This is a genomic window from Stenotrophomonas genospecies 5 (assembly GCF_054473825.1).
In genome coordinates this window covers 2,459,932-2,517,323 of record NZ_JBTMUW010000001.1, presented here as the reverse complement: position 1 = coordinate 2,517,323, position 57,392 = coordinate 2,459,932, and the positions used below count along the sequence as shown (strand labels likewise).

General features: G+C 67.4%; 49 protein-coding genes, 1 tRNA gene and 1 other RNA gene (2 of these 51 only partly in view). 22 read left to right on the top strand and 29 right to left on the bottom strand.

What is annotated here, in order from left to right; translation table 11 throughout:
* On the top strand, positions 1-843 hold the 3' portion of the coding sequence (locus ACX9OW_RS11595) for an acetylornithine transaminase (RefSeq protein ID WP_193396842.1). Its footprint begins 384 nt before the window's first position; only the last 843 of its 1,227 coding nucleotides appear in the window; the start codon falls outside the window, past its left edge; its stop codon occupies positions 841-843.
* Positions 844-953: 110 nt separating this feature from the next.
* Here the strand turns inward: ACX9OW_RS11595 and ACX9OW_RS11590 are convergent, their stop codons facing one another.
* Positions 954-1,556 carry an HAD-IA family hydrolase gene (locus tag ACX9OW_RS11590; protein ID WP_193396843.1) on the bottom strand — a complete coding sequence of 201 codons (603 nt, stop codon included), beginning with the start codon at positions 1,554-1,556 and terminating at the stop codon, positions 954-956.
* A 123-nt stretch (positions 1,557-1,679) separates the two neighbouring features.
* Between ACX9OW_RS11590 and azu the strand changes: the two genes are divergently transcribed.
* On the top strand, positions 1,680-2,129 hold the full coding sequence (azu, locus tag ACX9OW_RS11585; protein ID WP_050509801.1) for an azurin: 450 nt from the start codon (positions 1,680-1,682) through the stop codon (positions 2,127-2,129).
* A 159-nt stretch (positions 2,130-2,288) separates the two neighbouring features.
* Here the strand turns inward: azu and hemL are convergent, their stop codons facing one another.
* Positions 2,289-3,578, bottom strand: coding sequence for a glutamate-1-semialdehyde 2,1-aminomutase (gene hemL / locus ACX9OW_RS11580; protein ID WP_459062294.1), 1,290 nt, complete (start codon positions 3,576-3,578; stop codon positions 2,289-2,291).
* Between the two features lie 15 nt (positions 3,579-3,593).
* On the bottom strand, positions 3,594-4,220 hold the full coding sequence (gene thiE / locus ACX9OW_RS11575; RefSeq protein WP_253118316.1) for a thiamine phosphate synthase: 627 nt from the start codon (positions 4,218-4,220) through the stop codon (positions 3,594-3,596).
* Positions 4,221-4,254: 34 nt separating this feature from the next.
* Between thiE and ACX9OW_RS11570 the strand changes: the two genes are divergently transcribed.
* Positions 4,255-4,479, top strand: coding sequence for a rubredoxin (locus tag ACX9OW_RS11570; RefSeq protein ID WP_317233187.1), 225 nt, complete (start codon positions 4,255-4,257; stop codon positions 4,477-4,479).
* A 39-nt stretch (positions 4,480-4,518) separates the two neighbouring features.
* Here ACX9OW_RS11570 and ACX9OW_RS11565 read toward each other — a convergent pair whose 3' ends face one another.
* The 8 genes from ACX9OW_RS11565 to ACX9OW_RS11530 all read right to left on the bottom strand — a co-directional run bounded on the left by ACX9OW_RS11565 (position 4,519) and on the right by ACX9OW_RS11530 (position 8,589).
* On the bottom strand, positions 4,519-5,364 hold the full coding sequence (locus ACX9OW_RS11565) for a SirB1 family protein (protein WP_053519834.1): 846 nt from the start codon (positions 5,362-5,364) through the stop codon (positions 4,519-4,521).
* A gap of 133 nt (positions 5,365-5,497) precedes the next feature.
* Complete coding sequence (locus ACX9OW_RS11560; RefSeq protein WP_164150879.1) at positions 5,498-5,944, bottom strand: DUF192 domain-containing protein; 447 nt, start codon at positions 5,942-5,944, stop codon at positions 5,498-5,500.
* A 23-nt stretch (positions 5,945-5,967) separates the two neighbouring features.
* Positions 5,968-6,615 (bottom strand): ribose-5-phosphate isomerase RpiA, encoded by a 648-nt coding sequence (gene rpiA / locus ACX9OW_RS11555; protein ID WP_065175077.1) that lies wholly within the window; start codon positions 6,613-6,615, stop codon positions 5,968-5,970.
* Positions 6,616-6,637: 22 nt separating this feature from the next.
* Positions 6,638-7,117, bottom strand: coding sequence for an EVE domain-containing protein (locus ACX9OW_RS11550; protein ID WP_459062293.1), 480 nt, complete (start codon positions 7,115-7,117; stop codon positions 6,638-6,640).
* Positions 7,114-7,707, bottom strand: coding sequence for a 5-formyltetrahydrofolate cyclo-ligase (locus ACX9OW_RS11545; protein WP_053519830.1), 594 nt, complete (start codon positions 7,705-7,707; stop codon positions 7,114-7,116). Before ACX9OW_RS11545 ends, ACX9OW_RS11550 begins: the two co-directional genes overlap by 4 nt.
* Positions 7,708-7,790: 83 nt before the next feature.
* A non-coding RNA gene (ssrS, locus tag ACX9OW_RS11540) (6S RNA) lies at positions 7,791-7,976 on the bottom strand.
* Positions 7,977-8,074: 98 nt separating this feature from the next.
* Complete coding sequence (locus ACX9OW_RS11535) at positions 8,075-8,371, bottom strand: cell division protein ZapA (protein WP_053519829.1); 297 nt, start codon at positions 8,369-8,371, stop codon at positions 8,075-8,077.
* A complete protein-coding gene (locus tag ACX9OW_RS11530) occupies positions 8,368-8,589 on the bottom strand; it encodes a TIGR02449 family protein (RefSeq protein ID WP_005410898.1) in 222 nt (73 codons plus the stop codon). Before ACX9OW_RS11530 ends, ACX9OW_RS11535 begins: the two co-directional genes overlap by 4 nt.
* 153 nt (positions 8,590-8,742) lie before the next feature.
* Between ACX9OW_RS11530 and ACX9OW_RS11525 the strand changes: the two genes are divergently transcribed.
* Both ACX9OW_RS11525 and ACX9OW_RS11520 read left to right on the top strand, forming a co-directional pair.
* A complete protein-coding gene (locus tag ACX9OW_RS11525) occupies positions 8,743-9,291 on the top strand; it encodes a UPF0149 family protein (RefSeq protein ID WP_053519828.1) in 549 nt (182 codons plus the stop codon).
* A gap of 5 nt (positions 9,292-9,296) precedes the next feature.
* Positions 9,297-10,619, top strand: coding sequence for an aminopeptidase P N-terminal domain-containing protein (locus ACX9OW_RS11520; protein ID WP_111186809.1), 1,323 nt, complete (start codon positions 9,297-9,299; stop codon positions 10,617-10,619).
* Positions 10,620-11,070: 451 nt separating this feature from the next.
* Here the strand turns inward: ACX9OW_RS11520 and pepQ are convergent, their stop codons facing one another.
* The 7 genes from pepQ to rph form a co-directional block, all read right to left on the bottom strand.
* Positions 11,071-12,402 (bottom strand): Xaa-Pro dipeptidase, encoded by a 1,332-nt coding sequence (gene pepQ / locus ACX9OW_RS11515; protein ID WP_065181689.1) that lies wholly within the window; start codon positions 12,400-12,402, stop codon positions 11,071-11,073.
* A 75-nt stretch (positions 12,403-12,477) separates the two neighbouring features.
* A complete protein-coding gene (locus tag ACX9OW_RS11510; protein WP_065175725.1) occupies positions 12,478-12,852 on the bottom strand; it encodes a PilZ domain-containing protein in 375 nt (124 codons plus the stop codon).
* Entirely contained in the window at positions 12,849-15,119 is a 2,271-nt protein-coding gene (locus tag ACX9OW_RS11505; RefSeq protein ID WP_459062292.1) for a DUF1631 family protein, read from the bottom strand. The genes ACX9OW_RS11510 and ACX9OW_RS11505 overlap by 4 nt, the downstream gene beginning before the upstream one ends.
* Positions 15,120-15,247: 128 nt before the next feature.
* Positions 15,248-16,474 (bottom strand): radical SAM family heme chaperone HemW, encoded by a 1,227-nt coding sequence (gene hemW, locus ACX9OW_RS11500; protein WP_065175727.1) that lies wholly within the window; start codon positions 16,472-16,474, stop codon positions 15,248-15,250.
* A 56-nt stretch (positions 16,475-16,530) separates the two neighbouring features.
* A complete protein-coding gene (gene rdgB / locus ACX9OW_RS11495; protein ID WP_053519467.1) occupies positions 16,531-17,127 on the bottom strand; it encodes an RdgB/HAM1 family non-canonical purine NTP pyrophosphatase in 597 nt (198 codons plus the stop codon).
* A complete protein-coding gene (locus ACX9OW_RS11490) occupies positions 17,124-17,513 on the bottom strand; it encodes a VOC family protein (RefSeq protein ID WP_053519466.1) in 390 nt (129 codons plus the stop codon). The genes rdgB and ACX9OW_RS11490 overlap by 4 nt, the downstream gene beginning before the upstream one ends.
* The gene (rph, locus tag ACX9OW_RS11485; protein WP_459062291.1) at positions 17,510-18,235 is read right to left on the bottom strand and encodes a ribonuclease PH; all 726 of its coding nucleotides are present in this window, start codon (positions 18,233-18,235) and stop codon (positions 17,510-17,512) included. The genes ACX9OW_RS11490 and rph overlap by 4 nt, the downstream gene beginning before the upstream one ends.
* Before the next feature lie 123 nt (positions 18,236-18,358).
* Here rph and ACX9OW_RS11480 point away from each other — a divergent pair, with 123 nt between their 5' ends.
* A complete protein-coding gene (locus ACX9OW_RS11480) occupies positions 18,359-19,219 on the top strand; it encodes a YicC/YloC family endoribonuclease (protein ID WP_459062290.1) in 861 nt (286 codons plus the stop codon).
* Between the two features lie 33 nt (positions 19,220-19,252).
* Here the strand turns inward: ACX9OW_RS11480 and selD are convergent, their stop codons facing one another.
* From selD to fdnG, 8 genes are all read right to left on the bottom strand, one after another.
* The gene (gene selD / locus ACX9OW_RS11475) at positions 19,253-20,332 is read right to left on the bottom strand and encodes a selenide, water dikinase SelD (protein ID WP_262100485.1); all 1,080 of its coding nucleotides are present in this window, start codon (positions 20,330-20,332) and stop codon (positions 19,253-19,255) included.
* Positions 20,333-20,358: 26 nt separating this feature from the next.
* Positions 20,359-20,454, bottom strand: a tRNA-Sec gene (locus ACX9OW_RS11470).
* A 24-nt stretch (positions 20,455-20,478) separates the two neighbouring features.
* The gene (gene selB / locus ACX9OW_RS11465; RefSeq protein WP_459062289.1) at positions 20,479-22,410 is read right to left on the bottom strand and encodes a selenocysteine-specific translation elongation factor; all 1,932 of its coding nucleotides are present in this window, start codon (positions 22,408-22,410) and stop codon (positions 20,479-20,481) included.
* Positions 22,407-23,831, bottom strand: a complete 1,425-nt coding sequence (gene selA, locus ACX9OW_RS11460) for an L-seryl-tRNA(Sec) selenium transferase (RefSeq protein WP_459062288.1) — start codon at positions 23,829-23,831, stop codon at positions 22,407-22,409. The genes selB and selA overlap by 4 nt, the downstream gene beginning before the upstream one ends.
* A gap of 4 nt (positions 23,832-23,835) precedes the next feature.
* Entirely contained in the window at positions 23,836-24,819 is a 984-nt protein-coding gene (gene fdhE / locus ACX9OW_RS11455) for a formate dehydrogenase accessory protein FdhE (protein ID WP_128988518.1), read from the bottom strand.
* A 286-nt stretch (positions 24,820-25,105) separates the two neighbouring features.
* Entirely contained in the window at positions 25,106-25,753 is a 648-nt protein-coding gene (locus ACX9OW_RS11450) for a formate dehydrogenase subunit gamma (RefSeq protein ID WP_164150895.1), read from the bottom strand.
* Complete coding sequence (gene fdxH / locus ACX9OW_RS11445) at positions 25,750-26,667, bottom strand: formate dehydrogenase subunit beta (protein WP_065181684.1); 918 nt, start codon at positions 26,665-26,667, stop codon at positions 25,750-25,752. The genes ACX9OW_RS11450 and fdxH overlap by 4 nt, the downstream gene beginning before the upstream one ends.
* 10 nt (positions 26,668-26,677) lie before the next feature.
* Positions 26,678-29,746 carry a formate dehydrogenase-N subunit alpha gene (gene fdnG / locus ACX9OW_RS11440; RefSeq protein WP_459062287.1) on the bottom strand — a complete coding sequence of 1,023 codons (3,069 nt, stop codon included), beginning with the start codon at positions 29,744-29,746 and terminating at the stop codon, positions 26,678-26,680.
* A gap of 351 nt (positions 29,747-30,097) precedes the next feature.
* Here fdnG and gmk point away from each other — a divergent pair, with 351 nt between their 5' ends.
* The 3 genes from gmk to ACX9OW_RS11425 all read left to right on the top strand — a co-directional run bounded on the left by gmk (position 30,098) and on the right by ACX9OW_RS11425 (position 33,442).
* Positions 30,098-30,763: a guanylate kinase gene (gene gmk / locus ACX9OW_RS11435; RefSeq protein WP_459062286.1), complete on the top strand. Its 666-nt coding sequence runs from the start codon at positions 30,098-30,100 to the stop codon at positions 30,761-30,763.
* Between the two features lie 110 nt (positions 30,764-30,873).
* Positions 30,874-31,173, top strand: a complete 300-nt coding sequence (gene rpoZ, locus ACX9OW_RS11430; RefSeq protein WP_005410877.1) for a DNA-directed RNA polymerase subunit omega — start codon at positions 30,874-30,876, stop codon at positions 31,171-31,173.
* 106 nt (positions 31,174-31,279) lie between these two features.
* Positions 31,280-33,442 carry a RelA/SpoT family protein gene (locus ACX9OW_RS11425; RefSeq protein ID WP_053519455.1) on the top strand — a complete coding sequence of 721 codons (2,163 nt, stop codon included), beginning with the start codon at positions 31,280-31,282 and terminating at the stop codon, positions 33,440-33,442.
* Between the two features lie 172 nt (positions 33,443-33,614).
* Here the strand turns inward: ACX9OW_RS11425 and catB are convergent, their stop codons facing one another.
* Entirely contained in the window at positions 33,615-34,247 is a 633-nt protein-coding gene (gene catB / locus ACX9OW_RS11420; RefSeq protein ID WP_111186780.1) for a type B chloramphenicol O-acetyltransferase, read from the bottom strand.
* A 197-nt stretch (positions 34,248-34,444) separates the two neighbouring features.
* Between catB and ACX9OW_RS11415 the strand changes: the two genes are divergently transcribed.
* From ACX9OW_RS11415 to ACX9OW_RS11370, 10 genes are all read left to right on the top strand, one after another.
* Positions 34,445-34,831 carry a RidA family protein gene (locus ACX9OW_RS11415; RefSeq protein ID WP_053519454.1) on the top strand — a complete coding sequence of 129 codons (387 nt, stop codon included), beginning with the start codon at positions 34,445-34,447 and terminating at the stop codon, positions 34,829-34,831.
* A 7-nt stretch (positions 34,832-34,838) separates the two neighbouring features.
* Positions 34,839-36,950: an ATP-dependent DNA helicase RecG gene (gene recG, locus ACX9OW_RS11410; RefSeq protein WP_459062285.1), complete on the top strand. Its 2,112-nt coding sequence runs from the start codon at positions 34,839-34,841 to the stop codon at positions 36,948-36,950.
* Between the two features lie 324 nt (positions 36,951-37,274).
* The gene (locus ACX9OW_RS11405; protein WP_128988512.1) at positions 37,275-38,213 is read left to right on the top strand and encodes a nucleoside hydrolase; all 939 of its coding nucleotides are present in this window, start codon (positions 37,275-37,277) and stop codon (positions 38,211-38,213) included.
* An 88-nt stretch (positions 38,214-38,301) separates the two neighbouring features.
* On the top strand, positions 38,302-38,544 hold the full coding sequence (locus tag ACX9OW_RS11400; protein ID WP_005410871.1) for a type B 50S ribosomal protein L31: 243 nt from the start codon (positions 38,302-38,304) through the stop codon (positions 38,542-38,544).
* Between the two features lie 296 nt (positions 38,545-38,840).
* Complete coding sequence (locus tag ACX9OW_RS11395; protein WP_164150898.1) at positions 38,841-40,118, top strand: citrate synthase; 1,278 nt, start codon at positions 38,841-38,843, stop codon at positions 40,116-40,118.
* Positions 40,119-40,406: 288 nt separating this feature from the next.
* Positions 40,407-40,925, top strand: a complete 519-nt coding sequence (locus ACX9OW_RS11390) for a CS1 type fimbrial major subunit (RefSeq protein ID WP_053520042.1) — start codon at positions 40,407-40,409, stop codon at positions 40,923-40,925.
* A gap of 53 nt (positions 40,926-40,978) precedes the next feature.
* Positions 40,979-43,738, top strand: coding sequence for a TcfC E-set like domain-containing protein (locus ACX9OW_RS11385; RefSeq protein ID WP_459062284.1), 2,760 nt, complete (start codon positions 40,979-40,981; stop codon positions 43,736-43,738).
* Positions 43,735-44,865 carry a CfaE/CblD family pilus tip adhesin gene (locus ACX9OW_RS11380; protein ID WP_445394134.1) on the top strand — a complete coding sequence of 377 codons (1,131 nt, stop codon included), beginning with the start codon at positions 43,735-43,737 and terminating at the stop codon, positions 44,863-44,865. The genes ACX9OW_RS11385 and ACX9OW_RS11380 overlap by 4 nt, the downstream gene beginning before the upstream one ends.
* A gap of 22 nt (positions 44,866-44,887) precedes the next feature.
* Positions 44,888-45,595, top strand: a complete 708-nt coding sequence (locus ACX9OW_RS11375; protein ID WP_445394135.1) for a pilus assembly protein — start codon at positions 44,888-44,890, stop codon at positions 45,593-45,595.
* A 51-nt stretch (positions 45,596-45,646) separates the two neighbouring features.
* Positions 45,647-51,346 (top strand): ESPR-type extended signal peptide-containing protein, encoded by a 5,700-nt coding sequence (locus ACX9OW_RS11370; RefSeq protein WP_459062283.1) that lies wholly within the window; start codon positions 45,647-45,649, stop codon positions 51,344-51,346.
* Positions 51,347-51,430: 84 nt separating this feature from the next.
* On the opposite strand, the gene ACX9OW_RS11365 is transcribed toward ACX9OW_RS11370, so the two are convergent.
* Together ACX9OW_RS11365 and ACX9OW_RS11360 are read right to left on the bottom strand one after the other, a co-directional pair.
* Positions 51,431-52,078 (bottom strand): hypothetical protein, encoded by a 648-nt coding sequence (locus ACX9OW_RS11365; protein ID WP_459062282.1) that lies wholly within the window; start codon positions 52,076-52,078, stop codon positions 51,431-51,433.
* 155 nt (positions 52,079-52,233) lie between these two features.
* Positions 52,234-54,654: a penicillin-binding protein 1A gene (locus tag ACX9OW_RS11360; protein WP_459062281.1), complete on the bottom strand. Its 2,421-nt coding sequence runs from the start codon at positions 54,652-54,654 to the stop codon at positions 52,234-52,236.
* 219 nt (positions 54,655-54,873) lie between these two features.
* Between ACX9OW_RS11360 and ACX9OW_RS11355 the strand changes: the two genes are divergently transcribed.
* The 3 genes in view from ACX9OW_RS11355 to ACX9OW_RS11345 are tightly spaced (each overlapping or abutting the next) and all read left to right on the top strand, a layout consistent with a single transcriptional unit that may run on beyond the window.
* Complete coding sequence (locus ACX9OW_RS11355) at positions 54,874-55,932, top strand: pilus assembly protein PilM (protein WP_459062280.1); 1,059 nt, start codon at positions 54,874-54,876, stop codon at positions 55,930-55,932.
* On the top strand, positions 55,932-56,783 hold the full coding sequence (locus ACX9OW_RS11350) for a PilN domain-containing protein (protein ID WP_459062279.1): 852 nt from the start codon (positions 55,932-55,934) through the stop codon (positions 56,781-56,783). Before ACX9OW_RS11355 ends, ACX9OW_RS11350 begins: the two co-directional genes overlap by 1 nt.
* Positions 56,780-57,392 carry the 5' portion of a type IV pilus inner membrane component PilO gene (locus tag ACX9OW_RS11345; RefSeq protein ID WP_053518455.1) on the top strand. It continues 44 nt past the right edge of the window, so only the first 613 of its 657 coding nucleotides appear in the window; it begins with the start codon at positions 56,780-56,782; the stop codon falls past the right edge of the window. Before ACX9OW_RS11350 ends, ACX9OW_RS11345 begins: the two co-directional genes overlap by 4 nt.

Below are 57,392 nucleotides of genomic sequence, written 5' to 3'. Positions count from 1 at the left end.
GCTGACAAGCGGGTGATCATCACGTTCCGCGGCAGCTTCCACGGCCGCACCCTGGGCGCGGTGACCGCCACCGCCCAGCCGAAGTACCAGGAAGGCTATGAGCCGCTGCCCGGTGGCTTCCGCTACATCGACTTCAACGACGAAGTGCAGCTGGAAACGGCGATGGCCGCGGGCGACGTGGCGGCGGTGATGCTGGAGCCGGTGCAGGGCGAGGGTGGCGTGATGCCGGCCAAGTCCGGTTTCCTCAAGCGCGTGCGCGAGCTGTGCGACCAGCACGGCGCGCTGCTGGTGCTGGATGAGATCCAGGCGGGCATGGGCCGTACCGGCACGCTGTTCGCGCACTGGCAGGATGACGTGGTGCCGGACATGGTCACCCTGGCCAAGGCGCTGGGAGGCGGCTTCCCGATCGGCGCGATGCTGGCCGGCCCGAAGGTCGCCGAGACCATGCAGTTCGGTGCGCACGGCACCACCTTCGGTGGCAATCCGCTGGCTGCTGCCGTCGCCCGCGTAGCGCTGCGCAAACTGTCCTCGCCTGAGATCGCCGCCAATGTCAGCCGCCAGTCGAAGGCGCTGCGCGATGGTTTCGCCCGCATCAGCGAGGAATTCGGCGTGTTCAGTGGCGTACGCGGTCGCGGCCTGATGCTGGGCGCGGTCCTGGCCAAGGACTTCGCCGGGCAGGCCGGTGCCATCCTCGATCACGCGGCCGAACACGGCCTGCTGACCCTGCAGGCCGGTCCGGACGTGCTGCGCTTCGTGCCGTCGTTGAACATCACCGACGAGGAAGTGGCCGAGGGCCTGAAGCGCCTGCGTGCCGCTGTTGCGGCGTTCGTCGCCGCACGCTGAAGCCTTGGCGCTGACCCCGTTGCCGCGGAATCGCTGTAGAGCCGAGCCCATGCTCGGCTCATCTCCACGTCAGGCAACGGCAGCCGAGCATGGGCTCGGCTATACAGCGGTCACGTGATCCGGTAGCGCTTCAACACCTTGCCCAGCCCACGGCCATCGTGCACCGTTTCCGCGTGCAGCCCAGCGGCGCGTGCGCCGCGCACGTTGGCGAACAGGTCATCGACGAACAGCGTGTGCGCAGGCGCTGCATCAAGCATCTCCAGCGTGCGCAGGAACACCTCCGGCGCCGGTTTGCGCAGGCCGAAATCGGCGCTGCAGAACACGCGACCCAGCAGGGCAGGGAACAGCTCCGGCAGCAGGGAAGGCAACGCCTGTTTCATCAGCGCGCCATTGTTGGTCAGCACCGCCATCGGCAGCTGCAGGGCCTGCAGCCGTTGCAGGACTGCGCGCTGCGGATGGCTCGCGGCTTGCCGCGCTGCGGTCCAGGTGTCCACGTCGATGGTCCTGTGCAGAAGCTCTCCCAATCGCGCCAGATAGGCAGGGCCGCCCAGCGAGCCATTGTCATGCGCGGCTTCCAGCCCGCTGTCGTACAACGCGGCCTGCACGGCCTGCGTCGGAACCCCCAGCGCCTTCGCCAGATGCAGCACGCGTTGCGCGCGCTGGTAATGCACCAGCACGCCGTCTACATCCAGCAGCAACAGGTCGATCCGCATCGGCCGAGCATGCCATTGCGGCAAGTGTGCGGGAAACCCTGGAGTGGGCATGCGACAGACGGTCGCAGACGCGGCCACAGGGGGCTGCCTAGAATGGCGCTTGAATCCGCAGGAGAGGCAACGATGAAGGCTTGGATGGTGGCAGTGGGACTGGGCGCGCTGATGCTGGCGCCGTCGGCGATGGCGCGTGTGTGTGCGGTGAGCATCGACAGCACCGACCAGATGAGCTTCAGCAGCCGCGAGATCAAGGTCGCCGCCGACTGCACCGCCGTGGATCTGACCCTGCGCCACACCGGCAAGTTGGCCGCCACTGCCATGGGCCACAACTGGGTGCTGACCCGCAGTGCCGATTACCAGCCGGTGGCGATGGCGGGCATGCGCATGACCCTGGCCGACAGCTACCTGCCGAAGGCCGACAAGCGCGTGTTGGCGCACACCAAGGTGATCGGCGGCGGCGAGACCACGCGCGTGCGCTTCTCTACCCAGGGCCTGCAGAAGGGCGGTGACTACACCTTCTTCTGCTCGTTCCCCGGCCACTTCGCGATGATGAAGGGAACGTTCGTCTTTGGTTGATGCCGTTTGCAGCGTCGCACCATGCTCGACTGCTCTTTTCCGCGCTGCGTACGATGAGCCGGGCATGGCTCGGCTCTACACGTTGCAGTAGATCCACGCCAGGCGTGGATACGGTGCAAGGCAGTGCCAACCAAGGTTGGCACCCGCCATGGGCAGGGCTCAGTCCTTGGCGGCCTTGAACGCCACGCGTGCAGCGGCCAGCGTCGCTTCGATCACCGCATCGTCGTGCGCACTGGACAGGAAGCCGGCCTCGTACGCCGACGGCGCCAGGAACACGCCCTGGTCCAGCATGGCGTGGAAGAAGCGGTTGAACGCCGGAATGTCACAGGCGGTGGCCTGCGCATAGGTCTCCACCTTCCCGCTGGTGAAGAACAGCCCGAACATCGCCCCGACCCGGGTCGTGGTCACGGCCACTCCGGCGTCTGCGGCCGCAGCTTCCAGGCCCTCGCACAGGCGTGCGGTGCGCTCGGCCAGGTCGGCGTGGAAGCCGGGTTGCTGGACCAGTTCCAGCATTGCCAGGCCGGCCGCCATCGCCACCGGATTGCCGCTGAGCGTGCCGGCCTGGTAGATCGGGCCGGCGGGGGCGATCTGCTGCATCAGGTCGCGGCGACCGCCATAGGCGCCCACCGGCATGCCGCCGCCGATGATCTTGCCGAAGGTGGTCAGGTCCGGCGTGATCCGGTAATGCGCCTGCGCGCCGCCGAGCGCCACGCGGAAGCCGGTCATCACTTCATCGAAGATCAGCAGTGCGCCGTGTTGCGTGCACAGCTCGCGCAGGTGCTGCAGGTAGCCGTCGCGCGGCGGGATGCAGTTGGCGTTGCCCACCACCGGTTCGATGATCAGGCCGGCGATCTCGCTGCCCTGTGCCTCGAACAGCGCGGTGGCGGCTTCGAAATCGTTGTAGGGCAGGGTCAGGGTGAGTTCGCTCAGGCCTGCCGGAACGCCCGGCGAGGTGGGCACACCGAGGGTCAGCATGCCGCTGCCGGCCTTCACCAGGAACGAGTCGCCATGGCCGTGGTAACACCCTTCGAACTTGACGATGCGGTTGCGACCGGTGGCACCGCGCGCCAGGCGGATCGCCGACAGGGTCGCTTCGGTGCCGGAGTTGACCATCCGCACCATCTCGCAGGACGGCACCAGGCGGGTGATGGTCTCGGCCATGGTCACTTCGGCGGCGCACGGTGCACCGAACGAGAGGCCCTGTTCGACGGACTTCTTCACCGCCTGGCGTACGGCCGGATGATTGTGGCCGACGATCATCGGACCCCAGGAACCGACATAGTCGATGTAGCGGTTGCCGTCCACGTCGTACAGGTAGGCGCCATCGGCGCGCTCGACGAAGAAGGGCTCGCCGCCGACCGACTTGAATGCGCGGACCGGCGAATTGACGCCGCCCGGCAGCAAGTGCTGGGCACGGGAGAACAGGGCGTGGGACTGGTCGTGGTTCATCGGGTTTCCTGGGTGTTACCGGAACTGGGCGAGGTAGGCGCGCTGGGTGGCGACCGGGTCCGGTGCGGCGTAGATGCCGCTGACCACGGCCACCAGGTCGGCGCCGGCCTCGATGAGGGGACCGACATTGTCCGGCGTCAGGCCGCCGATCGCCACCCGCGGTACGCCCAGTGCGGCGCTCTGCCGCAGCAGATCGATGTGGGCACGGCTGGTGGTGATCTTGGTGGTGGTCGGAAAGAAGGCGCCGAAGGCCACATAGCTGGCGCCAGCGGCTGCGGCGGCCTCGGCGTTGGCCAGCTGGTCGTAGCAGGAGGCGCCGATGATGGCGTCGGCACCGAGCAGGGCGCGCGCGCTGGCGATGTCGCCGTCGGTACCGCCCAGATGCACGCCGGCTGCGCCCACGGCCCGGGCCAGTACCGGGTCATCATTGACGATCAGCGGCACGCCGTGCTCTGCGCACAGCGCCTGCAGTGCGGTGGCCTGTTCCAGCCGCAGCGCGTCGCTGGCGGTCTTGTTGCGGTATTGCAGCCAGGTGGCGCCGGCGGCCAGCAAGGGCGCGGTGCGGGCCAGCAGGCGTGCGGTGTCGGGCTCATCCGGGGTGATGAGGTAGACGCCACGGGGCGCCGGGGAAGCAGAGGTCATCGATGGCTACCGGTGAGTGGACCGCGATGGGACAATGGCGGCCCGTGAATTCAAGCCCGATTATCCGATGAGCGACGCCACCCCCACCACCCTGCGTACCTGGATGTGCGTGGTCTGCGGCTTCCTTTACCACGAGGCCGACGGCCTGCCGGAAGAGGGCATTGCGCCGGGCACGCGCTGGGAAGACATTCCGGACACCTGGACCTGCCCGGACTGCGGCGTTACCAAGGCCGATTTCGAGATGGTCGAGGTCGATTGACGGACGTGGGGCGGGCCGCAGGTCCGCGCACCGACCGCCTCAATGCAGCCGTGGCATCGGCCCGCCCAGATCGATCAGCTTCTCGCGCAGCCACTGCGCGTCGCTGGCCTCGGGATTGCGCTTGAGGTACTGCCCCAGATCGTGCCGGGCTCCCGTCAGGTACTCCAGCTGCAGGTAGGCCAGGCCCCGGTCGCGCAGGGCGTCGTCCTGCTCCGGCGCCAGCTTCAGCAGGCGGTCGGCACTGCGCGCGGCACGGTCCCATTCACCGGCCTCGGCATACACGCCGTGCAGGTTGCGCAGCATCCGCATCAGGATCGCGCGGGACGGTGCCGGATCGAGAATCTGCGCCAGCACCTGGTCGTCGGGCATCTGCCCGCCCAGATGTGACTTTGCGCGCTCCCGCAGTTCGTCCACATCCAGCGGCCGACCGCCGTTGAACGGGTCCATCACCAGGACACCGTCATCCACCGGCAGGCGCACCAGGAAGTGGCCGGGGAAGGACACGCCGTCCAGCGGAATGCCCAGCCGCCGCGCGACCTCCATCTGTACCAGCGCCAGCGAGATCGGATTGCCGAGCCTGCGCTCGAATACCTGGTTGAGATAGCTGTTGCGCGGATCGTAATACTCGTCGTGGTCGCCGCTGTAGCCCAGTTCGTCGAACAGGTGGCGATTGATCGCGGCCATTTTCAGCGGACTGCGCTCGATGCTGTCCACTTCGGCGCGAAGGTGGTCGACATGGCTCTGGATCAGCGCGTCGTAGGTGGACGGCTGCAGATCCGGATATTCATCGCGCGCGATCAGCAGCGCGGTCGGCAACAACGGCAGCGCCTCGTCTTCGAGGTCGGCCAGTGCATCCCAGTCGGGGAGTGTGATCCGGTCCGGCATGGTCACAGACTGGCGGCAATCGCAGACGGATTCAAGCGGTGTGGCGTGAAAAATCCAGGGGTCAGATCCCGTCCGCGTGCGAAAGGGATCCGACCCCGACCGGGGTGCCGGCCGGCCGCCGGGCCGCGTGGGCCTACTTCTCGATGCCCGGGCCGAAGGTCAGTTCGGTACCGTCCTTCAGCTTGAGCTTCTCGGCCTGGCCGGCGTTGAGTTCCAGCACGTACCGGGCCGGGCCGCCGCTGGGATAGGGCGGGCACATGTCGCCGGCCGAGCAGGGCGGCACGTCGCGCTGCTGGCTCACCAGCCGGCGCTGGCTGTCGAAGTACAGGATGTCCAGCGCGATCTTGGTGTTCTTCATCCAGTACGCCTGCATTTCCTCGCGGTCATGGATGAACAGCATGCCGTGGTCAACGGGCATCTGGTCGCGGAACATCAGCCCGCGTGCGCGGGCCTCATCATTGGTTGCCAGCTCCACGTGGTAGCGGGCGCCGTCCAGTTCGACCCAGTGACGGGCCGCATCGGTGGCACAGCCGGCCAGGGCGAGCAAGGGAAGCATCAGCAGCGAACGCAGCAGCGACATCGTCAGGATCCTTCGCGTGAGGGTCAGAGCACGACCGGCGGTTCGCCGCCGATGATCACCACGTCGGCACGGCGACGGGCAAACAGGCCGACGCAGACCACGCCGGGCAGCTGGTTGAGTTCGCGCTCGAGCTTTTCCGGATCGGTGATCTGCAGGTTGTGGATGTCCAGGATCTGGTTGCCGTTGTCGGTGACCACGCCCTCGCGCCAGGTCGGCTGGCCCCCGGTCATGTCGCGGATCTGCCGGGCCACCAGGCTGCGTGCCATCGGAATCACTTCCACCGGCAGCGGGAACCTGCCCAGCACCGGGACCTGCTTGCTCGGGTCGACGATGCAGACGAAGCGCTCGCTGGCCTCGGCAATGATCTTCTCGCGGGTCAGTGCAGCGCCACCGCCCTTGATCAGGCACTTGCCGGGATCGCACTCGTCGGCGCCGTCGACGTACAGCGACAGGTTGCCGGTGTGGTTCAGCTCGATCACCTCGATCCCGTGCTGCTTCAGGCGCGCGGTGCTCTGTTCCGAGCTGGACACCGCACCCTTGATGCGATGCTGGATGCGCGCCAGCGCATCGATGAAATAGGCGACGGTGGAACCGGTGCCGACACCGACGATCATGCCGTCTTCGACGTACTCGATGGCTTTCTCGGCGGCCAGGCGCTTGGCTTCGGACATGGGAGGAACTCTCAGCAGGGAATCAGGATTTCTTTTCCAGCGACAGCAGCAGCTTCCACTGCGCGGCGGTCACCGGGAACACCGACAGGCGGTTGCCCTTGGCAACCAGCGGGAAGCCCTCGCCCAGCGCTTCAGCGTGCAGCTTGATCTCGTCCAGCGCGATCACCTGCCTGAGCTTGCGGTCGAAGGCCACGTCCACAAGCATCCAGCGCGGGTTCTCGCGCGTGCTTTTCAGGTCGTGGTAGTCGGATCGGGGGTCGAACTGGGTATCGTCCGGGTAGGCCGGGCTGGCGACCGTGGCCAGGCCGACGATGCCGGGGACCTTGGTATTGGAGTGGTAGAACAGGATGCCGTCGCCGACCTGCATGCCATCGCGCATGAAGTTGCGCGCCTGGTAGTTGCGTACCCCGTTCCACGGCTCGACCTTGACCCGGGCCAGGTCATCGATGGAGAAGGCGTCCGGCTCGGACTTCATCAGCCAATAGCGCTTGCGGGCGGTCATGCGTTCACGGGGGCAGCGGAGGGGAACAGGGTGCCGGCTTCGGTGCAGATCGCATCCACCGGCACGTCCCACGACGCCACCGGCAAGGATTCGACCTGCTGCACCGCGAAGGCAGCACCGACCAGCCAGGGCGGCGCCGGCCGGTCGTGGCGGAAGGCGAAGCTGCGATCATACCAGCCGCCCCCCATGCCCAGCCGCCGGCACTGTGTGTCGAAACCCACCAGCGGGGTTACTACCAGCGCCATCTGCGCCGGTTCCAGCGTGTCTTCCACGGCCACGTCCGGTTCCGGAATGCCGTAGCGGTTGCCGGTCAGGGGCTGACCGGGCCGCCAGGGCGCGAAGCGCAGCGTGTCGCCGGCCAGCACCGGCAGGCAGTAGGTGAGTCCATCGGGCAGCTGCAGCTGCCAGCGATGCAGCGCGATCTCACCGTCCAGCGCCCAATAGCCGGCAACGTGGCCGTGAAGCGGCGCAAACGGCAACGCCAGCAGCCCATCGGCAAGGGCATCGGCGGCGGCGATGCGCTCGCTGGCGGAAAGGTCGCGGCGGCGTTGCCGCAGGTCGTGGCGCAGGGCCTGGCGCGGGTCGGTCATGGCAGCGTGCGGCAAGGAACAGCCGTCATTGTGCCGGAAAGAACAAGGGCGACGCCCGAAGACGCCGCCCTTGCTGGAATATTGCATTCTCCGCAATGTCGATGCATGCGAAACGACCTTGAACCCGGGGGCTCAAGTGGGAACGCTGGAGAACCATCGGGCTTCCCGCTACAAGGCGGACCTGCACTCCCGGCGCTGTCGCGCTCCCGGTGTCGTTCTTAAGGGACAAGGCGAATGTTTGCACATGCCGTCGAGTACCGCAGAGAACGCAGGGCCATTATAGCGGCCGGTCCTGATCTGGATAGGCCGTTCGTCGGCAACAGTCCGTGCCAATTCAGAAATGAGAAGACGCGTGTCGCGCGATCTGTCAGGGATTGCCGTCGATGGCGCGGTCCAGCCGCCGGTTCAGGTCGGCCAGCGTCTGCTGCAGGGCCACGGCCTGGCGGGCGTTCTCGTCACGCAACAGCTGCAGTTCATGGGCCAGATTCAGTGCCGCCAGGACCGCGATGCGGTCGACCGCCGCCATGCGGTTGCTGCCACGGATCTCGCGCATCCTTGCGTCGAGCAGGCGCGCGGCCGCCATCAGGCTGTCGCGTTCATCGGCACCCACGCCGACGGTGTACTCGCGGTCGAGGATGCGGACGCTGACCGGTTCGGCGCTCATGTGTGCTGCTCCAGGGATTTGAGCCGGCTGATCATCGCTTCCACCCGCGAGCGCGCCTGTTCGTTCTTGGCCAGCAGCGTCGAGCGCTCGGCCACCAGCTGTTCCTGCTGGTGGCGCAGGCTGCGGTTCTCTTCGGCCAGGCGCTGGTTGCGTTCAAGCAACGCTTCCACGCGGGCGGCGAAGTCCTGCAGCTGGGCAAGGGGATCGGCGGGTTCCATGCAGGCACGATAGGCAAGCCGGGTCAGGACGGTCAAGCGCTGTCGCAGCATGCCCGGATGGCCACGGGGAGGTCGCTATCGGGTTGCTACACTACAGGGCTCACGGGCGCGCGCGTGCGCGCTCGGGGTTTCCTTCTCCGAACGAGCCGCACGATGACCGAACTTCCCTCCGTCGACGACGTTTCCCGCGCCAGCCAGGACCTGGGCCTGGGCGCCACCGCTGCCGAGCTGCATGGCGGCCTGTGCGGCTGGCTGGCCGCCGGTGGAGCTCCCGGCAACGACTGGCCGGCGCGTGTGCTGGCCGACGACAGCCTGCCGCCGGTGGCGGCCGACAGCGCCCTCGGGCAGTTGTTGCAGGCCACCATCAAGCAGCTGGAGGACCGCGATTTCGCGTTCGAGCTGCTGCTGAGCGACAGCGAGGACGTGGCTGCGCAGGCCGACGCCATGTTCAGCTGGACCCGCGCCTTCCTGGGTGGATTCGGACTGGGCAGTGGCGGCCGTCGTCCGGCCCTGTCCGAAGAGGGCGAAGAGGCGCTGACCGACATGGCCAGCCTGGCGCGTGCTTCCAGCGAGGATTTCGAGGCGGGTGGCGAGGACGACGATGAGGCGCTGTCGGAGATCGAGGAATTCATCCGCGTGGCGGTGCTGCTGCTGCACGGCGATGTGGTGCTGGCCGCGCGCCACCGGCAGCGCCTGAACTGATGGACATCAAGCAGCGCACCGGCATCGCGGCCGGCGAGTACAAGCGTCGTCGCCGGCAGCTGATGGACATGGCCGGCGAAGACGCCATTCTGGTGCTGCCCGCCGCGTCCGAGAAGGTGCGCAGCCTGGATACCCATTACCCGTACCGGCAGGATTCGGACTTCCAGTACCTGAGCGGCTTTCCGGAGCCGGAAGCCGTGCTGGTGCTGATTCCCGGGCGTCGTCACGGCGAGGCGATCCTGTTCTGCCGCGAACGCGATGCCGAGCGCGAGGCCTGGGACGGCAGCCGCGCCGGCCAGGAAGGCGCCGTGGCGCAGTTCGGCATGGACGATGCCTATCCGATCGACGATCTGGACGACATCCTTCCGGGCCTGCTGGAGGGACGCTCGCGCGTCTACTACCACTTCGGCCGTGACGCGGACTTCGACCTGAAGCTGATCGGCTGGGTCAACCGTGTCCGCTCCCAGGTGCGCCACGGTGCGCAGCCGCCGCACGAGTTCCTGGAGCTGGGCCACCTGCTGCATGAGCAGCGCCTGTTCAAGTCCGGCGCGGAGGTGGCGCTGATGCAGCACGCCGCCCAGATCAGCGTGCGTGCGCACCTGGCAGCGATGAAGGCGGCGAAGGCGGGCATCCATGAGTACGAACTGCAGGCCGAACTGGAGCGCGTGTTCCGTGCCAGCGATGCGGTGCCGGCGTACTGCAGCATCGTCGGCGCCGGCCGCAACGGGTGCATCCTGCACTATCGCGACAACAACGGGCGTGCGCGCGACGGCGAGCTGGTGCTGATCGATGCGGGTGCCGAGTACCGTGGCTACGCCAGCGACATCACCCGTACCTTCCCGGTGAACGGGCGCTTCAGCGCCGAGCAGCGCGCGCTGCATGATCTGGTCGGCCAGGCCCAGGCGGCGGCGCTGGCCCAGGCCCGGCCCGGCGTACCCTACGAAGCCGGCCACCTGGCGGCGGTGCAGACGCTGACCGAGGGCCTGCTGCGGCTCGGCCTGCTGAAGGGCACGCTGGAGAAGAATCTTTCCGAAGGCCTGTACCAGCGCTTCTACCGGCACAAGACCGGCCACTGGATCGGGCTGGATGTGCACGACGTGGGCGACTACCGCCTGGCCGGGGACTCGCGGCTGCTGGAGCCCGGTATGGCGTTCACCATCGAGCCGGGCCTGTACATCGGCGTGGACGATACGACGGTGGAGCCGCGCTGGCGTGGCATCGGCATCCGCACCGAGGACGATGTGCTGATCACCGACGATGGCCATCGCGTGCTGACCGAAGGGCTGGCGCGGAGTGCGGACGAGATCGAAGCGGTGATGGCGGGGTAAGGGTTATCGGCAGGGCTTGCAGCCCTGCACCCGCAGACGCAACAGCTGGAGCAACAGCAACAGCGGGCTATCCGTGGGATGGCGGGGCACTGTGGGTTTGCGGGGACGCCGTGAACCCGTCCATGGGGGCCTGGTCGCGGCATCCATGCCGCTCACACCCCGCAAACCCACAGTGCCCCGCCTTCGACAGTTGTCCGGTAGCTGTTGGTAGGTGTCGACCTTGGTCGACACGGAGCGAGCGCAGCGAGCGACCCGCTTCTGCTTTTCTTTTTTCTTTTCCGTGGTTGGACGCGGCAGGAAACTGTCAAGGGTGGGGCGGGTGGGCCATGCAGGGGCGTTGGCGCCATGGATGGCGCCATCGAGCTTACAGGGACGTGCTTGCAGCGTCCCCTGCATGGCCCACCCGCCCCGCCAAGCGCGGCTTTTGATTCAGCATCCAACCACGAGGGGCTCAGCCGTTGGCTGCCGCAAACTCCGGTCGCGTCAGGTTGTCCGCTTCGCCATCGGTGCACAGCACTTCGTCCTCGATGCGGATGCCGCCATACGGACGGAAGAAGTCCACGCGCTCCCAGTTGATCGCATCGCCATGGCCGGCGTCCTTGACCTCGTTCAACAGCATGTCGATGAAGTACAGGCCCGGCTCGATGGTCACCACCATCCCCGGTTCCAGCACGCGGGTCAGACGCAGGTAGGGATGACCCGCCGGACGTTCGATCCGGCCGCCTTCGTCGCTGGCGGCGAATCCGGCCACGTCATGCACCTGCAGGCCGATCAGATGGCCGATGCCGTGCGGGAAGAATGCGGCGCTGACGCCGGTTTCCAGCGCGGTCTGCGGCGATACCCTGATGACGCCGAAGTCCTTCAGAACGCCCATCAGCGACAGATGCGCGTCCACGTGCAGCGTCCTGTAATCAACGCCCGGGCGCACCGCCGCGCACATCTGCTGCTGGGCGGCATCGACGGCAGCAATCATCGCAGCGAATTCGTCGTGGCCGTGCGCCGCGTAGGTACGGGTGATGTCGCTGGCGTAGCCGTGCGCGCTGGCGCCGGCATCGATGAGGAAGCTGCGCAGCGGCTGCGGTGCCTTGCGGCCCAGTTCGGTGTAGTGCAGAACGGCGGCGTGCTCGTTCAGCGCCACGATGTTGCCGTAGGGCAGTTCATTGGCGTCCTGGCCCACCGCCTGGCAGTACGCCATGTGGATGCTGAATTCGTCGGCACCGTTGCGGAACGCGGCTTCGGCGGCGCGATGGCCGCGCACGCCCAGCACCTGTGCCTGGCGCATCAGGGCGATCTCGTAGGGCGTCTTGCTGCCACGGTGCCATTCCAGGTAATTCACCACCGCCGGAGGATTGTTCGGCACGTGGCTGCCCAGTGCGCTCTGCGGCTCACCCAGGATCGCGCAGCGCGACGGATCGGCCGGCAGCAACGCCAGCGCTTCATCCGGCGTGCGGATGATGTGGATGTCGAAGTGCTCCACCCACCAGCCGCTCGGCGCGTCCGGCACTACGTGCCAGTAATCGAACGGCTGATGGAAGATCACCACCGGCCGCTTGCCGGGCGTAAACACGATCCAGCTGTTGGGCACGCGCGTCAGCGGCAACCATGCCTTGAACTGCGGATTCACCGCATAGGGATAGTCGCGATCATCAAACACCTGGTAGTGCAGGGTGCCGCTGGGCACCACGAGGTGATCAAAGCCGCCGCGCGCCAGCGCCTGCTCGGCGCGTCGGCACAGCACGGCCAGGTGATCGGGATACAGGGCGCCGGGGTCTTGCTGGATCATTGCGGTGGCTCGACACGGAAAACGGCCCTAGATTCTGCCGCATACCGGCAGAAACCGCTGTGCCGGAACCGGCAGTCAGTCCGTCGAAAGCGGTCCTTCGTCGCTGTCTTCGCCTACCCACTGCCGCAGCAGCTGGCGGTGTTCGCGTGACAGGGTGAGGAACCGGAAGCCCACCCAGCTCTGTCCCGGGGCGTGCGCCGGCTCGCTCCACAACAGGTGCACGCCCACGTCGATGGCTGCCTGCTGGCCATCGCCCAGCGGCAGCGGGAAGCGGAACTGATACAGCGCGTCGTCGCGCAGCGCAGTGCTGGCCAGCATCAGCATGCCGGTTTCGGACACATTGCCAAGGCGACCGACCACGCAGTCGCGCATCTGGTCGGTCACCGGCACCAGGTCCGACACCTGGCGTCGGGGGGCGCGGCGGGTGTCCTGCGGCGGCGTCATGCTCATGCGGGGGTGTCCTGCGGGTTGCGGCCGGCAAGCGCACGCAGGGCGCCCAGGCTGGCCTTCCAGGCGCGGTCGACCAGCCGGCCCTTGTCTTCGGTGACCAGATGCGCACGCCCAGCGCTGATCTGCCGCGCCAGGCTGTCGAGGTCGGTTTCGGCAATCTTCTGCCCGCGCGGATTGACGAACAGCACATGGCCGGTCAGCAGGCTGTACCAGGACAGGCGCTGGCGGCGAAGCGTGCCATCGCCGTTGTCGATGTCGAACCAGCTGCCGAAGGGCAGGGAGCACAGCTGTTCGTAGGCGGCCTCCTCCGCACTGCTGCGTGGCGCGGCAGGGGCGGACGCACTGCGGCTGTCGGTGTGCTCGCCCAGCCGGGCGCGGGCCTTCAGCCGCGCGCTGAGTTCGGTACGCGACGTGCTGTCGTCCTCGCCCCCGGGTGTGGCCAGGCGACGGGCCACCGCTGAGGCTTCCTCGGCGTGATAGCCCACCTGCAGCAGCGCGGCCTCCACATCGGCGGCCAAGGCGCCATCGGTGCCATCGACGCCGTTGGCGGCGGTTGCAGTAACGGCCGCGATGCGCTCGGTCTGCTGCAGCCGCTCCTGCCACTGGGGCGAGTCCTCGCCATGGCGCAGCCGGGTCAGGATCAGCGCGTCGGACCAGGCCTGGCGCAGCAGGGTCTGGACGAAGCGCGGCGGCTGCTGCGTGCTGCAGCACTGCTCGATCTGGGCGCTGGCCTGGCGCCGCGCGAGTTCCAGGCGCTCCCTGCCGCGCGCGGCTTCGACGTGGCGGCGTTCGGCCAGTTCGGCGCGATGGGCGGCCGCGCGCTGGTGCTGCTGCACCTCTTCGTTGGCAGCAGCGAAGGCTTCCGGCGTGCGTGCATCCTCGCCGAGCAGGCTCTGCACGCTCTGTGCCATGCGCTGCAGAAACTGCGGATCGACGTCGTCGTCCCCCAGCCAGCGGGCACCGGCTTCGGCGATATGGTTGAGCAGCTCGCGCGCAGGATGCTCGTCGCGTACGAAGAAGCCCGGATCGGCCATCGCTGCACGTGCCAACGGTACCTGCAGGCGCGCCAGCAGGGCGGCGGGCACCGGGTCCGGGCGCTGCTGCTGCTGGATCTGCTGCATCAACAGGCGCAGCAGGTCCAGGTTGTCGCGATCATGGCTGCCGATCTGCGCATGCGGGCCATGCTCGCTGCGCAGCTGCGCGACCACGGCGGCCTGCAGGTCGACCACACCGGTAGCGGCGCTGGCCTGGTTTTGCAGCCTTGCCAATACCGCATCGACGGCAGCAGTCGGTACCGCAGGCGCGTCTGCCGCCGGCGTGGTACGCGCGCGCTGCAGCAGGTCGTGCAGCAGGGTGCCGGTGGCGGTGGTCAGCCCGGGGGTCGCTGCAGCGGATGCGGAACCGGACTGGAAGGCATCCTGCATCAGGGTCGACCAGGAGCCGGCAGGCAGGTTCTCGCCCCAGCCGGTCATGGGGGCCGCCGCGCGCCTGGCTGGCTGCGTGGCACGGCCGCCAGCGACGGACTGGGTGATGATCCTTCGCGTACTCGACGAGCGGGCCAGATACGGGGTGTAGACCAGGCCCGGCAGCACGCCTTGCTGGGCGAGCAGGGCATTGGCCCGATCAAGCAGGTCGCCCAGGCGTTCCAGCACCTGGCGCTCGAAACTGCGATACAGCGCCAGCTGCACCTCTGCCCCGAGGCCATCCTGTTCGGCGACCCTGCGCACCATCGCGCACAGCGCCTGCGGTGCCAGCGGAAGGGTATCGGCTTCGAACGCAGGCGCCGCAGCCAGCACGCCCAGGCGCTGGCCGAGCAGGTTCAGGGCGTTGGCCGAGCGCTGCGTCTCGCGCCGGACCATTTCGGTGAGCAGCAGGTCGCGGTCGACCTCGTGCTCGTCGACCAGCGACAGGCCGATCGTGCCCGGCAGTGCGGGCGGTGGTGCTGCTGCCGTGAAGGCGGTCGGTTCGCGCAGCCGCGCCAGTGCCTCGGCCACCGCATCGAGCATGCGCTCGCTGAAGTGGCCGGCGAAGGCATGCAGTTGGCTACGCTGCGCCATCAGTTCAGCCTGCTGCTGCGGACTGCGCGCGCGGTCGGCATCGTGCAACAGGAGTTGTTCCACCGCTTCGACGGTCAGGATCAGCGGCGCGGTCAGTGCCTGCCGGCACAGGCCGGTCAACGCCCCCAGCAGTTCACGTACCCGCGGTGGCAGGTCGGTGCTGGCCAGGCGGGCAGCGTCGGTGGCGGAGAGGGAGAAGACAGCTGACATCGGCGTGCGGTACCCGGATTCCCGCGGAGCGATCCTGTGAATTTACCGTGTCGGCCGAGGCCGGCGCTACTTTAGGGTGAATGCACACGCTGCACGCCGGGCCATGCCCGGCGGATGCGACGGGGCGCTCATTCGTCCAGGAACAGGCTCACCACATCATTGGTGAAACGGCGGCCCAGTTCGGTCGGGCGGACCTGGCCATCGGCCGTCTCCAGCCAGCCGCGCTGCACGGCCTCGGCCAGCGGTGCGTCGAGCACGCTGCGCGGCAGGCCGGTGCGCGATTCAAAATCACGCAGGCTGAAGCCCTCGTGCAGGCGCAGCAGGTTGAGCATGTACTCGAACGGAAGCCGCGCGGGCGTGATCACGTCATCGCCACCGAACGACGCCGGGGTGCCAGCGCTGTCCAGGTAGGCCTGCGGATGCTTGAGCTTCCAGCGCCGCAGCACGTGCTCTTCGGCGCCGGAACTGATCTTGCCGTGTGCACCGGCGCCGATGCCCAGGTAATCGCCGAAGCGCCAGTAGTTCAGATTGTGCGCGCTCTGCCGGCCGGGGCGCGCGTAGGCGCTGACCTCGTACTGGCCGAAGCCGGCCTGCGCCAGCAGCGCCTGGCAGTGTTCCTGCATGTCCCAGGCGTTGTCTTCATCGGGAATGCCCTGCGGTGGGCGCGCGAAGAACACCGTGTTCGGTTCCAGGGTCAGCTGGTAGTGCGAGATGTGCGCCGGCTGCAGTGCAAAGGCGCGCTCGAGGTCCGATTCGGCACCGGCCAGCGTCTGCTCGGGCAGTGCGTACATCAGGTCGATGTTGAAGTTGTCGTACCCCGCATCCTGGGCCATCTTCACCGCACGCTCGGCTTCGCCACTGTCGTGGATGCGGCCCAGCCGCTTCAGCGCGTCGTCGTCGAAGCTCTGGATGCCGAAGCTCAGGCGGTTCACGCCGGCCGCGCGGTAGCGGTCGAAGCGGCCATGCTCGGCGGTGCCGGGATTGGTTTCCAGCGTGATCTCGGCGTTCGGTGCGAAGCGCAGACGGGCGCTGGCCTGCTGCAGGAAGCGATCGATCGCCTCCGGCGGGAACAGGCTGGGCGTGCCACCACCGAAGAACACGCTGTGCACCACCCGGCCCCAGACCAGCGGCAGGTCCTGGTCCAGGTCGCGCAGCAGTGCATCGATGTAGGCGTCGAACGGCAGCTCGCCCTTGGCTTGGTGCGAGTTGAAATCGCAGTACGGGCATTTGCGCACGCACCACGGCAGGTGCACGTACAACGACAGCGGCGGTGGCACCAGTCGCGGTGGGCTGTCGTGGTCAGCGGAGCAGGCTTCGCCGGGCAGGTGGTTGCAGTGGTCGTGGGCGTGCGGCATGGGCTTCATCGGTAGTGCCGGCCGTTGGCCGGCTTCCCTGGTTCGATCGGATGGCTTCAGTACAGCGTCGCCAGCTGCTGCTTGAGCTGCTGCAGGGCAATGGCACGGTGGCTGATGGCGTTCTTCAGGGCCGGCTCCATTTCCGCAGCGGTCAGGCCGTGGGTGGTGTCCAGGAATACCGGGTTGTAGCCAAAACCGTTCGTGCCACGCAGTTCGCGGATGATCTGCCCTTCCCAGCGGCCCTCGCAGATCAGCGGTTGCGGGTCGGTGGCGTGGCGCAGCAGCACGATCACCGCATAGAAGCGGGCGCTGCGCTGGCCATCGGGGATGTCGGCCATCGCGTCCAGCAGCTTGGCGTTGTTGGCGGCGGCATTGGTCGGGTGGCCGGCATAGCGCGCGCTGTACAGGCCGGGTGCGCCGCCGAGCGCATCGACGATCAGCCCCGAATCATCCGCCAGCGCCGGCAGGCCGGTCGCTTCGCAGGCCGCGCGCGCCTTCAGCAGCGCGTTCTCGACGAAGGTCAGGCCGGTCTCGTCGACGTCGCCCAGGCCCAGTTCGGCGGCCGAGGTGATCTGCAGCGGCAGGTCGGCAAGGATCTCCTGCATCTCCACCAGCTTGCCGGCGTTGTGGCTGGCCAGTACCAGTTTCTTCATTGACGGGGCTCCAGCAGGTCCCAGGTGTTGCCATACAGATCGCGGAAGACCGCGACCGTTGCATAGGGTTCTTCGCGCGGCGATTCCAGGAACTCCACCCCGGCGGCCAGCATCGCCGCATGGTCGCGGTGGAAGTCGTCGGTGTTGAGGAAGAACGCAACGCGCCCACCGGTCTGGTTGCCGATGCGGCTGCGCTGTTCCTCGTTGCTGGCGCGCGCCAGCAGCAGGGCAGCGGCGCTGCCGTCGGTCGGTCCGACCACGACCCATCGCTTGTGGCCCTGGTCGATGTCCTCCAGCAGTGCGAAGCCGAGCTTGCCGGTATACCAGGCGATGGCCTCGTCATAGTCGGCCACCACCAGGGTGGTAAGGGCAAGGCGCCGGTTCATGCCGACAGCGCCGCCTGCTGTGCGGCCAGCAGTTCGTTCACGCCCTTTTCGGCCAGTCCCAGCAGCGCGTCCAGTTCATCGCGGCGGAAGGCATGGCCTTCGGCAGTGCCCTGCAGCTCGATGAAGCCACCGCCATCGTTCATCACCACGTTCATGTCGGTGTCGCAGTGGCTGTCTTCGGCATAGTCCAGGTCCAGCACCGGAGTGCCGCGGTAAACGCCCACCGACACCGCTGCCACCGCACCCAGGATCGGGTTGCGCTTGATCTCGCCGCGCTTGATCAGCACGTTCACGGCGTCGACCAGGGCCACGTAGGCACCGGTGATGGCCGCGGTGCGGGTGCCGCCGTCGGCCTGCAGCACGTCGCAGTCCAGGGTGATGGTGCGTTCGCCGAGGGCATTGCGGTCCACGCAGGCGCGCAGGCTGCGGCCGATCAGGCGCTGGATCTCCAGCGTGCGGCCGCCCTGCTTGCCACGCGCCGCTTCACGGTCGCTGCGGGTGTGGGTGGCGCGCGGCAGCATGCCGTACTCGGCGGTCACCCAGCCTTCGCCCTTGCCGCGCAGGAAGCCCGGAACCCGGTTCTCGACGCTGGCCGTGCACAGCACGCGGGTTTCACCGAAGCACACCAGTACCGAGCCTTCGGCGTGGCGGGTGAAGCCGCGTTGGATGACGACCGGGCGGAGCTGGTCGGGCTGGCGGCCACTGGGGCGGGAATCGGACATGATGCGGGTTCCGTAAGGGCGGGGAGTACGCCGCCATGCCCGCGACCTTCACGGGGCGGGCAGGGGGGCTCTGGTGAGGGCGCTAGGGTACCATTCCCCCTTTGCACGCACCGGACACATTCCATGATTCGAAGCATGACCGCCTACGCGGGTGGCGAGCGGGTCACCCCGTGGGGCACGCTGGGCTGTGAGCTGCGCTCGGTCAACCACCGCTTCCTGGAGGTCGGCGCCCGCCTGCCTGAAGAGCTGCGGGCATTGGAGCCGCAGCTGCGCGAGCGCATCGCCGCGCGCCTGAGCCGCGGCAAGCTGGATCTGGTGCTGCGACTGCGTGCGCCGGACGCGGCGGGGAATCTGCAGGTCGATGAGGCCCTGCTGGGCCAGCTCGGGCATCTGGCCCACCGCCTGACGTCGGATTTTCCCAACCTGCAGGTGAGCTTCACCGATCTGCTGCAGCTGCCGGGTGTGACCCGGGGCGAGGCCACCGATGCGGCGGCCCTGCAGGTCGAGGCGCTGGCCTTGCTGGATCAGGTGCTGGACGGATTCGTCGAAGCCCGCGAGCGTGAGGGCGGCAAGCTCGCCGCGGCCATTGCCGAGCGCGTGGATGGCATCGAGCGCATCGCGGGTGACGTCCGCACGCTGATTCCCGCCATCCGTGATGGCCAGCGTGCCAAGCTGGCTGCGCGCCTGGCCGATCTGCCGCATCCGGTCGATCCCGGCCGCGCCGAGCAGGAGCTGGTGCTGTGGCTGCAGAAGCTGGATGTGGATGAGGAGCTGGACCGCCTGTCGAGCCACATCGTCGAGATCCGCCGCGTGCTCACGCAGCGCGAGCCGGTCGGCCGCCGCCTGGACTTCCTGCTGCAGGAGTTCAATCGTGAAGCCAACACGCTGGGCTCGAAGTCGGTGGACAGCCGCACGTCCAATGCCGCGGTCGAGCTGAAGGTGCTGATCGACCAGATCCGCGAGCAGGTGCAGAACATCGAGTGATGCTGCGGGGCGCCTTCGGGCGCCCTCATCGTTTCAGCGCACGCTGACGCCGGCAGGCCCCGCCAGCAGGTGGCCGATCACCGCGGCCTGGGCAAACCCGGCGTCGGCAAAAACGGCTTTCACCGCATCCACGGCGTCCGCTGCGCAGGATACGAGCAGGCCGCCGCTGGTCTGCGGGTCGGTCAGCAGTGGCTGCCAGTGGGCGGCCACGCCTTCGGCGAAATGCACCTGGCCGCCATACGAGGCCCAGTTGCGGTTGGATGCGCCGGTAACGCAGCCATGCTGCAGCAGTGCAAGTGTCTGTGGCAGCAGCGGTACCTGCGTGCTATCCACTTCGGCGGCCACGCCACTGGCGCGGCACACTTCCAGCAGATGGCCGAGCAGGCCGAAGCCGGTGACGTCGGTCATCGCATGCACCCCGTGCAACGCCGCCAACGGTACGCCCACGGCATTCAGGCGGGTGGTGGAGTCGAGCATCTGCCGGTAACCGTCGGCATCGAGGACGCCCTTCTTCAGCGCCGACGAATACACGCCCACGCCCAATGGCTTGCCCAGCACCAGCACATCGCCGGCGCGGGCATCGGCATTGCGCTTGAGCCGCTGCGGATCCAGCACGCCGATCGCGGCCAGGCCATAGATCGGCTCCACCGAGTCGATGCTGTGGCCCCCGGCCACCACGATGCCGGCGTCGGCACAGGCACGTTCGCCGCCCTGCAGGATGCCGCGGATCGTGTCCTGTGGCAGCGTATTGATGGGCATGCCGACGATGGCCAGTGCGAACAGCGGCCGCGCGCCCATCGCATACAGGTCCGACAGCGCATTGGTGGCGGCGATGCGGCCGAAGTCGAATGGGTCATCGACGATCGGCATGAAAAAGTCGGTGGTGGCGACGATCGCCTGGCGATCATCAAGCCGGTAGACCGCGGCATCGTCACTGGTCTCGCGGCCGACCAGCAGTTCGGCCGGCGCAGGGAACGCCGGGGTGCCCCGCAGCAGTTCGGCCAGCACGCCGGGTGCGATCTTGCAGCCACAACCGCCGCCGTGGGCCAGCGAAGTCAATCGCTGCGGAGCCTCGGCCGACGGGGGGAGTGGGGACTGCACATGCGAGGCCATGCCGGCATCTCCTGCAGGAACACGAATGGCGGAAGGCAGCAGGAGTCGAACCTACCAGGGAGCGATCGACGCCCCCTGCTGGGTTTGAAGCCCAGCCGCATGCCCGGATGCGCATGCCTTCCGAAGGTACGGCGGTACCGGTGCAGTCAACCGTGGGCGGTGTTCCATTGCAGGTCGCCGCGCGGCCGATGCTGGTCACCGACGCGTCGAGTGTAGCCAACGCGATTGAAGAACTCCAAGATCTGGATGCTGCGCTTGCGGCCCAGGCCGATGGCATCGCGGAATGCTGCCGCGTCCACCATGCCCGTTGCCTGTGACAGCCGGGCGACCGTTGCCGCCAGCGCGTCGATGCGGGCCGGTGCGTAGAACAGGTCCGGCACCACCTGGAACAGCTCGCCGCGCGCGGCGGCGCGGCGCAGGACCGCACGCATCTCCTCCTCGGCGAAGCCGAGATCGGCCGCAAGCGTGCGCACCCAGGGCGGATCGAAACCACCGGCATCCAGACGCGGGAGCACGCGTTCGAGAAGCGCGCGCTCGCGTTCCGGCGGCGCATGGTCGTGGCCTGGCAGCCGCCACCACGCGCCCACGCGCTGCAACGCGCCATCGTCGAACAGGTCCTGCAGCAGAGCGTTCCAGAGACTGGTCGAGAGCGCGGGCAGGGTGCTGCGCTGCAGGCGCCCGCTGTCGACACCGGGCTCGTCCGGCCGTCGCTCGTGCCAGTCATGCAGCGAGCGGATCACCTGTTCGCGCAGCGCCTGCCAGTGTGAGGCGAAGATGATCACCGTGTCCTCGCGGGTGGCGATGCGCCGGGCATCTGCAGGGAGATCGATCTGTGCGGCCTCACGCCGGCAGTAGCGTTGCAGGGCGGCCAGCGCGATGCCGGCCGGTGCCTGCTGCAGCAGCGGCCCGACGCCGGCGCCGGCCGCGAGCTGTTCAAGGGCTGCCAACCACGCCCGGCGTGCCGGGCTGCGCCGACGTCGTTGCGGTGGATCGGGATCGAGCACGGTGCCGCCGCCCAGCGTATGCGCTGCGGCCGAATCGCGGGCGATGAAGCGGTCGCCGCACATCGCGCAGACCGGGGCATCGAACACCAGCTGCACCAGCTGGCCGTTGCCACTGTCTTCATCCTCCAGCAGCACCACATGGGCCTGCCGGTGCATCGTGCCCCAGTGGATGTGCAGCGGTGTCCAGTCGCGCAGGGGCCGCACCTGTGCCGCAAGGCGAAGGCGTACGTCGACGCGGGTGGTGGCCTGCAGCGCGCGCGGATCGGCGATCCAGTCGCCGCGGGTGATGCCGTCGCGGGCGATGGCGGCCAGGTTCAGGGCACAGCGCTGTCCCGCGGCAGCCTGTCCACTGGCCTGGTTCTGCGCATGGATGCTACGGATACGCACGTCGATGGCGGCCGGCATCAACTGCAGATGCGCGCCGACCGCGGCCACGCCGCCCTGTACCGCGCCGGTGACCAGTGTGCCGTGACCGGCCAGCGAGAACACGCGATCCACCGGCATGCGGAACAGCTCGCTGCGGCGCTGGGCCGTCTGGCGGCTGTCGTTAGCGGCGGCCCACGCATGCAGGTGGGCGCGCAGCGCATGGATGCCGGCATCCGCGCTGTCGGTGCTGTTGCAGGCGAATACTGCAGACCCCTGCAGCGGTGTGCAGGCCAGCAGGGCAACGATCTCCGCTTCGGCCTCGGCAATGCGCGCCGCATCCACACGGTCGATCTTGGTCAATGCCACTGCAGCGCGGTCCACACCCAGCAGCTGCAGGATCGACAGATGCTCACGGGTCTGCGGCATCACGCCGTCATCGGCGGCGATCACCAGCAGCGCCACATCGATGCCGGTGGCACCGGCCACCATCGTGTGCACGAAGCGCTCGTGACCCGGCACATCGACGAAGCCCAGCATCGCCGGAGGCCCCTCTCCGCGTGCGGCCTCCACCGGCACATAGGCATACCCCAGTTCTATGGAGATGCCGCGCGCGCGCTCTTCCTGCAGGCGATCGGTTTCGATGCCGGTCAGTGCCCGCACCAGGCTGGTCTTGCCATGGTCGATATGCCCGGCGGTACCGACGATCATGCCTGCAGCGCGCTCCACTGGGCGAGGAAAGCAGCCTCATCCCCGTACTCAAGCCCGCGCAGGTCAAGCCACAGCGCATCCTCGGCAATGCGCCCGAGCACCGGCCGTGGCAGGCCGCGCAGGCGCTTGGCCAGCCGGTCCAACCCGGCAGCTGCAGCGACGCGGATGCGCAGGCCGGCGCTGGCCAGTTGCGCCTGTGGCTGCGCGCCACTGCCGACCTGGCTGTACATCGGCACCGCTTCAACCGCGTAATGCGCGGCCAGCGCCTGCTGCACGGAAGGCAGCAGGCGCTGTGCCTGCGCATGGATGTCTCCCTGTTCGCGGGACAGCGTGCGCAGGGTCGGCAGCCGCTGCGGCAGCAGTTCCGGTTCGCGGTACAGCGCCAGTACCGCTTCCAGCGCGGCCAGGCCCATCTTGTCCATACGAAGGGCGCGCTTGAGCGGATTGCAGTTGATGCGTGCGATGAGGTCGGCGCGGCCGGCAATGATCCCGGCCTGCGGTCCACCGAGCAGCTTGTCGCCGCTGAACGAGACGAGGTCGGCGCCCCCCGCCAGCGTTTCCTGCACTGTAGGTTCGCGCGGTAGACCGTGGGCAGACAGGTCGCACAGGCTGCCACTGCCAAGGTCCACCGCCAGTGGCAGCCCGTGCCCGTGCGCGATCGATGCCATCCGTGCAGTATCGACCTTGGCGGTGAAGCCGGTGATGGCGTAGTTGCTGGCGTGCACTTCCATCAGCAGCGCGGTGCGCGTGCCGATGGCGCTGTCGAAGTCGGCCGGATGGGTGCGGTTGGTGGTGCCCACTTCGCGCAGCCGCGCACCGGCGCTGCGCATTACATCGGGAATTCGGAAGGCGCCGCCGATTTCCACCAGTTCGCCCCGCGACACGATTACCTCGCGGCGATTGGCCAGGCTGTTGAGCAGCAACAGGACTGCTGCGGCGTTGTTGTTGACCACGGTCGCCGCTTCGGCGCCGGTCAGTTCGCAGACCAGTGCCCGCACGCGCGCATCGCGGTCCCCCCGACGGCCCAGGGCGATGTCGAATTCCAGATCCACCGGCGCCGTCATCGCGCGGGTCACTGCGCGTACCGCGGCGTCCGGCAACAGCGCGCGGCCGAGATTCGTATGCAGCACCGTGCCGGTGAGGTTGAATACCGGCTGCAGATCCAGGCGTGCATCGGCTGCCAGCGCCGACTGCAGGGCCGCGACCACGCCGGGTTCCGCGACGGCCCGCTGCAGCTGTTCCGGTGACAGCTGGCCGCAGCCGCTGCGCTCGCGCAACCCCTGCACGTGCTCGCGCAGCAGATGGGCGATGCGGCTGCGGCCGTGGTCCCTGATCAGCGTCGACAACGCCGGCAGGCGCAGCAGGCGGTCCAGCGAGGGCAGGGCGCTGGCCGGGGCGGTGGGGGCGTGCACGCGAGGCATCGGTTCAGTCGCCGTCGGACTGCCAGAGCAGCGGATTCTGGCTGGCGCGCATGTAGCCTTCCTCGCCCAGCAACAGATCCAGCGCCAGCGTGCCGAGGTCGTCGGCGACCGGCTCCAGCGCCGGATCCTTCTCCAGATACAGAATCTTGCGGTAGCTGTGGCAGTGATCGCAGGTCTCGGCGCGGATCGCGCCTTCACGCACCACCTCGCCTGCATCGCCGTCGACCTCGGCCAGCGCGCGATAGGCGATGTCCTTGCCGGCCGCGCCGCATTGGCTGCACTGCACGCGCACGTAGTGCCACTGACAGGCGCACAGCGAGCACGACAGATAGCGGTAGGACGCGTAGGGTGGGCGCGCCTGCACCACACTGGCCACCGGCAACGAGCCGCACAGCGGGCACAGCCCGGGTGCATCGGCAAGCGGTTTCAGGTCGGTGGGGCGGAAGCTGGCCGCGAGTACGGCCCAGTACACCTGCAGCGCGTTCATCACCAGCAGGGCAGCGACCGCGTCCAGCGACGGTGCGTCGTCGCGCTCCAGCACCGCATGCGCCTGTGCATCCAGCCAGGCGTCAGCGGCCGCGGCAACCCGTTGCAGTTCCTGTCGGGTCTCCGCAGGCAGTCCGGCTTCATCGGCGCAGTGCCGGCACAGCGCGCGCAACCAGTCGCGCCATCGGCCATCGAGCTGAAGTGTGTTGGCGGGCCGCAATGGCATGCCGGCGCTGGCCGCCGCGCTCGACTGCTGCGCGCGGGCCTGCGCCTGCAGCGCCTCGCGTTGCTGCGGCGTCAGTTCGTCCAGCAGCGCCTGTTGTGCATCGGCCAGTGCCGCCAGCAGCTGCAGGTAGCCACCGATGGCACTGCGTCCTGCCAGGCTGCGCAACCGGTCCGCACGTCCGCCGAACAGCGAGGCGATATCCGGCAGGATGATGCGCGGGACATCGCGCGAGGCCAGCGTCTCGATCTCACCGGGTTCAAGGATGCGTTGCGCCATGCGGGGCCAGCCGGAAGAACCAGCCTCCATCCTCGCCGTTGTCGACGCTGGCGTCCAGCGTGCTGCCAGCCACCTGAAAGGTCGGGGTCAGATCCGTTTTCCAAAGAAAAACGGATCTGACCCCATCGGTTGACCCCATCGGTTGTTGCCGTGTTCATCGTGTCGACCAAGGTCGACACCCACCAACAGCAGCGGGACCCATCCCGCCATCCGGCGGCAACCTGCTTTTGACGTTGACGTTGACGTTGACGTTGATCCGGCGGGTGCAGGGCCGCAGGCCCTGCCGTTACCCCTCTCCGCGCCGCCCGCGCAGGATGTCCCTGAACCACTGCCGATGGTGCTTGTAGGCCCACCCATAGGTCACCTTGCCCTGGGTCATCGCGCGCACCGAACCCTTGATCCAGATCGCGGCATAGATGTGCACCACGATGGCGCACACCAGTACCCAGCCAAACAGTGCGTGCACCAGCACCGAAAAACGGATCACGCCGATCGGGAACAGATGGCTGAAATACTGCCGCCAGATCACGAAGCCGGTCAGCAGCAACGCCGAAAGGCAGCCGATGATCGCCCAGAACAGCAGTTTCTGGCCGGCGTTGAAGCGGCCGACCGGTGGCAGTGTCTCATCCTCGTTGCGCAGCACCTCGCGCATGCCGCGCAGCCATGCGCGGTCATCGGCGGTAGGCAGGTTGTCACGCCACATGCGCAAGGCGAGCAGGGCGAAGCCCACCACCATGGCCAGGCCGACGAAGGGATGCAGGATGCGTGTCCACGGCCCTCCACCGAACAGCGCCGTCAACGGGAACAGCGCAGGGTGGAACAGGGCCAGGCCGGACAGCGCGGTCAGCACGAAGCAGATCGCCACGATCCAGTGGTTGATGCGGGTCGGAGCGCGGTAGCGCACGATCTGGCGGGGATGCGGGGCGTACTTCATGGCCGCTGCTCCTCTTCGATCTTCTTTGCTTCGTGCTCGGCCTGCTCTTCCTCCTCATCGTTGACCGTGTTGCGGCCGATGCCGATGTAGTGCAGGAAGCCCACGAAGGCTGTCGCGGCGATTGCCAGCACGCCCAGCGGCTTGGCCACCCCCTTCCAGACCTCGACCATGGGGCTGATGCGCGGGTCCTTGGGCAGGTCGGCGTACAGCTCGGGCTTGTCCACGTGCTGCAGCACGTACATCACGTGGGTGCCACCGACGCCCTGCGGGTCGTACAACCCGGCATTCTCGTAGCCGCGTGACTTCAGGTCCTCGACGCGGCCGGCGGCGTGCTCGGTCATCGCCTGCTTGCTGCCGAACGTGATCGCCCCGGTCGGGCAGGTCTTTACGCACGCCGGCTCCTGGCCCACGGCCACGCGGTCCGAGCACAGCGTGCACTTGTAGGCCTTGTGGTCCTTCTTGGAGATCCGCGGCACGTCGAACGGGCAGCCGGTCACGCAGTAGCCGCAGCCGATGCAGTTCTCCTCCTGGAAATCGACGATGCCGTTGGCGTACTGGATGATCGCGCCCGGCGACGGGCAGGCTTTCAGGCAGCCCGGGTCGCTGCAGTGCATGCAGCCCTCCTTGCGGATCAGCCACTCCAGCTTGCCCTTCTCGTCCTCGTACTCGCGGAACTTCATGACCGTCCACGACTGGTCGCTCAGGTCCGGCGGGTTGTCATAGCTGCCGACGCAGCTGCCGACCTCGTCGCGCAGGTCGTTCCACTCCATGCAGGCGACCTGGCAGGCCTTGCAGCCGATGCACTTGCTCACGTCGATCAGTTTGGCGACCTGTCCGGTGTGGGCACCGCGCGCCTGCGGCGAGGGCGTGGTGGTGGCCGAGCGGCGGATGATGTCCAGCGATTGCAGTGACATGGCGTGTCTCCTACACCTTCTCGACCTTGACCAGGATGCACTTCGATTCAGGCGTCTGCGAATTGCCGTCACCGATGGCGTTGGTCAGCGTATTGGCGATGTAACCGGGCTTGGCAGCACCCAGGAAGCCCCAGTGGATCGGCACGCCCACCTGGTGCACCGTCCTGCCATCGATCTGCAGTGCCTTGATGCGCTTGGTCACCATCGCTACGGCTTCGATGTGGCCACGCTTGGAGCTGACCCGCACGCGACTGCCGTTGCCGATGCCCAGCTCGTCGGCCAGGGCTGCGCCGATCTCGACGAACTGCTCCGGCTGGATGATGGCGTTGAGCTTGCCGTGCTTGGTCCAGAAGTGGAAATGCTCGGTCAGCCGGTAGGTGGTGGCCACGTGCGGGAACTCGTCCGGCGAGCCGATCTGCGCGCGGTCGCTGTCGAACACGCGCGCGGCCGGATTGTTCAGCGTCAGCGCCTGGCCCGGGCTCAGCGGGTTGCTGCGCAACGGCGTGTCGAAGGGCTCGTAGTGTTCCGGGAACGGGCCTTCGGCCATGCCGGCCTTGGCGAAGAAGCGGGCGATGCCCTCGGGGTTCATGATGAACGGGCCCATCCCGCCGGCCGGGTCTTCATCGGCCTTGAAGTCGGGCACGTCGATGTTGCCCCAGTTCCTGCCGTTCCAGGCGAGCAGGGTGCGTCGTGGATCGAACGGCTGCCCGGCGACGTCGCACGAGGCGCGGTTGTACATCACGCGGCGGTTGGCGGGCCACGCCCAGGCCCAGCCCAGCGTGTTGCCGATACCGGTGGGATCGCTGTTGTCGCGCCGTGCCATCATGTTGCCGGTCGGCCCCCACGCACCGATGTAGATCCAGCAGCCGGAAGACGTGCTGCCGTCGTCGCGCAGGTCGCCGAACGCGGCCAGCTGTTCGCCGGCCTTGCGCACCAGCCGGGTCGGGTCCTTCGGATCGAACACGTCCACCAGTGCCTTGCCGTTGTACTCCATCGCCAGTTCTTCCGGCGTCGGCAGTTTCGGGTCGGCGTAATTCCAGGCGAGGTCGCGCACCGGCTCCCACCACGCGCCGCCGTCCTTCTCGTACAGCGCCTTGATGCGGTGGAACAGCTCGGACATGATCTCGATGTCGCTGCGCGCTTCGCCCGGTGCGTTGGCGCCCTTCCAGTGCCATTGCAGCCAGCGCGAGGAGTTCACCACCGCGCCGTTCTCCTCGGCGAACGAGGTGGTCGGCAGGCGGAACACTTCGGTCTGGATCGTGCTCGGGTCGACGTCGTTCAGTGCGCCATGGTTCTGCCAGAAGGCGATGGTTTCGGTTTCCAGCGGGTCCATGCTGACCATGAACTTCAGCTTGGAGAACGCGCTGATCAGCTTGCCCTTGTTCGGTGCCGAGGCCAGCGGGTTGAAGCCCTGGCAGATGTAGCCATGGATCCTGCCTTCGTTCATCAGCTCGTAGGCCTGCAGCATGTCGTAGGGCTTGTCGAGCTTGGGCAGGTGATCGAAGCACCAGTTGTTGTCGGCGGTGGCGGCATCGCCCCACCACGACTTCATCAGACTGACATGGAACTTCGGGTAGTTCTGCCAGAACGACATCTGGTTGGCGCGCAGCGGCTTCTGCGTGCGCTTGGCGATGTAGGCGTTGTAGTCCTGCTCGTCCTGCCTGGGCAGTGTCAGGTAGCCCGGCAGCAGGTCGGACATCAGGCCGATGTCGGTCAGGCCCTGGATGTTGGAATGCCCACGCAGGGCGTTCATGCCGCCGCCGGCCACGCCGATGTTGCCCAGCAGCAGCTGCACCATCGTGCCGGCGCGCACGTTCTGCGCACCGACGGAGTGCTGCGTCCAGCCCAGCGCGTACAGGATGGTCATCGCCTTGTCCTTGCCGGCGGTGGACGCGATCATGTCCCAGATCTGGCGGATGCTGTCGGCGGGCGTACCGCAGATGCGTTCGACCATCTCCACGGTATAGCGTGCGTAGTGCTGCTTGAGCAGGTTGTAGACGCAGCGCGGGTCCTTCAGCGTCGGGTCGCTGCGTACGTAACCGTCGTCGCCATACAGGTAGTCCCAGCTGGAGCGGTCGTAGCTGCGCTTCTGCGGGTCATAGCCCGAGTACAGGCCGTCGGTGAAGGCGAATTCGTCTTTCACCAGGAACGACATGTCGGTGTAGTTCAGCACGTACTCGTGCTGGATGCGGTCCTCGGCCAGCAGGTAGTTGATCAGGCCACCCAGGAACACGATGTCGGTGCCGGTGCGGATCGGCGCGTAGACATCGGCCACCGCGGCCGAGCGGTTGAAGCGTGGATCGATGACGATCAGGCGGGCCTTGTTGTATGCCTTGGCCTCGGTCACCCATTTGAACCCGCACGGGTGTGCCTCGGCGGCATTGCCACCCATGATCAGGATCAGGTCGGCATTCTTGATGTCGACCCAGTGATTCGTCATCGCACCTCGGCCTAGCGTCGGGGCAAGACCTGCCACCGTCGGGCCGTGTCAGACACGTGCCTGGTTGTCGAATGCGAGCATTCCAAGCGAGCGGACGACCTTGTGGGTCAATACCGCGGTTTCATTGCTGGTGGCCGAGGCCGCCAGCATGCCGGTGGTCAGCCAGCGGTTGACCGTCTGCCCCGCCTCGTTCTTCTGCACGAAGTTGGCGTCGCGGTCTTCCTTCATCAGCCGCGCGATGCGGTCCAGAGCGTCGTCCCAGCTCAGGCGCTTCCATTCGTTCGTACCCGGTGCACGGTATTCCGGGTAGAGCAGGCGCGATTTGCTGTGGATGATGTCGGCCAGGCCGGCGCCCTTCGGGCACAGCGTGCCACGGTTGACCGGATGGTCCGGGTCGCCCTCGATGTGGAAGATGCTCGGCTCGGCGTTCTTGGCGCCATCGCCGAGGCTGTACATCAGGATCCCGCAGGCCACCGAACAGTACGTACAGGTGTTGCGGGTCTCGGTGGCGCGGGTCAGCTTGTACTGCCGCACCTCCGCGAGCGCGATGCCGGGCGCGAAGCCCATCAGGGCCAGGCTGGAGCCCACCAGGGTTGTCCCGGTGACCTTCAGGAACTGGCGGCGACTCATCGAGGGCATGCCGTTCTCCTTGGATGGCGGGGAGGCGTGCAGGCCTCCGGGCTGTCGGTGGGTACGGCCGTCGAAGGGGAGAACCGCCAGCATGCCGCGAGCGTCTTTCCGGGAACGACCGCAATGCCCCGGTTATAGCACAGCCCCCCGCATGCCCATGTGGCACAAGGCCGGCCGGGTGTGGCCGGGCGCGGGGAGGGGCCGCTCTGGTAAAGTTGCGTGCCCGCACCCCGGGGAGCCGTCTGCCGGGCCTGGTTCCAGGATGTTCCGCGCAGTCCCCGCCGTCCTGGCGCGATCCTCCGCGCCATGTCTGGAACATCGAGGAAAAATTTTGCGAAATCAACCAGTTGGGTTCCGTGCATGAGCGCCCCGTCCACCCCGTCGGCCACCATCGCGCGCGGCACGCTGTACATCGTTGCCGCCCCTTCAGGCGCCGGCAAGAGCAGCATCGTCAACGCGACGCTGGCCCGCGACCCGCAGATCGCCCTGTCGATCTCCTTCACTTCGCGGGCCATGCGACCGGGTGAAGTGAACGGTGAGCACTATCACTTCGTCACCGCAGAGAAGTTCGAGCAGATGATTGCTGCGGGCGAATTCTTCGAGCATGCATGGGTGCACGGAGACTGGAAGGGCACGGCGCGGCAGTCGGTGGAACCGCAGCTGGCGGCCGGCCAGGATGTGCTGCTGGAGATCGACTGGCAGGGCGCGCAGCAGGTCCGGCAGCTGGTACCGGGCACGGTCACCGTGTTCATCCTGCCGCCGTCCAAGCAGGCCCTGCAGGACCGCATGCGCAAGCGTGGGCAGGACAGCGAGGCGGTGATCGCCCAGCGCCTGGGCGCCGCCCGCGACGAGATGCTGCACTTCAACGAGTTCGACTACGTCATCGTCAACGAGGTGTTCGACACCGCCGTGGACGAGCTGTGCGCGATCTTCACCGCCAGCCGCCTGCGCCGCGAGGCCCAGAAGGTCCGCCACGCCGGGCTGATCCAGGCCCTGTTGACCCCTGATCCGGGCGCAACTGACTGATTCCAAAAGAATCGGGTGAGGGTTGGCTTGATTTTGTCCAGCCCCTGCCGGTACACTCCGTCCCCTTTCCCTCATTCGACTGAGCGGCCGACCGGTCGCCGGGAGCCCGTATGGCCCGCATCACCGTAGAAGATTGCCTGGAAGTCGTTAACAACCGTTTCGAGCTGGTCATGATGGCCTCCAAGCGTGCCCGCCAGCTCGCCAATGGCGTGCAGGCCACGCTGGACAACAGCGAGACCGAGGACAAGCCGACCGTGCTGGCGCTGCGCGAGATCGCTGCCCGCAAGATCGACAACGCGCTGATCGACGAAGTCGAGAAGGCCGAGCGTGAGCGCGCCGAGCGCGAAGCGCTGGAGTGGGCCGCCGCGGAAGTGGTCGCCGATGAAGACATGTCCAAGAACGACGATTGATCGCATCGATCAACGTCATCGCTGGACACGCCGAACAGCCCGCCCCGTGCGGGCTGTTTCGCATTCAGGATTTGCCGTAAACGTCGCGCTGGAATAGGCTTCGGGCATGAACCCAGGCCCCACTGCCAAGGTCGCCGCAGCCCCCACTGCCGCCGTACCCGACTACGTCCTCCAGCTTGAACGCGCCGCCCATTACCTGCCGCCGGAGCAGCTGCCGCTGCTGCGCCGTGCCTGGGAAGTCGGGGCCGCTGCGCACGCTGGGCAGACACGCAAGTCGGGCGAGCCCTATATCACCCATCCTGTGGCGGTTGCGCAGGTGCTGGCCGAGCTCGGCCTGGATGTCGAAGCGTTGATCGCCGCGATCCTGCACGACACCATCGAGGACACGCCGCTGACCCGCGAGGCGCTGGCCGCCGAGTTCGGCGAGCCGGTTGCCGAACTCGTCGATGGCGTGACCAAGCTGGACAAGCTGAAGTTCCGGGACCGCCAGGAAGCTGCCGCGGAGAGCTTCCGCAAGATGCTGCTGGCGATGTCGCGCGACCTGCGCGTGATCATGATCAAGCTGGCCGACCGCCTGCACAACATGCGTACGCTGGGCGCCCAGAGCCGCGAAGCGAGGAGCCGCATCGCCCGCGAGACGCTGGAGATCTACGCGCCGATCGCGCAGCGGCTGGGCATGAGCCTGGTCAAGAGCGAGCTGCAGAACCTGGGCTTCAAGGCGTTGTATCCGTGGCGCCACGCGATCCTGGAAAAGCACATCCGCAGCCAGCCGGTGGTGCGCCGCGAGGCGATGGCGCAGGTGGAAGTGCAGCTCTCGCAGCGACTGGCGAAGGAGGGCATCGAACACCGCCTGGTCAGCCGCATCAAGACGCCGTGGAGCATCTACAACAAGATGCGCGACGAGAACAAGAGCTTCGACCAGGTGATGGACGTGTTCGGGTTCCGCCTGGTCGTGCGCAGCGTGCCCACCTGCTATCACGCACTGGGCTCGGTGCATGCCACGTTCAAGCCGCTGGACGGTCGCTTCCGTGACTTCATCGCCATTCCCAAGGCCAACGGCTACCAGTCGCTGCACACCGTGCTGTTCGGACCGTATGGCTCGCCGATCGAGGTGCAGATCCGTACCGAGGAAATGGACCTGATTGCCGAGCGAGGCGTGGCCGCACACTGGACCTACAAGTTCGGTGGCGATTCGCCCAACAGCGCGCAGAGCCGTGCCCACGCGTGGATCGTCGAGTTGATCGATTCGCAGCGCGCGGCCGGCTCCTCGCTGGAATTCCTCGACAACGTGAAGGTCGACCTGTTCCCGGACGAGGTCTACCTGTTCACGCCGAAGGGGAAGATCCTGGCCCTGCCGCGCAATTCCACCGCGCTCGATTTCGCTTACGCCGTGCATACCGATGTCGGCAACATGGCGGTGGCCTCGCGCGTGGACAAGAAGCTGGTGCCGTTGCGCACCAAGCTGGTCTCCGGGCAGTCGGTGGAGATCATCACCGCGCGTTCGGCCACGCCCAAACCGCAGTGGCTGGAGTTCGTGGTCACCAGCAAGGCACGCACCGCGATCCGCCACCAGCTCAAGCAGCTGGAGCACGAGGACGCCGTGCAGCTGGGCCACCGCATGCTTGACCGTGCGCTGGAGGCGATGGATTCCTCGCTGGAGCGGCTGCCGAAGGGGCGCCTGGATGCATTCCTGGCCGAACACCGTTTCCCGCGCCTGGAGGCGCTGCTGGCCGAAGTCGCGCTCGGCAACTGGATGCCGACCCAGGCCGCGCAGGCGCTGATGGCCTATGCGGAACTGCGTGGCGGCCCGCATTCGCGCCACCACTCGCAGGAGAAGATCCTGATCAATGGCAGCGAGCGCGGCGTGGTCACCTTCGCGGGCTGCTGCCAGCCGATTCCCGGCGACGACATCATGGGCTACCACACCGCCGGCAAGGGCATCGTGGTGCATCGCATGGACTGCCCGAACCTGGCCGAGCTGCGCAAGTCGCCCGAGCGCTGGGTGCTGATCGGCTGGGATACCACCGTTTCCGGTGACTACGACACCTCGCTGGTGGTGGAAGTGGAGAACGGCACCGGCGTGCTGGCCCAACTTGCCGCCGCGATCGCGCAGAGCCAGTCCAACATCGAGCGCGTGGATTATCTGGATCGCGACTTCAACGCTGCCGTGCTGGCGTTCAACATCCAGGTGCGCGACCGCAACCACCTGGCCGAGGTCATGCGGCGCCTGCGCCGCCTGTCGGTCGTGCAGTCGGTGCGCCGCCAGTAAAGCCACGCCATGCGTGGATGGTTCTTGTGGAGCCGAGCCCACGCTCGGCTGCTCTTGCCTGAAGCAGCCGAGCATGGGCTCGGCTCTACGGATGGCGCATCGCAGGCCCGGATTGAAGTAGATCCACGCCATGCGTGGATGATATTCCGTGCACACGATGCGCGAGGTCGGATCACGCCGCCTGTTCGCGCCAATACGCATGCAGCGCCGGGATATCCCCAGCGGTCAGCAACGGCATCGCCGCCTTGATCTGCGCCAGCGGCCACTCCCACCACGCCATTTCCAGCAACCGCGCGATGTCCTCCGCTTCGAACCGGCTGCGCAGCACCTTGGCCGGGTTGCCGCCCACGATGGCGTAGGGCGCCACGTCGCGGGTCACCAGTGCCCGGCTACCGATCACGGCACCATCGCCGATGCGCACTCCCGGCAGGATCATCGCCTCGGCGCCGATCCACACGTCGTTGCCGATCACGGTGTCACCGGCCGGCCTGAAGGCGTCATTGGCCGCGGCAAAGGCCGACTCTTCCTGCATGTAGAAGAACGGAAACGTCGATGCCCAATCGTGCCGGTGGCCCTGGTTGCCAGCCATGATGAAGCTGACGCCGCTTCCTATCGAGCAGAAGCTGCCGATGATCAGCTTGTCCACGTCGTCGCGATCAGGCAGCAGGTAGCGCGCGCAGTCGTCGAAGCCGTGCCCGTGGTAATAGCCGGAGTAGTAGCTGTAGCGGCCGACGAGGATGTTGGGGTTGGTGACCATTTCGGTCAGCAGCTTGCCCTTGAAGGGGGAGTCGAACACGTTTGCCATGGCTTGGTCCCACAGGAATCAGCAGCCAGTCTACGGATGCGCCCGGCCCGGAGACCATGGGTGGATGGTGCACCGGTAGCGCCGGGCCATGCCCGGCGAGCGCGCCACGCAGCATGAACCAAACGTCGCCGGGCATGGCCCGGCGCTACCGGGTTGCTACAATCGCCGCTCTGTTTTCCAAATGCACCGGAGCGACCATGTCCCGCCAGATCATCAACACCGAAAAGGCGCCTGCCGCCATCGGCCCTTACTCGCAGGCCGTGCGCGCCGGCAACACCGTGTACTTCTCCGGCCAGATCCCGCTTGATCCGGCGACCGGCGACATCGTCGGTGCCGGTGATGTCGAAGCCCAGGCCCGCCGCGCGTTCGACAACCTCAAGGCCGTGGCCGAAGCTGCCGGCGGTTCGCTGGACCAGGTCGTGCGCCTTGGCCTGTACCTGACCGACCTGGGCGAGTTCGCCAAGGTCAACGCGGTCATGCAGGACTACTTCCAGGCTCCGTTCCCGGCCCGTTCCACCATCGAAGTCTCCGGCCTGCCGAAGGGCGCCAACTTCGAGGTCGACGCGGTGATGGTCATCGACTGACGCCCCCGTGGCACGCAAGGCGGCGGTCACTCCGGTCCTGTCACCGTCCGGCGAAGCATCCCTGGCGATGCTCGCCGGCGTGGGTCCGGCCGTGGCCGCCAAGCTGCAGGCGCGTGGCCTGGCCACCCTGCAGGATCTCTGGCTTCACCTGCCGCTGCGCTATGAGGACCGGACCCGGCTGACCCGCATCGAAGACCTGCGATCCGGCGTGCCGGCACAGGTGGAAGTGCGCGTCGTCGCGGTCGAGCGCGGCATGCGCTACCGGCCGATGCTGAAGGTGGCGGTCGAGGACGAGGGGCAGGGCACCCTGGTGCTGCGCTTCTTCCATTTCCGCCAGCAGCAGGTCGGCCAGTTCGCGGTCGGCAACCGCCTGCGCTGTTTCGGAACGCCCAAGCCGGGCCACCTTGGCCTGGAAATCGTTCATCCCAGCTACCAGGTGCTGGGGCGCAACGATGATCCTGAACTTGGCGACCGCCTCGATCCGGTGTATCCCACGGTGGAAGGTGTGGGCCCGATGACGATGCGCAGGCTGATCGGCCAGGCACTGGATCGCCTGCCTGAAGAAGCCGCGCTGGAACTGCTGCCCGTCGGCTGGCTCGATGGCCTCGGCCTGCCGTCGCTGCGCAGTGCGCTGCTGACGGTGCACCGGCCGCCACCGGATGCCGACCTGGCCGCGCTGGCCGCCGGCACCCATCCGGCGCAGCGCCGGCTGGCGATGGAAGAACTGCTGGCGCACCACCTCAGCCTGCGTCGCCAGCGCATCGCGCTGCAGGCGCATCATGCGCCGCCGCTGGCCGGCCCCGGTGCGCTGGCCAAGGCGCTGCTGAAGCAGCTGCCGTTCGCCCTCACCGGCGCGCAGGCGCGCGTATTCAAGCAGATCCGCGAAGACCTCGCGCGACCTCGTCCCATGCTGCGGCTGGTGCAGGGCGACGTGGGTTCCGGCAAGACCGTGGTGGCCGCGCTGGCCGCCATGCTGGCGGTAGAGCAGGGCAAGCAGGTCGCGCTGGCCGCGCCCACCGAACTGCTGGCCGAACAGCATCTCAACAACCTGCGCGGCTGGCTGGAACCGCTGGGCGTACGTATTGCCTGGCTGGCCGGCAAGGTCACCGGCAAGGCGCGCGCGAAGGTGATGGAACAGGTCGCCAGTGGTGAAGCACAGGTGGTGGTCGGTACCCACGCGCTGATGCAGGAGGCGGTGGTGTTCCAGGACCTCGCCCTGGCCATCGTCGACGAACAGCACCGCTTCGGCGTGCACCAGCGCCTAGCGCTGCGCGACAAGGGCGCCGGCGGCAACAGCGTGCCGCACCAGCTGGTGATGACCGCCACGCCGATTCCGCGCACGCTGGCGATGTCCGAGTACGCGGACCTGGACGTATCGGCCATCGACGAACTGCCACCGGGCCGTACGCCGGTGCAGACCGTGGCCCTGAACAACGACCGCCGGCCGGAGCTGATCGAACGCATTGCCTTGGCCTGCGCGGAAGGACGGCAGGTGTACTGGGTGTGCACGCTGATCGAGGAAAGCGAAGAGCTGGATGCCACGCCCGCACAGGCCACCTTCGAATCGCTGCAGGCGCTGCTGCCGGGCGTGCGCGTGGGGCTGGTGCACGGGCGGATGAAGGCCGCCGAGAAACAGGCGACCATGGTCGCGTTCAAGGCCGGTGACATCGACCTGCTGGTGGCGACCACGGTGATCGAAGTGGGTGTGGACGTGCCCAATGCCTCGCTGATGGTGATCGAGAACGCCGAGCGTCTGGGCCTGGCCCAGCTGCACCAGCTGCGCGGTCGCGTCGGCCGCGGTTCGGCGGTGTCGCGCTGCGTGCTGCTGTACCAGGCGCCGCTTTCGCAGATGGCGCGCGAGCGCCTGCAGACCATGCGCGAAACCAACGATGGCTTCGTCATCGCCGAGAAGGACCTGGAACTGCGCGGGCCGGGCGAACTGCTTGGCACGCGGCAGACAGGCCTGGCCGGCTTCCGCATCGCCGATCTGGCACGCGACGCCGGCCTGCTGCCCGGCGTGCATGACCTGGCCGAGCGCCTGCTGGCGCAGCAGCCCGCACTGGCCGACCGCGTGGTCAACCGCTGGATCGGCGCGGCCGTGCGCTACGCCTCGGCCTAAGCGACCTCTGTGCGCTGCGCGCGGGAGTCGAGCATGGCTCGACTCCACAGACAGCGCCTTCGATCATTTCCATGTTCATCCACGCATTGCGTGGATGTGTCGACCAAGGTCGACACCTGGCAGAGCAAAATGCCGTTCCGACAGGCCGCGGGAAACTGTCGGAGGCGGACCCACCCCGCCATGCCCCAGAAAACCAGCTTTTGCCGTTGCTCTGGCGTTTGCCGTTGATTCGGCGGGTGCAGGGCACAGCCCTGCCAGAACCCCCATACTTGCAACGGTCATCATCCCGGTCCACACTTCGTTGCCGATCTGAAGACGGCAACAATGACCCACAAGATCCCCCTGTTGATCGACACCGATCCCGGTGTGGACGACGCCCTGGCCCTGCTCATGGCCTTTGCCGATGAACGGCATGACGTGGTCGCCCTGACCATCGCCGCCGGCAATGTCGGCCTGCAGTACACCGTCCGTAACGCCCTCAAGCTCTGCGACATCGTCGGCCGTCCCGACGTGCCGGTGTTTGCCGGCAGCCCCGATCCGCTGCTGCATCCCTCCGTCGATGCCGCGCATGTGCACGGCCGTGATGGCTACGGCGATGTCGATCTGCCACCGCCGGGCCGACAGGCCGAAGCCGAGCATGCCGCGCTGGCGATCCTGCGCCTGTCGCACAAGCATGCCGGCGAACTGATGCTGGTGATGCTCGGCCCGCTGACCAACCTGGCGCTGGCGCTGAAGCTGGACCCGACCCTGCCTGAGCGCATCAAGCGCATCGTGGTGATGGGCGGCGCGGTCACCTGCCACGGCAACATCACGCCGGCGGCGGAGTTCAACATCGCCTTCGATCCGGAAGCGGCGCACGTGGTGTTCACCGCATTCAAGCACCTGCTGGTGTCGGACTGGGAAGCCACCGTCGCCCACGGCCTGCCGCTGCAGGAGGCCGAGACGTGGCTGCAGGCCGATTCGGAGCGCGCCCGCTTCTATGAGCTGATCTCGCGCAAGACCCGTGGCCTGTCCGAAGACAGCAAGGGCGGACGCTGGTACACCGCCGATGCCCTGGCCATGGCCTGGGCGCTGAACCCGGAAGGGCAGCTGCGGGTGGAATCGCGGCCGCTGAACGTGGAACTGAACGGAACGTTCAGTCGCGGCGCGACCCTCGTCGACTGGAACCGCCAGACCGGCCAGCCGGACAACTGCGACCTGCTGATGGCCTACGACCAGGCCCGCTTCGAAAGCCTTGTGCGGCAGGCACTTGGCGCGGACTGAGCGCGGATCCACGCCACCGGTTGCCCCAAGGGGCGGCCGGTGCTTATAATGCCGCTCTTGACCACCAGCCCATTTACGGTGTGAGCCCATGAAGGCCGATATCCATCCGAACTACCGCGACGTCGTCTTCCATGACGTCACCTCCGATTTCAAGATCCTGACCCGCTCCACCATGGCGACGAAGGAAACCATCCAGTGGGAAGACGGCAACGAATACCCGCTGGTCAAGGTTGAAATTTCCTCGGCTTCGCATCCGTTCTACACGGGCAAGCACAAGGTCATCGACACCTCGGGCCGCATCGACAAGTTCCAGAAGCGCTACGCGCGCTGATCTGTCGATCCAGCTCCGAACCGACGGCCGCGCTCTGCGCGGCCGTTTGTTTTTCCCCGGCGCCTGCCCAACAGGCGTTTGGATGGACAGAACACTGCGTTCGCGTGACAACGCTTTTGCCGATCCGGGCCACTCGCTGGCCGGGTTCCGGCCGCCTGCCGTCTACGACTTCCGTCTAGCACCGGGCAAATGCTGCTGTGCGATAATGGCGTGATCCACGACACAGGTCGTGGACGTCATTCACGTGCCTGACCAATGCGCTTGGGCAGGCGCCTTCCCATGAAGGAGCGCACACAGTGTCCGATCTTGATCAGGTCACGCTCAACGCCGGCGACACGTCGGTCGTTCTGCCCGTCATCAAACCCACCCTTGGCAACGACTGCGTCGACATCGCGAAGCTGACCAAGGAAACGGGGTTCTTCACCTACGATTCCGGCTTCACCGCGACGGCCAGCTGCAAGTCCGCCATCACCTACATCGACGGCGACAAGGGCGTGCTGCTGTACCGCGGCTACCCGATCGAACAGCTGTCGGAAAAGTCGAGCTACGTCGAAGTGGCCTACCTGCTGATCAACGGCGAGCGTCCGAGCGCCGAGCAGCTGAAGGCCTTCACCGATGAGCTGGCTGCCGAGGCCAACGTCCCCGATTCGATCAACACCCTGATCGGCAGCTTCGCCAAGGATGCCCATCCGATGGCCATCCTGGCTGCCGCGATCGCGCAGCTGTCGGCCGTCTACCACGACGCGCTGGACCTGTCCGACGCCGAACAGCGCCGCCAGGCCGCTGTGCGCCTGATCGCCAAGGTGCCGACCCTCTCGGCGCTGATCTACCGTCACGGCAAGGGCCTGCCGGCCAACACGCCCGACACCTCGCTGGATTACGTCAGCCGCTTCCTGAAGCAGACCTTCGAGTCGGCCGACGGCCAGTACGAACTGAATCCTGACGTGGTCAAGGCGCTGGACCTGCTGTTCATCCTGCACGCCGACCACGAGCAGAACGCGTCCACCTCGACGGTGCGCCTGGTCGGCTCGACCGGTGCCAATCCGTATGCGTCGGTTGCCGCAGGCGTCACCGCGCTGTGGGGTCCGGCCCATGGCGGTGCCAACGAAGCCGTGCTGAAGATGCTGGAAGAAATCGGTTCGGCCGACAACGTGGAATCGGCCGTGCTCAAGGCCAAGGACAAGACCTCCGGCTTCCGCCTGATGGGCTTCGGCCACCGCGTCTACAAGAACTTCGATCCGCGCGCCAAGGTCATCGGCGAGATGACCAGCAAGGTGCTCAAGCAGCTGGGCGTGCAGGACCCGCTGCTGGACGTGGCCGTGAAGCTGGAGCAGGCCGCGCTGCAGGACGACTACTTCGTCGCCCGCAAGCTGTACCCGAACGTCGATTTCTACAGCGGCATCATCTACAAGGCGCTGCAGATTCCGACCGAGATGTTCACCGTCATGTTCGCCCTGGGCCGTACCTCCGGCTGGGTGTCGCATTGGCTGGAACAGCAGGTCGATCCGGAAATGAAGATCGGCCGTCCGCGCCAGGTCTACACCGGCAGCGACGTGCGCGACTACCAGGGCTGATCGCCCCGTAATCGCAACGTGGAAGAACGCCCCCGCAAGGGGGCGTTTTTTTTTGCCCAGGCCAACGTTGCCCCTTGCCGGTGCGATGCCGAAAGCGTCGCATTCTGCTGGTCACGGCACGCGCGATGCGTGTGTGATGTCGCAGAAGTACGCGTAATCGGCAATCAAGAAACGTTGCATGTACACCGCAGGAGCCGATCAATACCTTGACCGCGCTGCTGGCAGGGCAGGTCCGTGCCGGCAGTGCTTCCATCCAGGAGGCAACCCAATCCATCAGAGAGAGAAACCATGTCGCACATGTTCAAGAAGGCCGCCCTGGCCGTGGCGCTCGCCGGCGCTTCGCTGACCGCGCAGGCCGCCGTGGAAACCAACATCACCGTGTGGGCGAACGTCGATCCGACCCTGTCCCTGCTCAAGGCCGACGGCACCGCGCTGCCGGACGCGGTGCAGCTGGTCTACCGCGCCGGCGGTGCCGGCCTGTCGTCGTGGACCGAAGATGTGCGCATCTTCACCAATGACACCGAGAAGGACGTCAGCGTACGCCTGGCGGCCGACGCCGTGCTGCGTCCCGACCTGGCCGCACCGGGTGCCATCAACGTGCCGCTGACGGTCAGCCTCAACGGCCGCGCCCTGGAGACCACCCCGATCGACTTCGCTGCAGACGACCTGTTCGACAGCGCGATTCCGGGTGCGTCGATCGCCATGCCGCTGCGCGTGCAGCAGACCGTGTCCGGCGAGATCAACTTCGCGGGCCTGTACAGCGGCACCGTTGCGCTGGTCGTGTCGCAGAACACCGCCGCGCCGTAATCCCCCACCGCGCCGGCCCGTGCGCGGGCCGGCCGGCCATCGGTTGTCTCCCCATGTTGATACCTGCACCTGCCCACAGCCGGCTGGCGGTCGCGCTCGCCCTGACGTTGGCCATTCCGGCCCTGCCGGCTGTCCACGCACGGCCGGTGCCGGCCGGTTTCGAAGACCTCGCCAGCGGCCAGACCGAGCGTGTCGAGGTACGCCTGTTCGGGCAGTCGGCCGGCCTGTGGTCCGCCTGGGTCACGCTGGATACGGTGCAGCTGGACCAGCCCGCGCAGGTACTGGAAGCCCTGGGTCTCAGCGCCGATGCGCGCGACGCGCTGCAGGCGGCACTGGCTGCACCGCTGCCGCGCAACAGTCATCTGGCCTGTCCCTACGGCCAACCGGATCCCGGCTGCGGCTGGATCGACAGTCCGGACGATCCTGCGCAGGTGCACGCCATCTTCGATGAAAGCGACGGCGTGTTGATGTTGTTTCCGGCACGCCGGTGGCTGCCACAGCAGAGCGCGCAGCGCTCGCCGTTCCACCAGGTGTCCGAGCAGGCACAGAACGCGCTGCTGCAGCAGCAGACCGTGAATTTCAGCGGGGGCGATGGCTATCAGGCGTTGAGCGTGCAGGGCAGCACGGTGCTTGGCGTGCTGCGCGATGGCCATGTCGCCAGCAGCTGGAACTACAGCCGCCAGGCGCGGCAGGGTTATCGCGCGCATGACCGCTTCCAGCTGGACGATCTCTACTATCGCCACGATCTTGCCCAGCGCCACTACGTGCAGCTGGGCCGCATGGACCGGCGCAATCTGTCCAGCCAGCAGGGCGGCACCTTCGGGTTCGGCATGCTGCCGCTGGATCGCTTCGAGGGGCTGCGCGTGGGTACCACGCAGGCCTACGTCGATACCGACGCGAACGTCACCTCCACCCCGTTGACCGTGCTGCTCGGCCGTGATGCACGCGTGGATGCCTTCGACGGTGATCGCCTGCTGCAGACCTTCTACCTGCAGGCCGGTGTCAACGATCTCGATACGCGCCGGTTTCCGCTCGGCAGCTACACCGTCACCCTGCGCATCTATGAGGATGGCCGCTTCGTGCGCAGCGAGGAGGCGCCCTTCAGCCGTGGCGGCGACTGGTCCGAGCGCAGCCTGCAGTGGTTCGTGCAGGGCGGGCGGCGCCGTGCGCATGCGACACGTGCAAGTGACATCGGCGATGCGTCCGACACGGCGGTACAGGCAGGGTTGCGCATCCCCCTCGCGCGCAACTACGGCATGACAGCGGGGATCGCCCGCGTCGCCGATACCGGTTACGGCGAACTGCGCCTGGATGGACGCCAGCAGTTCGGGCGGCATGACCTGCAGGCGATGGTCGGCGTGCTGAACGGAGGCGACGGCAGCCACGGCCTGCAGCAGCAGCTGAGCTATCGCCACTACGCGTCCTGGAATGTCTATCGGCAACGCCTGCGTGGCGGTGCGTGCCAGAGCAGCACGCCGGTGCTGCATGACCGTTTCGGTTGTGTCGATGCGCTCAGTGCCTCGGTATCGGCGCCCCTGTTCGGCGGCAGCCTGTACCTGGGATACACGCGCCGGCGCAGCTTCACCCCGGAGTGGAGCCTGCCCGGCGAAGACGACGATGCCTGGACGGGCCTGCCGCCGGGCCTGTTGCCGCCTCATGTGCCGGCGCTGCGTCCTGCGCAGACCTCGCGCAGCCTGCAGGCCAGTTACAGCCGTACCCGGCAGTGGCGTGGACTGAGCATCGGCAGCCGGCTGGGGGTGTGGCAGCAGGACACCGACACCGGCAGCGGGCGCGGGCCTGCCCGTGATCGCGGCCTCTACCTGAACATTGCAGTCTCGCGGCTGCAGCGGATCGACGACGGCAGCGTGCAGCAGCGCGTGGCGCTGGACATGCGCCAGCCTCAGCACAGCCGCCCGGATGCCCGCCTGGGCCTGTCGCATTCGCTGCGGCAGGAGCGCGACGGCGACGCGCGCGATCTGGGCGCCGAGCTGAGCGCGTACAACGACGACCGCTACAGCGCGCTGGCCAGCGCCCGTATCGACAACCGCTTCGGGCAGAGCGGTGCATCGGTGTCGTACTACCAGCACCACGGTGGGGGTGAACTGGCCTACAGCGGCAACCACACGTCGGGGCTGTCGCTGTCCGCACGCGGGCTGCACTGGGGCGGCGCCCATGGCGCCGATGCCGGGGTAGTGGTCAGCGTGGACGATGCGCGCGATCTGGAGCTGAGTGGCGCGGCTGCCGACATCCGCGCCGGCAGCAACCGGCGCCGCATCCTCGGCTTCGGCGAGCGCCGGCTGCTGCCGCTGGGCGGCTACCAGCGTCACCGCGTGGACGTGCAGGACGCCAGTGCGCACGACAGCGACGCCGCAGTGCGTGTCGCCCGCCTGGGCGCGGCGCAGCACGCCTTCCTGCTGCCGGGAAAGGTGATCGCGCTGCCGGTCACGCTGGACGTGACCTACACCTTCATCGGCAACGCACGCGACATCGCCGGTACCCCGCTGGAAGGCGCCCGCATCCTCAATGCGCCGGTGCCCTCGCTGGGCCGCGACGGCGGCTTCATCGCCGAGTTCCCGCAGCGCGAGCCGGTGCTCTACCTGCTGCGTGCAGGCGACCTGCTGCAGTGCCCGCTCACCGTGCGTGAGCGCCGCAGCGTGGTGCTGCTGGTCGGCCAGGTGCAGTGCGAACCGCTGGCGCTGGAGCAGTTGCCGGCACCGATCCGCCACCAGGCGCGGGTACAGCGGCTGCTCAACGAACTGGCCCCGGTGGCGGGGCGCAACGAACGCAACGTGATGAGTGGAGGTGCGCGATGAGGACCGCATGGAGGCTGCTGCTGGCCGCGGCCTGCCTGCTTGGCAGTGCACAGGCGCTGGCACAGCGCCCACCGGCAACGACGCCGGCCACCGGCGTGATCACCACCGACATCGTCCGCACCTTCGACCGCTCCGCGCCCGAAGCGCTGGAGCTGTGGGCGCCGCGGACGGTGCTCGGGTATGGGGAGGTGGAGCTGGGGTACGGGAAGATCCATTTGACGTGTGGTGAAGACGAGAGATTTGGAAACTGTCCTGTGCGTGACACATGGGAAGGACCTTCTGGACCACGTCCAGTTCAACTGGGGTTTCGCGAAGAGCGCAGTGGACAGATCACCACAGTTGCGATCTCCGGTTGGCTCGAGCGAGCGGAATGGGAACGCTATTGCAGTAGTGACTATTGGGATTATGGGAGGTTTCCACTTTGGTCTTCCCGGGCCAACGACTGTCTGTTCCCTCCAGGTGGCACCGCTGCTGGACTGATCGCACTAGCAGAGGACGTCCAGAATCTCGTCGCCGGCCGCTGGACTGCAGAACTCCGCCTCAACCTGCGCATCGATCCTGACGGCCCGATCATCGCCACCCACGTCTTCCGGTTCGATCTGACCATCACCGATCGCGACCGCACCATGATCTACCTGCCCGAGTTCGGCATGGCCGAGCCGCTGGTGGGCCTGCAGCTGGACTACCGGCCGATTCCCTCACCCGGCACGATCGGTGGCACCGCCGTGCTGGACATGTGTCTGTACGACGGCATGGGCTCGCAGAGCGAGTATCTGGCCATCACCGCACGTGACATGGGCCCCGCCGCGCCGGGCCGTCCGCCATCGCAGTACTCGGTCTGGCACCGCGACGGTGGGCGCGAGGCGCAGGACCGCCTGGACTACCAGCTCACCCTGGACCACAGCGGCCAGAAGATCGCCCTGCACAACAACGAGGAAGTGCTGCTGCGCGGCATCGATACCGCCGAGCTGCGGCTGGTGATGCTGCCCGACATGAACCAGTGGGTGTACTGCGTGCCCACGCCGCTGACCCTGGAAACCCCCCGTGTGCCGGCGTCCGAGAAACGCGAGGGCTACTACGACGGCCGCCTCAAGCTCGAAATGCGCCTGCCGACCGACCGCCTCTGACCTTCCCCTGGAACCCGATCCCATGAGCAAGATTCCCCTGGCCGGCGCGCTGCTGCTGGCCCTTCTGCCAGCGGCACCGGTGCTGGCCAATCTCAACGTCCATCCCATGCGCGTGCATGCCGAGGCCGGCAAGACCACGACCGTGCGCGTGCATTCGCAATCACCGCAGCCGCAGTACGTGCAGGCCACGGTGAAACGCATCCTGCACCCGGCCAGTGACCACGAGGAAGAAGTCGATGAGGCCGTCGGCACCGCCGCCGTCATGGCGGTCACGCCAGGACGCTTCGGTCTGGCAGGGGGCGGCACGCGCCTGATACGGATCATTCCGCTGCAGCCGGTCGAGCAGGAAACCGCGTTCCGCGTCTACTTCGAAGGCGTACGCGGTCCCGATGACAGCACGCCGGAGGTACCGGTGCAGGGCGCCAGCGCCACCCTCGGCGTCAGCCTGGTCTGGGGCGTGCTGGTCAATGTGCTGCCCGCCGAGGGGCGCGTCGAGATGGCCCTGGACGGTGATCGCCTGTTGAACCGCGGCACGCTGCGGCTCGGCGTCACCCAGGTGCAGGACTGCGCCGCAGACGGCCGCTGCACCACGCACGAAATCAAACGCAGCCTTTACCCCGGCGCGGCGATGACGCTGCCGTTCGTGCCCCGCGCTGGCGGGCGTGTGGAGATCGACTACCGGCTCAGCCACGCCGGCTTCCGTGAGCACCGGCAGACGCTGCAGCCCTGACTGCCTGGCCTTGCGCCCCCAGGTTCCCGTTTCCCAACCACCGAGACATCGATGAATCGCATCTACCGTTTGATCTGGAATACCCGCCTGCGCTGCTGGGCCGTGGCCAGCGAGCACACCCGTTCGCGCGGCAAGCCGGCTTCGGCGGCACGCCCGCTTGCCGCCGCCCTGTGCGTGATGCTGGCCGCTCCCGCGTTCGCGACCGAGGTTGCATCGGATCCGTTGATCGTGCCCGACGCCATTGCGGCGGAGGCTGACGCAGCACCGGCAGAGTGGGACGCGTTGATGAGCGCGTTCATCGGCTCGCCTGCCACGTTGCGCAGTGTCGGCACTACCAGCTACCAGAACGTGCTGATCGGTGGGGGTTCCACGGTCAACAGCACCAAGGGCGTGGCCATCGGCGTGGGTTCGGTCACGGCGTTCGACGGCATCGGTATCGGCAACAATGCCCAGGGACTTGCCAGTGGCGTGGCCATCGGCATCAATGCGGGCACGGGAAGCGGCGAAGGGGGCACTGCGATCGACAAAAGCGCCACGGCGCTGGGAGTCGGGGCCGTCGCGATCGGCCTCAACAGCTACGTTGGCGCGTCCGGTAACAGTGCGGTCGCGGTCGGGCGCAATGCCCGGGCCGAGGGTAGCGATGCCACGGCGATGGGGCCGAGGGCACAGGCGTCGGGATCCAGATCGGTAGCGCTGGGCAACAATGCGCAGGCACAGGCGCAGGGATCCGTCGTCATCGGTGACGGCAGCAGACTTGCCAACGGCAACGCACACCACGCCATCGTGATCGGCAGCGGTGCGCGCTCCGGCGGCTACGATGCGGGCATCGCCATCGGCCAGAACGCCGTGACCGACGGCCACGGCAAGGCCGTGGCGCTGGGTGCCAACGCAAATGCCGGGCAGAGCAATGCAGTGGCCCTGGGCGCCGGCTCGGTCACCAGTGCCAGCAACCAGGTCTCGGTGGGCAATAACACCCTGAAGCGCCGCATCGTCAATGTGGCCGATGGCACCCTGAGCACCACCAGCAGCGAAGTGGTGACCGGCAAGCAGCTGCACGCCACCAACCAGAGCATCGCCAGCGCGACGGGCACGGCGAACGCGGCGAAGACGGCCGCAGACCAGGCTGCGACGAAAGCCGGGCAGGCCTTGGCCAGGCTGGATGGCAGCCGCATCGCGATTGGGACCGGTGCCACTGCAACGGGCACCAACAGCACCGCCATCGGCAATGCCGCCGATGCGTCCGGTGGCTACAGCAACGCCCTGGGTTTCCAGGCGTCCAGCGCCGGCAGCAACGCCGTGGCGATGGGCACCCTGGCATCTGCGGACGGCAGCAGTGCAGTGGCATTGGGTAACCGCGCGCGGACCGAGGGGGGCGACAACGGCGTGGCCATCGGCAATGCGGCATTGGCCTACAACAATGACGGTCTTGCACTGGGCAACAATGCCCGCAGCGGCGTCAATGCGGCCGGTGAGCGCGTTGCCGCGTCCAACGGCGGCGTGGCGCTCGGCACCGGCTCGCGCAGCGGCAATGGCGGCGTGGCATCGGGCCTGCGTGCCTCGGCCACCGGCGACCGTGCCGTGGCCATCGGCAACGACGCCAAGGCCGACGTGATCCATGCCACCGCACTGGGCTATCAGGCGGCGGCCACCGCCAACCAGGCCACGGCGCTGGGCCGCGGCAGTGTGGCAAGCGCCCGCTTCGCTACATCCGTCGGCAATCTGTCCGAAGCGACGGCCGAGAGCAGTGCCGCCTTTGGCGACCGCGCGCTGGCCAACCACACCGGTTCGGTGGCGTTGGGCAGTTCCTCCACCACCTCCGGCAGCAACCAGGTCTCAGTCGGTAATGCCACGCTCAAGCGCCGCATCGTCAATGTGGCCGATGGCACGCTGAGCACCAGCAGTGCCGAAGCCGTGACAGGCAAGCAGCTGCATGCCACCAACCAGAATGTCACCGCAGTCACCCAGGCAGCTACTGCGGCCCAGGCCGATGCCACACGCGCGCTGACGGCCCTGGCCAGCACCACCACCGCCGTCGGCCAAGGCGCGTCGGCCGGCAGCAATGCCGTGGCGGTGGGCCATTCGGCGAAAGCGGAGGGCTCCCACAGCAATGCCTTCGGTTACCAGGCCAGCGCGGGCGGCGCCAACGCGGTGAGCGCGGGCACCCTGGCGGGCGCCGCGGCTGACTCCTCGGTGGCGCTGGGCAATCGTGCCGCCGTGGATGCCACCTCCAGCGGCGCCATCGCACTGGGCACCAACGCCAAGGTCAATGCGCAGGCGGGCAACAGCGTCGCCCTGGGCGCGGGCTCGGTGGCGACCGGCGCCAACCAGGTCTCGGTGGGCAGTGCCACGGTGAAGCGGAACATCGTCAATGTGGCTGACGGAACGCTGAGCACCACCAGCGCCGAGGCGGTGACCGGCAGGCAGCTGCATGCCACCAACCAGAACCTCGCCACGGTGAATGCGCTGGCCAACACCGCGCACAGCATCGCCAACGATGCGCAGACCAAGGCCAACGCGCTGGGGGGCCTGCTCAGCCAGAGTGCCGGCAACAGCGACGTTCGCGTCGGTGCCAGCAATACCGGTGGCGCGGTGGACATGCGCAACCAGTCCAGCGCCAACCGTCGCGTCACCGGCGTGGCCGACGCGGCACTCAGCAGCACCAGTGCCGATGCGGTCAGTGGCCGGCAGCTGCATGCCACCAACCAGAACGTCACGCAGGTCACCGCCACCGCCGCCACGCTCAGTGGCCTGGTCGGCCAGGCGGCAGCCGGCGGCGATCTGCGGCTGGGCGCGCAGAACAGTGGCACCGTCCTCGATGTCCGTAACCAGGGCAACGCCAGCCGTCGTATCAGTGGCGTCGCCGATGGTGTGCTGAGTGCAGCCAGTACCGACGCGGTGAGTGGTCGCCAGCTCAACACCACCAACCAGAACGTGACCACGGCCACCACCCTGGCCAATACGGCGCACAGCGTGGCCAACGCCGCCCAGTCCACCGCCAACGATGCACAGGGCAAGGCCAACGTGCTCGGTGGCCTGCTCAGCCAGACCTCGTCCACCGGCGACGTACGACTGGGAGCCGCCAACAGCGGCGGCGTGCTGGATGTGCGCAACCAGGGCAACCAGGCGCGTCGTGTGCAGGGCGTTGCCGCCGGTCAACTGTCGGCCACCAGCGACGATGCAGTCAGCGGCCGCCAGCTGTTCGACAGCAACGCGCAGATCGCCCGCAACCGTACGGACATCGACCGCCTGCGCGAGGACTTCGAGGGCTTCGATCCGGACCTGTCCGATGTGGTGCGTTTCGACGCAGGCGGCAATGTCGACCTGGAGGGTGGGCGCCTGCTCGCCGTAGGCGACGGGCAACTCAGTGCCGACAGCCGCGAGGCGGTCAATGGCGCGCAGCTGTTCGCCACCAATACGAACGTTGCCGAGCAGGGCGCGCAGATCGCATCCGCCCGGGACGACCTGGACGCGTTGCGCGTGGACTTCGACAACTACACGCCTGACCTGGGCAGCGTCGTGCAGTTCGGCGAGGACGGCACGGTGGACCTGAAGGCTGCGCGTCTGGTCGCTCTGGCTGATGGCGAGATTGCGGCAGGCAGCCGCGAGGCGGTCACGGGCGGGCAGCTGTTCGTGACCAATGAGCGGGTGTCGGTGCTGGAGGAGGCGCAGAAGTATGCGGTTGTCGGATATGACGATCTGAGCATGCCGGCGGAGGCAGGCCTTCTGGCCACGGCCATGGGTAGTGATACCAAGGCGTTGGCGGAAGGGGCAACTGCGATTGGGAGCTTCGCCCAGGCGCGCGGGAAGAACTCTGTTGCGCTGGGAAGAGCTGCGTTGGTCCGTGAAGAGGTGGAAGATGGCTTCGCGTTGGGTGCGCGCTCACAAGTGCATGCGCAGAGCGGCGTTGCACTGGGAGGTGCCGCTCAAGTGTTCGAGGGCGCACGTAACAGTGTCGCACTTGGATACGGATCGATTGCAACCGTCGCCAATGAGGTGTCATTGGGTGGCGGTGGAATTCTGCGTAGAGTCACGAATGCGATGAACGGCATCGCCGGCAATGACCTCACCACCGTCGACCAGCTCTCCGGCGTGGTGAACGCTCTCGGTGGCGGCTCGGGCTTTGCCGCAGATGGCAGCGTGATTGCTCCTTCCTATGGCGTGCAGGGCGCTGTACACGGCACGGTAGGCGATGCACTGGCCGCGCTGGATGCGGGCGTGAACAGCAATCGTGGCGGACTGGATGCGATGGACGCGCGCCTCGATACGCTGGATCAGGCGCGGGCGATGGCGGATGCCAGTGCCGTGCGCTTCGGCGCCGACCGTTCCGCCGTCGATTTCGGTGGCGCGCGCCTCGTCAACGTCGGCGAGGGTGATATCAGCCACGCGGACAGCCGGGAGGTCGTCACGGGCGGGCAGTTGTTTGTAAGCAACCAACGCCTGTCTGACCTGGAAGAAGGGAGTCTGTATGTAGTTGTAGGCTTCGATGGATTGAGTCGACCGGCGCAAGCTGGGCATTTGGCAACGGCCATGGGCAGCGATACCAAAGCACTTGGATCGGGGTCTACTGCGATAGGAAGCTTTGCTGACGCCCAGGCAACCAACTCAGTGGCGCTGGGGCGCGCCGCGCAGGTTCTCGCCGGTGCTGCTGACGGGTTTGCGTTGGGCGCCAGGTCTCGAGTTAGTGCAGAAAATGGATTGGCAATTGGTGGTTCCACGCAGATCTGGGAGCAGGCAACGAATAGCGTCGCGCTTGGATATGGTTCCGTAGCAAAAGATGCATTCGAGGTGTCGGTGGGTGGCCAAGGCCTCCTGCGCAGGGTTACCAATGCGAAGAACGGCATCAACCCCAATGACCTCACCAATGTCTCCCAGCTCCGCAGCGCCTTCGCAGCCTTCGGCGGCGACATGCGCATGGACGCCGACGGCAACATCGTCGCGCCGGAGTTCCACGTGCAGGGCCAGCGGCAGGCCACGGTCGGCGATGCGCTGAAGTCGCTCGACGGCGCGGTGGTCGACACGCGCCGGGATCTGGCCAGCATCGATGCGCGTTTCGAGCGCCTGTTCGACGATGGCGGCCTCCGCAGTGACGGTACCGGCCAGCTGCGGCTGGCCGGGGAGCACGGCAGGGTGCTGGGCAACGTGGCCAACGGCATGATCGCGCCGGGCAGCCGCGATGCGGTCAATGGCGGTCAGCTGCACGCCGTGCAGCAGCAGCTCAACGGCCGCATCGACGGACTGCAGTCGCAGATCGACGGGTCGGCGACGGCCAGCCGCCAGGCAGCGGTGGACGACGTCGCTGGCGAGTCGCCGGCGGACAGCCAGACCCCGGCCCCGCCGGTCAAGGATGCGCCGTCGGTGGCCTCCACCAACACGCCGAAGCCGAAGCCGGAAGCCGACGATCCGTTGCCGCAGGTGGACTCGCGTGCCGTGGATCAGGCGGTGAACCAGGCGCAGGCCTACACCGACCAGGCGATGGCCAGCGTGGACCGCCGGCTGGACCGGATGGACAAGCGCCTGAACCGCATGGCGGCAATGGGCAGTGCGCAGGCGGCGATGGCGATGAACACCGCCGGCCTGCAGACCTACAACCGCCTCGGCGCGGGTGTAGGCCATGCCGAAGGCGAGTCGGCGCTGGCGGTGGGTTACCAGCGCGTGCTCAACGAGCGCGGCTCGGCCACCTTCAGCCTCAATGGTGCCTTCACCAACAGCGGTGAGCGCACCGTGGGCGTGGGCTTCGGCGTGGGCTGGTAACCGGCAGGGCGACGCGGTCCGGTCGCCCTGATGCATGACGACGCCCCACGCGGTCCGCCGCGTGGGGCGTCTGCGTTGTGGGGCTCACATGCTGCCGAGATAGCTTTCGATCTGCTCCTGGCTGAGCAGTTCACGCAGCTGGGCCTGCGAGGCGCGCCGCATCGGCTTCTCGTCGACCGGTGACAGCGGTGCCTGGCGCAGGGCGTCATACGGCAGCACGGCCAGGTCGAACGTCAGGTCCTCCGCACTGAACACCCAGACCGGCACGTCCAGGCTGCGCTCGCGGTCCAGGCGCAGCCGGCGCACGCGCGACTCGGCCGGAATGCCCTGTTCGTCCAGGAAGCGATGCACGGCTTCGGGGTCGTCGCTGTGCAGATGCACCTGCACGGGGCTGTTGGCATCGGCGGTGCCGTCCAGCACCGGGCCGACCAGGCGCGGGGCGAAGGCATGCAGGAATTCCAGTGCGCGCAGCGCAGCTTCGCGACGGCGCTGCAGCTCGTTGCCGTGCTGGGGGCCAGCGAACAGGCGCTGGTACTCGCGCAGCGCATCCTCGATCTCGACATTGCGGGGCAACGAGGCATCGTCATGGATGCCGAGCCGGCTGGCCGCCTTCAGTTTGGCCTGGTGGAAGTCGCGGATGCCGCCTTCGGCCATCAGGCGGGCGGCTTCGTGGGCGAGGCGGTGACGACGCTCACGGGTCTGGGTGGTGGCATGCTGGCGGGCGCGATGCATGCGGGAACTCCTGTTGCGACCTGGCTACAGACTAGCGCAACGGTGTGACATCTGCGTGGGGAATGCAGGAGGGATGCGGGGCAGGGCCCACGCTCGGCTGTCCGGGCCGTCGAGCCGGGCATGCGCCGGCTCGACGGTGACGCCCGCGGCGCGCGTCAGAAGATATCGAACGCAGCCGCGTCGGCCTGAGGGGTATTGAGGTTCAGGTCATAGTCCGTCAGGCGATCCATGTCCTCCACCTTGACCCATTCGGTCGCGCCGTTGAGCGTGGTCTGCACCATGCCGCTGGGCGGGTCGTTCTGCGCGATCGGCGTGTCCTTCAGCGCGGTGCGCATGTACTCGATCCAGATCGGCAGCGCGGCCTTGCCACCGTATTCGCGGTAACCCAGCGAACGGAAGTCATCCCGGCCCACCCACACGGTGGTTACGTACGGGCCGCCGAAGCCGGAGAACCAGGCGTCGCGGTGGTCGTTGGTGGAGCCGGTCTTGCCGCCCACGTCCTCGCGGCCGAGCACCTTGGCCTGGGTGCCGGTACCGCGCTGGACCACATCGCGCATCATCGACACCAGCTGGTAGGCGGTGCGTGCATCGATCGCGCGCGGCGCGGTGCGCGCATCCGGGTTGACCGGTGCGGCAGCGGTTTCGGTGGTGGCCTGCGCCTTGGCGGCGGCCGGGTCCGGCGTGGGGGCCGGGGCACCGAAGTTGAAGCCGTCCACGACCTGGCTGACCGGCTGGTCGCTGCTGCCGGCACAGTCGCGGCAGGCCAGTGCCGGGTTCTCCTTGAACACCAGGTTGCCGTCGCGGTCGTTCACCTGGTCGATCAGCCAGGTGTCCACGCGCGAGCCGCCGTTGGCGAACACGGCATAGCCACGGGCCACCGACAGCGGGGTCAGCGAGGCGGTGCCGAGCGACATCGACAGGTTCGGCGGCAGCTCCGATTCGGCGAAGCCGAACTCGCTGATGTACTTGCGGGCGTAGTCCACGCCCATGCCGTCGAGCAGGCGTACCGAGACCAGGTTGCGCGACTGCACCAGGGCTTCGCGCAGGCGCATCGGGCCGCGGAAGCCACCGCCATCGTTCTGCGGTGCCCAGGTCTTGCCGCGGCGGTCGCGGAACACGACCGGGGCATCAAGCACGATCGAAGCCGGGTTGTAACCCTTGTCGAACGCTGCGGCATAGACGAACGGCTTGAAGCTCGAACCGGGCTGGCGACGGGCCTGGGTGGCGCGGTTGAACTTGTTGCCGGAGAAGCTGAAACCGCCGACCAGCGCCTTCAGCGCACCGCTGTGGGCATCCAGCGAGACCAGCGCGGACTGACCGCGCGGGATCTGGTCCAGCAGCCACTCGCCCTGCTTGTCGCCGGCGCGCACACGCACAATGTCGCCGCGCTGCACCAGCTTGCCAGGGGTCTTGTTGGTCCACCGGGCGGCACCGGCCGGCAGCACGATCTCGCTGCGGTTGGCCAGCACCACCGTGGCGCTGCCATCGGCACCGGCGCTGGCAACGATCGCCGGCAGCAGGCCTGCCTGCGCCGGGATGCCGCGCAGATGTTCGGCCAGAGCTGCGGCATCGTCGCCGGCCCCCAGCTGCACCTGCTTCTCCACGCCGTGCCAGCCGTGGCGGTGGTCATACAGCAGCAGGCCGTCACGCACCGACAGGTTGGCCGCGGTCTGCAGGGTCGAATCGATGGTGGTGGTGACGTGGTATCCCTTGTTGACCACATCGCCGCCGAAGCGCGCAATCATCTCCTGGCGCACCAGTTCGGCCACGTAGGGCGCCTCGACCTGCACCGGCGGCTCATGCGCGGTGGCATGCATCGGCACGGCCTTGGCCGCATCGGCCTCGGCCTGGCTGACGAACTTCAGATCGGCCATGCGCTGCAGCACATAGTTGTCGCGGCGCTGGCGGGCGCGTTCCGGGTTGGAGATCGGGTTGCCGGAGGAGGGGAACTTCGGGATGCCGGCCAGCGAGGCCATCTCATCCAGGTCCAGCTCGGCCAGCTTCTTGCCGTAGTAGAACTCCGCTGCCGCGGCCACACCGTAGGCACGGTTGCCGAAGAAGCTCTTGTTCAGATACAGCTCGAAGATCTCGTCCTTGCTCAGCTCGGACTCGATCTTGCGGGCCAGCAGGATCTCGGCCAGCTTGCGGGTGTAGCTGTACTCGGAACTGAGGAAGAACTGGCGGGCCACCTGCTGGGTGATGGTGGACCCGCCGGGCACGCGCTTGTCGTTGGTGGTGGCCAGCAGCCACACCGCGCGGGCGATGCCCTTGTAGTCCACGCCGCCATGTTCATAGAAGCGGGCGTCCTCGGTGGCCAGGAAAGCCTGCTTGAGCTTCTCCGGCACGTCCTTCATGGTGACCGGGGTGCGCCGGGTCTCGCCGAACACCGCCATCAGCTTGCCGTCGGCGGCATAGACGTACATCGGCTCCTGCATCTCCACGTCGCGCAGGGTCTGCACGTCGGGGAGCTTGGAGGACACAGCGTAGTAGAGACCGCCCACAGCGGCCGCACCGATCAGCGCCAGGACCAGGACAATCAGGAAGATCCAGCGCAGCCAGCGGCGGAGTCGAGTCATCGGGTTCAGATTCCGATTGCGAATTTCGTGGTCGCAGAGTATAGATTACGCAAGGTGGCGGCTGGGGTCGGCACCGGGGAGCGCAAGGGGAAACGCCAGGGGCTGCATCGTGAACCTGTGAGGGAATTCACAGCAGGGCGGTTGCCATTTGCTAAGAATACGTTATTAATGCGCGGTCGCAGTTCTTGCGTCCAAGTGCCCGTCGGCAGGGGAGAAACCGTGGGGCTCATCCCAAAAAGTCAGTCGTCGCTTATTGGCGTCGACATCAGTTCGACTGCGGTAAAGCTGTTGCAGCTTTCCCGCAGTGGCAATCGTTTCCGTGTGGAACATTACGCCGTGGAACCACTGCCGCCGAATGCGGTCGTGGAGAAGAACATCGTCGAGGTGGAGGCCGTGGGTGAGGCCATCCGCCGGGCGTTGAACCGTTCCGGCAGCAAGGCGAAGCAGGCCGCCGCCGCCGTGGCCGGCTCGGCCGTGATCACCAAGGTGATCCCGATGCCGGCCGAGCTCGACGAGAACGACATGGAAGCGCAGATCGAGCTGGAAGCGGTCAACTACATTCCTTATCCGATCGAGGAAGTGAACCTGGACTTCGAGGTGATCGGGGTGATCCCGAACAACCCGGAGATGGTCCAGGTGCTGCTGGCCGCGTCGCGGTCCGAGAATGTGGAACTGCGCCAGTCGGCGCTGGAACTCGGCGGCCTGCAGGCCAAGGTGATGGACGTGGAGGCCTTCGCGGTCGAGAACGCCTTCGCCCTGGTTGCCAGTGAGCTGCCGGTGTCCACCGACGGCGTGGTCGCGCTGGTCGACATCGGCGCCACGATGACCACCCTGAACGTCCTGCGTGGCGGGCGCAGCCTGTACAGCCGCGAACAGGTGTTCGGCGGCAAGCAGCTGACCGACGAGATCATGCGCCGCTACGGCCTGAGCTACGAGGAAGCCGGCCTGGCCAAGCGCCAGGGCGGGCTGCCGGAAAGCTACGAGATGGAAGTGCTGGAGCCGTTCAAGGAAGCCACGGTCCAGCAGATCAGCCGCCTGTTGCAGTTCTTCTACGCCGGCAGCGAATTCAATCGTGTCGATCACATCGTGCTGGCGGGAGGCTGCGCGGTTCTTGGGGGCCTGCCGGAGATGGTCGAGGAGCAGCTGGGTGTGCCGACCGTGGTCGCCAATCCGCTGGCGCAGATGACGCTGGGACCGAAGGTCAACGCGCATGCGCTGGCCCAGGATGCTCCCGCGCTGATGATCGCGACCGGTCTGGCGCTGAGGAGCTTCGACTGATGGCACGCATCAACCTTTTGCCCTGGCGCGCCGAACGGCGCAAGCAACGCCAGCGCGAGTTCTACGCAATGCTGGGCATGGCCGCCGTGGGTGGCCTGCTGCTGTCGCTGATGATCTGGTTCTACTACGACCGCCAGGTCAGCGGTCAGATGGACCGCAATGCCTACCTGCAGGCCGAGATCGACAAGGTCAAGGAGCAGAACAAGGAGATCGACCGCCTCGACGCGCAGAAGGAGCGGCTGCTGGCGCGCAAGAAGGTGATCGAGGAACTGCAGGCCAAGCGCTCGCAGATGGTCCACCTGTTCGACGCGCTGGTGCGCACCATTCCCGATGGCGTCGTGCTGACCGCCCTGAAGCAGGAAGGGGACACCCTTACCCTGGAAGGCCGCACCCAGTCCAACGCCCGCGTTTCGGCGTACATGCGCAACCTGGAGACGTCCGGCTGGATGGCCAGTCCGGAGCTGTCGATCATCGAGGCGCGTGAGCCGGACAAGGACAAGGACGGTCGCCCGGGCCCGGTATCGGACATCAAGGCGCTGCCGTATGTGTTCGTGGTCAAGGTGAAGCTGCCGGCGCAGAGCGAGGAGGCCACCGCGCCGCCGGGCCTGAATGCCGATGGCACCGTGGCACCGGCCGCAGCCGCCGAACCGGTCGCACCGCTGTCGGCCGCACCCGAGGCGGCCACACCCGCCGCACCGGCCGCACCCGCCACCGCACCCGTCACCGCACCCGTCACCACGCCGCCCCCGGCAACGGCCCCGCCGGCCGCCGCGCCGGCCAAGCCGGAGGGCAGCCGGCTGGCGCAGCCGCCGCAGGCCTTCCACGCCCCGTCGCAGGGGGACCGCGCATGAGCCAGAAGATCGACCTCAAGAACCTGGATTTCAACGACATCGGCAACTGGCCGCAGAAGGCCAAGATCGTCTTCTGCGCGCTGCTGGCGCTGGTCATCATGTTCGTGGCGTGGATGCTGCTGATCAGTGGCAAGCGCGAGGAACTGGAGGGCCTGGAGCGGCAGGAGACCGAGCTGCGCACCGAGTTCACCAAGCAGCAGGAACGTGCGGTGAACCTGGCGCCGCTGAAGCAGCAGCTGGCACAGATGGAGCAGGTGCTGCAGCAGATGCTGCGGCAGCTGCCGAGCAAGACCGAAATGCCGGACCTGATCATCGACATCTCGCAGACCGCGTTGTCCAGCGGCCTGTCCAACGAGCTGTTCGAACCCGAGTCCGAGCAGATCAAGGAGTTCTACGCCGAGAAGCCGATCAAGCTGCGGATGGTGGGCAGCTACCACCAGTTCGGTGCGTTCGTCAGCGGCGTGGCTTCGTTGCCGCGGGTGGTCATCCTGACCATGCACGACATCAACCTCAAGCCCAAGGACAAGACCAGCGGCAACGTCCGCGCAGGTGCGCTGGAGCTGTCCGGCACGGTCAAGACCTACCGGTATCTGGACGAAGCCGAAGTGC

Coding starts and splice junctions, on each gene's coding strand:
- hemL (WP_459062294.1), bottom strand. CDS start 3,578: ATGAACCACGACCAGTCCCACGCCCTGTTCTCCCGTGCCCAGCACTTG.
- selA (WP_459062288.1), bottom strand. CDS start 23,831: ATGCCTCGCGTGCACGCCCCCACCGCCCCGGCCAGCGCCCTGCCCTCG.
- hemW (WP_065175727.1), bottom strand. CDS start 16,474: ATGCCGCACGCCCACGACCACTGCAACCACCTGCCCGGCGAAGCCTGC.
- ACX9OW_RS11510 (WP_065175725.1), bottom strand. CDS start 12,852: ATGAGCATGACGCCGCCGCAGGACACCCGCCGCGCCCCCCGACGCCAG.
- ACX9OW_RS11480 (WP_459062290.1), top strand. CDS start 18,359: ATGATTCGAAGCATGACCGCCTACGCGGGTGGCGAGCGGGTCACCCCG.
- ACX9OW_RS11490 (WP_053519466.1), bottom strand. CDS start 17,513: ATGAACCGGCGCCTTGCCCTTACCACCCTGGTGGTGGCCGACTATGAC.
- ACX9OW_RS11525 (WP_053519828.1), top strand. CDS start 8,743: ATGACCGAACTTCCCTCCGTCGACGACGTTTCCCGCGCCAGCCAGGAC.
- ACX9OW_RS11550 (WP_459062293.1), bottom strand. CDS start 7,117: ATGACCGCCCGCAAGCGCTATTGGCTGATGAAGTCCGAGCCGGACGCC.
- ACX9OW_RS11400 (WP_005410871.1), top strand. CDS start 38,302: ATGAAGGCCGATATCCATCCGAACTACCGCGACGTCGTCTTCCATGAC.
- ACX9OW_RS11365 (WP_459062282.1), bottom strand. CDS start 52,078: ATGCATCGCGCCCGCCAGCATGCCACCACCCAGACCCGTGAGCGTCGT.
- ACX9OW_RS11530 (WP_005410898.1), bottom strand. CDS start 8,589: ATGGAACCCGCCGATCCCCTTGCCCAGCTGCAGGACTTCGCCGCCCGC.
- ACX9OW_RS11545 (WP_053519830.1), bottom strand. CDS start 7,707: ATGACCGACCCGCGCCAGGCCCTGCGCCACGACCTGCGGCAACGCCGC.
- fdxH (WP_065181684.1), bottom strand. CDS start 26,667: ATGTCACTGCAATCGCTGGACATCATCCGCCGCTCGGCCACCACCACG.
- ACX9OW_RS11415 (WP_053519454.1), top strand. CDS start 34,445: ATGTCCCGCCAGATCATCAACACCGAAAAGGCGCCTGCCGCCATCGGC.
- ACX9OW_RS11570 (WP_317233187.1), top strand. CDS start 4,255: ATGGCGGCCCGTGAATTCAAGCCCGATTATCCGATGAGCGACGCCACC.
- thiE (WP_253118316.1), bottom strand. CDS start 4,220: ATGACCTCTGCTTCCCCGGCGCCCCGTGGCGTCTACCTCATCACCCCG.
- rpiA (WP_065175077.1), bottom strand. CDS start 6,615: ATGTCCGAAGCCAAGCGCCTGGCCGCCGAGAAAGCCATCGAGTACGTC.
- gmk (WP_459062286.1), top strand. CDS start 30,098: ATGAGCGCCCCGTCCACCCCGTCGGCCACCATCGCGCGCGGCACGCTG.
- selB (WP_459062289.1), bottom strand. CDS start 22,410: ATGATCGTCGGTACCGCCGGGCATATCGACCATGGCAAGACCAGCCTG.
- rph (WP_459062291.1), bottom strand. CDS start 18,235: ATGTCCGATTCCCGCCCCAGTGGCCGCCAGCCCGACCAGCTCCGCCCG.
- ACX9OW_RS11505 (WP_459062292.1), bottom strand. CDS start 15,119: ATGTCAGCTGTCTTCTCCCTCTCCGCCACCGACGCTGCCCGCCTGGCC.
- rpoZ (WP_005410877.1), top strand. CDS start 30,874: ATGGCCCGCATCACCGTAGAAGATTGCCTGGAAGTCGTTAACAACCGT.
- ACX9OW_RS11370 (WP_459062283.1), top strand. CDS start 45,647: ATGAATCGCATCTACCGTTTGATCTGGAATACCCGCCTGCGCTGCTGG.
- ACX9OW_RS11350 (WP_459062279.1), top strand. CDS start 55,932: ATGGCACGCATCAACCTTTTGCCCTGGCGCGCCGAACGGCGCAAGCAA.
- ACX9OW_RS11405 (WP_128988512.1), top strand. CDS start 37,275: ATGACCCACAAGATCCCCCTGTTGATCGACACCGATCCCGGTGTGGAC.
- ACX9OW_RS11535 (WP_053519829.1), bottom strand. CDS start 8,371: ATGAGCGCCGAACCGGTCAGCGTCCGCATCCTCGACCGCGAGTACACC.
- ACX9OW_RS11565 (WP_053519834.1), bottom strand. CDS start 5,364: ATGCCGGACCGGATCACACTCCCCGACTGGGATGCACTGGCCGACCTC.
- ACX9OW_RS11360 (WP_459062281.1), bottom strand. CDS start 54,654: ATGACTCGACTCCGCCGCTGGCTGCGCTGGATCTTCCTGATTGTCCTG.
- ACX9OW_RS11560 (WP_164150879.1), bottom strand. CDS start 5,944: ATGTCGCTGCTGCGTTCGCTGCTGATGCTTCCCTTGCTCGCCCTGGCC.
- ACX9OW_RS11390 (WP_053520042.1), top strand. CDS start 40,407: ATGTCGCACATGTTCAAGAAGGCCGCCCTGGCCGTGGCGCTCGCCGGC.
- ACX9OW_RS11380 (WP_445394134.1), top strand. CDS start 43,735: ATGAGGACCGCATGGAGGCTGCTGCTGGCCGCGGCCTGCCTGCTTGGC.
- ACX9OW_RS11385 (WP_459062284.1), top strand. CDS start 40,979: ATGTTGATACCTGCACCTGCCCACAGCCGGCTGGCGGTCGCGCTCGCC.
- ACX9OW_RS11375 (WP_445394135.1), top strand. CDS start 44,888: ATGAGCAAGATTCCCCTGGCCGGCGCGCTGCTGCTGGCCCTTCTGCCA.
- azu (WP_050509801.1), top strand. CDS start 1,680: ATGAAGGCTTGGATGGTGGCAGTGGGACTGGGCGCGCTGATGCTGGCG.
- fdhE (WP_128988518.1), bottom strand. CDS start 24,819: ATGGCGCAACGCATCCTTGAACCCGGTGAGATCGAGACGCTGGCCTCG.
- selD (WP_262100485.1), bottom strand. CDS start 20,332: ATGGCCTCGCATGTGCAGTCCCCACTCCCCCCGTCGGCCGAGGCTCCG.
- ACX9OW_RS11590 (WP_193396843.1), bottom strand. CDS start 1,556: ATGCGGATCGACCTGTTGCTGCTGGATGTAGACGGCGTGCTGGTGCAT.
- rdgB (WP_053519467.1), bottom strand. CDS start 17,127: ATGAAGAAACTGGTACTGGCCAGCCACAACGCCGGCAAGCTGGTGGAG.
- ACX9OW_RS11425 (WP_053519455.1), top strand. CDS start 31,280: ATGAACCCAGGCCCCACTGCCAAGGTCGCCGCAGCCCCCACTGCCGCC.
- ACX9OW_RS11450 (WP_164150895.1), bottom strand. CDS start 25,753: ATGAAGTACGCCCCGCATCCCCGCCAGATCGTGCGCTACCGCGCTCCG.
- pepQ (WP_065181689.1), bottom strand. CDS start 12,402: ATGATCCAGCAAGACCCCGGCGCCCTGTATCCCGATCACCTGGCCGTG.
- catB (WP_111186780.1), bottom strand. CDS start 34,247: ATGGCAAACGTGTTCGACTCCCCCTTCAAGGGCAAGCTGCTGACCGAA.